Source organism: Larkinella sp. C7 (assembly GCF_006149005.1).
Taxonomy (GTDB): Bacteria; Bacteroidota; Bacteroidia; order Cytophagales; family Spirosomataceae; genus Larkinella.
The window spans coordinates 634,387-676,954 of the sequence record NZ_VBSL01000003.1 but is presented as its reverse complement, the minus strand read 5'-3'; the positions used below and the strand labels follow the sequence as shown (position 1 = coordinate 676,954).

The 42,568-nt window shown below is 52.4% G+C and carries 30 protein-coding genes (1 of these 30 cut by a window edge); 21 read left to right on the top strand and 9 right to left on the bottom strand.

Translation table 11 applies throughout. The features are described from left to right. The first annotated feature begins 639 nt into the window (after positions 1-639). On the top strand, positions 640-1,815 hold the full coding sequence (locus tag FH871_RS10925) for a cytochrome-c peroxidase (protein ID WP_229317193.1): 1,176 nt from the start codon (positions 640-642) through the stop codon (positions 1,813-1,815). 311 nt (positions 1,816-2,126) lie between these two features. On the opposite strand, the gene FH871_RS10920 is transcribed toward FH871_RS10925, so the two are convergent. Then, positions 2,127-3,776 (bottom strand): hypothetical protein, encoded by a 1,650-nt coding sequence (locus FH871_RS10920; RefSeq protein WP_138991483.1) that lies wholly within the window; start codon positions 3,774-3,776, stop codon positions 2,127-2,129. Between the two features lie 87 nt (positions 3,777-3,863). Between FH871_RS10920 and FH871_RS33465 the strand changes: the two genes are divergently transcribed. After that, on the top strand, positions 3,864-4,070 hold the full coding sequence (locus FH871_RS33465; RefSeq protein WP_212768214.1) for a helix-turn-helix domain-containing protein: 207 nt from the start codon (positions 3,864-3,866) through the stop codon (positions 4,068-4,070). Between the two features lie 37 nt (positions 4,071-4,107). Here the strand turns inward: FH871_RS33465 and FH871_RS10910 are convergent, their stop codons facing one another. Next, positions 4,108-4,290 carry a hypothetical protein gene (locus tag FH871_RS10910; RefSeq protein WP_138991454.1) on the bottom strand — a complete coding sequence of 61 codons (183 nt, stop codon included), beginning with the start codon at positions 4,288-4,290 and terminating at the stop codon, positions 4,108-4,110. A 121-nt stretch (positions 4,291-4,411) separates the two neighbouring features. Here FH871_RS10910 and FH871_RS10905 point away from each other — a divergent pair, with 121 nt between their 5' ends. Next, positions 4,412-5,608 carry a hypothetical protein gene (locus FH871_RS10905; RefSeq protein WP_138991453.1) on the top strand — a complete coding sequence of 399 codons (1,197 nt, stop codon included), beginning with the start codon at positions 4,412-4,414 and terminating at the stop codon, positions 5,606-5,608. 94 nt (positions 5,609-5,702) lie between these two features. Here the strand turns inward: FH871_RS10905 and FH871_RS10900 are convergent, their stop codons facing one another. Further along, on the bottom strand, positions 5,703-7,076 hold the full coding sequence (locus FH871_RS10900) for a hypothetical protein (RefSeq protein WP_138991452.1): 1,374 nt from the start codon (positions 7,074-7,076) through the stop codon (positions 5,703-5,705). Between the two features lie 330 nt (positions 7,077-7,406). Further along, positions 7,407-9,623 (bottom strand): PQQ-binding-like beta-propeller repeat protein, encoded by a 2,217-nt coding sequence (locus FH871_RS10895; RefSeq protein WP_229317192.1) that lies wholly within the window; start codon positions 9,621-9,623, stop codon positions 7,407-7,409. A 365-nt stretch (positions 9,624-9,988) separates the two neighbouring features. On the opposite strand from FH871_RS10895, the gene FH871_RS10890 reads away from it, so the two are divergent. Continuing rightward, positions 9,989-10,252 carry a hypothetical protein gene (locus FH871_RS10890; protein ID WP_138991451.1) on the top strand — a complete coding sequence of 88 codons (264 nt, stop codon included), beginning with the start codon at positions 9,989-9,991 and terminating at the stop codon, positions 10,250-10,252. 12 nt (positions 10,253-10,264) lie between these two features. Here FH871_RS10890 and FH871_RS10885 read toward each other — a convergent pair whose 3' ends face one another. Next, complete coding sequence (locus tag FH871_RS10885) at positions 10,265-13,096, bottom strand: hypothetical protein (RefSeq protein ID WP_138991450.1); 2,832 nt, start codon at positions 13,094-13,096, stop codon at positions 10,265-10,267. A 263-nt stretch (positions 13,097-13,359) separates the two neighbouring features. On the opposite strand from FH871_RS10885, the gene wecB reads away from it, so the two are divergent. The 16 genes from wecB (at position 13,360) to FH871_RS10805 (ending at position 34,919) form a co-directional block, all read left to right on the top strand. Beyond that, positions 13,360-14,448, top strand: coding sequence for a non-hydrolyzing UDP-N-acetylglucosamine 2-epimerase (gene wecB, locus FH871_RS10880; RefSeq protein ID WP_138991481.1), 1,089 nt, complete (start codon positions 13,360-13,362; stop codon positions 14,446-14,448). A 336-nt stretch (positions 14,449-14,784) separates the two neighbouring features. After that, positions 14,785-15,483, top strand: a complete 699-nt coding sequence (locus tag FH871_RS10875) for a bifunctional 2-polyprenyl-6-hydroxyphenol methylase/3-demethylubiquinol 3-O-methyltransferase UbiG (protein WP_138991449.1) — start codon at positions 14,785-14,787, stop codon at positions 15,481-15,483. A 225-nt stretch (positions 15,484-15,708) separates the two neighbouring features. Next, positions 15,709-18,054 (top strand): SLBB domain-containing protein, encoded by a 2,346-nt coding sequence (locus FH871_RS10870; protein ID WP_229317191.1) that lies wholly within the window; start codon positions 15,709-15,711, stop codon positions 18,052-18,054. After that, positions 18,054-19,157, top strand: coding sequence for a Wzz/FepE/Etk N-terminal domain-containing protein (locus FH871_RS10865; RefSeq protein ID WP_138991448.1), 1,104 nt, complete (start codon positions 18,054-18,056; stop codon positions 19,155-19,157). Before FH871_RS10870 ends, FH871_RS10865 begins: the two co-directional genes overlap by 1 nt. 47 nt (positions 19,158-19,204) lie before the next feature. After that, positions 19,205-20,566 (top strand): lipopolysaccharide biosynthesis protein, encoded by a 1,362-nt coding sequence (locus tag FH871_RS10860; protein ID WP_138991447.1) that lies wholly within the window; start codon positions 19,205-19,207, stop codon positions 20,564-20,566. 22 nt (positions 20,567-20,588) lie between these two features. Beyond that, positions 20,589-21,911: an oligosaccharide repeat unit polymerase gene (locus FH871_RS10855; protein ID WP_138991446.1), complete on the top strand. Its 1,323-nt coding sequence runs from the start codon at positions 20,589-20,591 to the stop codon at positions 21,909-21,911. A gap of 81 nt (positions 21,912-21,992) precedes the next feature. Continuing rightward, positions 21,993-23,147: a glycosyltransferase gene (locus FH871_RS10850; protein WP_138991445.1), complete on the top strand. Its 1,155-nt coding sequence runs from the start codon at positions 21,993-21,995 to the stop codon at positions 23,145-23,147. Between the two features lie 32 nt (positions 23,148-23,179). Next, positions 23,180-23,914 carry a hypothetical protein gene (locus tag FH871_RS10845; protein ID WP_138991444.1) on the top strand — a complete coding sequence of 245 codons (735 nt, stop codon included), beginning with the start codon at positions 23,180-23,182 and terminating at the stop codon, positions 23,912-23,914. A gap of 112 nt (positions 23,915-24,026) precedes the next feature. Next, entirely contained in the window at positions 24,027-24,833 is an 807-nt protein-coding gene (locus tag FH871_RS10840; RefSeq protein WP_138991443.1) for a class I SAM-dependent methyltransferase, read from the top strand. 123 nt (positions 24,834-24,956) lie between these two features. Further along, on the top strand, positions 24,957-26,861 hold the full coding sequence (asnB, locus tag FH871_RS10835; RefSeq protein WP_138991442.1) for an asparagine synthase (glutamine-hydrolyzing): 1,905 nt from the start codon (positions 24,957-24,959) through the stop codon (positions 26,859-26,861). Continuing rightward, a complete protein-coding gene (locus FH871_RS10830; protein WP_138991441.1) occupies positions 26,858-29,035 on the top strand; it encodes a bi-domain-containing oxidoreductase in 2,178 nt (725 codons plus the stop codon). The genes asnB and FH871_RS10830 overlap by 4 nt, the downstream gene beginning before the upstream one ends. Beyond that, a complete protein-coding gene (locus FH871_RS10825) occupies positions 29,032-30,591 on the top strand; it encodes a heparinase II/III family protein (RefSeq protein WP_138991440.1) in 1,560 nt (519 codons plus the stop codon). The genes FH871_RS10830 and FH871_RS10825 overlap by 4 nt, the downstream gene beginning before the upstream one ends. After that, positions 30,588-31,835: a glycosyltransferase family 4 protein gene (locus tag FH871_RS10820; RefSeq protein WP_138991439.1), complete on the top strand. Its 1,248-nt coding sequence runs from the start codon at positions 30,588-30,590 to the stop codon at positions 31,833-31,835. The genes FH871_RS10825 and FH871_RS10820 overlap by 4 nt, the downstream gene beginning before the upstream one ends. Then, complete coding sequence (locus FH871_RS10815) at positions 31,768-32,763, top strand: NAD(P)-dependent oxidoreductase (protein WP_138991438.1); 996 nt, start codon at positions 31,768-31,770, stop codon at positions 32,761-32,763. The genes FH871_RS10820 and FH871_RS10815 overlap by 68 nt, the downstream gene beginning before the upstream one ends. A 9-nt stretch (positions 32,764-32,772) precedes the next feature. Continuing rightward, positions 32,773-33,909, top strand: a complete 1,137-nt coding sequence (locus tag FH871_RS10810) for a glycosyltransferase (RefSeq protein ID WP_138991437.1) — start codon at positions 32,773-32,775, stop codon at positions 33,907-33,909. Beyond that, positions 33,906-34,919: a UDP-GlcNAc--UDP-phosphate GlcNAc-1-phosphate transferase gene (locus FH871_RS10805; RefSeq protein WP_138991436.1), complete on the top strand. Its 1,014-nt coding sequence runs from the start codon at positions 33,906-33,908 to the stop codon at positions 34,917-34,919. The genes FH871_RS10810 and FH871_RS10805 overlap by 4 nt, the downstream gene beginning before the upstream one ends. Here the strand turns inward: FH871_RS10805 and FH871_RS10800 are convergent. Genes FH871_RS10800 through FH871_RS10790 form a run of 3 tightly spaced genes read right to left on the bottom strand, consistent with a single transcriptional unit; the run spans position 34,877 to position 40,300 of the window. After that, complete coding sequence (locus FH871_RS10800; protein WP_138991435.1) at positions 34,877-36,469, bottom strand: capsule assembly Wzi family protein; 1,593 nt, start codon at positions 36,467-36,469, stop codon at positions 34,877-34,879. The two genes, FH871_RS10805 and FH871_RS10800, sit on opposite strands and share 43 nt — an antisense overlap. Positions 36,470-36,488: 19 nt before the next feature. After that, positions 36,489-39,848 (bottom strand): C25 family cysteine peptidase, encoded by a 3,360-nt coding sequence (locus FH871_RS10795; protein ID WP_138991434.1) that lies wholly within the window; start codon positions 39,846-39,848, stop codon positions 36,489-36,491. A 56-nt stretch (positions 39,849-39,904) separates the two neighbouring features. Beyond that, positions 39,905-40,300 carry an FdtA/QdtA family cupin domain-containing protein gene (locus FH871_RS10790; RefSeq protein ID WP_138991433.1) on the bottom strand — a complete coding sequence of 132 codons (396 nt, stop codon included), beginning with the start codon at positions 40,298-40,300 and terminating at the stop codon, positions 39,905-39,907. A gap of 347 nt (positions 40,301-40,647) precedes the next feature. Here FH871_RS10790 and FH871_RS10785 point away from each other — a divergent pair, with 347 nt between their 5' ends. Beyond that, positions 40,648-41,634, top strand: a complete 987-nt coding sequence (locus FH871_RS10785; protein WP_171062820.1) for a sensor histidine kinase KdpD — start codon at positions 40,648-40,650, stop codon at positions 41,632-41,634. Positions 41,635-41,696: 62 nt separating this feature from the next. Here FH871_RS10785 and FH871_RS10780 read toward each other — a convergent pair whose 3' ends face one another. Then, positions 41,697-42,568, bottom strand: the 3' portion of a protein-coding gene (locus FH871_RS10780) for a gliding motility-associated C-terminal domain-containing protein (RefSeq protein ID WP_171062819.1). Its footprint extends 13 nt past the window's final position; only the last 872 of its 885 coding nucleotides appear in the window; the start codon falls outside the window, past its right edge — the gene reads right to left on this strand; it ends in the stop codon at positions 41,697-41,699.

Sequence of the window (42,568 nt, the reverse complement as noted above, 5' to 3'; positions counted from 1 at the left end):
GGTGGCGCTCATGCCAGTCTACCGTTTACTCCGGTTTGTAAATTGGCCCGGCATCCTTATTTTTAATTGCCCTTAATTCAATTTGAACGAGCCAATAAATCCCGGTCAAACAACTACCGTTTTGCGTACGTAGAATAATTGACCGGGTTAATTGTCCAATAAAGCCGGGGTGAGTACTGACGACTTTTCAGAATCCAAAAACCATGTTTTTTGGGCTCCATTGAACGACAGCCAAAGTCCTGATTTTCAAAAATTATGTGATATTAAATTTGTACGTTTGTCGATGTCCAAGCCGTTGAAAAGAAAATTCGATGGGCGATTGAAAACTACAGCATCTTGCGTCCCCATGGCAATTGTGATTACCTAACCCCAGTGGCAGCCCTGGCCTGAACAGGCCCGCCAGATGCGTGACAAGTTAGTCCGAAGGTGACGACCATCGAAATGCCGGGAAAGTACAAAGTAACGAAGCGGTGTGCGCCAGTCTAATAAAATCCTAACTGTATCAAGTTTTTCAGGAATATCCAGATTTAGAAGAACTTTTATGCATTTTGAATTTGGTGCGACCGCCCGGTCGACCAGGGTGTAAATTAACGATTTGATGAGGAATTAGATGAATCAAAATTTACTCAATTCAGCCTTATGATGCGCAACAATCTATTAGCCCTGCTCACGATAATTATTTTATCCATTATCGTTATCCAAGCCTGTACTAAAGATGATCGCAGTTCGGCCATAGCTCCTCCATTAAGTACCCCCATTCAGCCCGGTACGACCAGCACTCCAGTCAGTAACCCAATTACCAATGATACGGCTGCACTTGGCCAGCTGCTGTTTTGGGACCCCATCCTGTCAGGCGGGAAAGACGTAGCCTGTGCCACCTGCCATCACCCCAATAATGGCTATACCGATGGATTGGACCTGTCACTGGGTCCCAATGCCGTGGGCTATGGGCAAAACCGCCGGTTTCTGCGGCCTAATGATGTGCCGTTAACGAAGCGAAATACGCAAACCCTACTCAATGCGGCCTTTAATGGCATGGATGGTAGCGGAAATTATGAGCCGTTGACTGCACCGATGTTTTGGGATTCGCGTATTCAAAGTCTGGAGAATCAGGTGACCAGCCCGATCTTGGGCTTTGAGGAGATGCGCGGCCATGCCTTTAGTGAAGCCGTTACGTTAGACAGTCTGGTGGCGCGGTTGACAACGATTGCGGAGTATCGACAACGGTTTCAGACTGTCTTTGGTAACAGCAAAGCCATTACTGCGGCAAACATCAGCAAAGCCATTGCGGCTTTCGAACGTACCTTAATTGCAATGAATTCACCCTTCGACCGCTACCAGAAAGGCGATAAAGCGGCCCTTACTGAACAACAAGTTCAGGGGATGCAGCTCTTTAAGGACGAAGGATGTCCCCTTTGCCATTCGGGACCGATGTTTTCCGACTACCAACTGCACGTGATGTCGGTGCCTGATAATACCCAATTGACCAGTTCTGACGCGGGTGCGGGGGGAACCTATGCGTTTCGGACTCCCTCGTTGCGAAACGTAGGACTGACAGCCCCATATATGCATAGCGGGGTTTTTCAGACTCTACAGGAGGTACTTAAGTTTTATGACGATATCGGCGAGCCTATTTCGCAAAATCCGCATGTGCCGGTTCAACAAATGGACGTAAAAATACAGCGAGTTGCCTTGCGCGACTTCGAGCAGGAGCAACTCATTTCGTTCCTAAAAGCCTTAACCGATCCTGGTTTTAATAAGACCATCCCGGTTCGTGTTCCCAGTGGTCTCAATCCGGGTGGGAGCATCCGGTAGTCTGGTTCAAGCACATTATTTTTCTAAGCTCGTTGTATTTCCGAGGTATGGGATGAATATGCTTTTCGGTTCAATTTATGGTGTAAGTCCTTTTACAAAAAGATAGTAACTGATTCACAATTGGAGAAATACAACTTCTTCAGCAATTCATCAATGGATATTTAGTCAAGAAAACCTCCGTTTTACCAACCAATAAATAAACCTCATATTTTCGTCCTTTCCTGCCCCTCCTTCGGCTTTCAATCAACCAAACCGAAGTTTTCATAAACATGCATCCTACCGCTCAGGCGACGTAAGGAATTCACAAAACTTTACCGAACCATGTCCACTTTCACATCGCTGAACATCAATGGGTTATCGCTAATCCTAAGCGCTTTTCCGCTGGTTGTGGTCACGTTCCGGAGAATGACCTCTTTGGTTTTGACGTAGGGGAATTTCTCCCGGTAGGAATGGTCGGTCATTTCCGGATTGAAATTGGCGAAAATGGCGGGGCCCTGGTAATTATCAGGATGCCGGGAGTCCTCTATTCGGAGATTTTCAATCGTAATGCGTTCCGGCATGTAACAGGTGTAGCCAAAATCATGCTGACCGGAGTTGAATCCGTTGATCAGAGCCGCACTGATGGGTTTGCCATCTGCCGGCACGAAAACACAGTTACGAATTACGAGTTCTCCCTGCCAGGTACTGCCGTAGTCGGAGCGCAGATTGACGATGCTTCTGCCACGGATGGTGCAGTTCTCCACCAGTAAGAGGCCACTGCCGATGGCATTGATTCCCATATGCCCCAGGGTCGAGTTGCGGATGGTGGCATTGGCAACCCCCTGGTGGGCATCAAACCGGGAAAGCGTACACTGGTCATACAACAGATTTTTGCAGAAGTTAGAACCCAGAATCCCCCAGTATCGGTTGTCGTTGATGTCATTGGTTTGGCTGCAATTCACAAAAGACACGTTCAGTGCGCGATTGGCCGAAAGGTCGTACGTACCCATCGTGACCGGCTTACCGGCCGCGCCAATGGTGCTGTAGGTCCGGTGTCCGGTCAGGATGGTGTTTTTAATCGTTACATAGGAACAGTCTCCGATGTTGATAAAACCGCCATAGGGCGCGCCGTGGTCTCCTTCGCCCGTCATGCGGTGTTCCAGCCCTTCCACCAGCACGTTGGACCGCCGGATGGCAATGTTTCGGTTGTAATAGGTATACTTCGATTCGGCTTTGTTGGCAATGGTGGTGAATCGTCCACCGGTAATCTTTAGCGGTTTCTCATCGATGGGCAGCGCGGTGATTTCCGTAATCTGGTCGAAATCCCAGATGATCGGAGCGTTCTTATCCACGTTGCCCTGTTTGTCGACCACAAAAATATCGGTCTGCGACGACCCGTTGTTTTGATTGAGCCCAAACCGAATGTATTGTTTTACATTCGAGTTGGTGACCGTAATCAGGCAGGGGCCCGGCAAAGACGCGTCGATTTTTTCCTGATTTCTCTTCAGCGAAGGTATCGTTTCCAGTTTAAACGGTTTAAGGTCTGAGCCAACCGTGAAAACAGACGCATTGCGATTTTCCACTGCCGTATCGTCAATGATAAACGCTGCCGTACCGAAATCAGTGTCCGTTCGGATGACCGCAGTGTGCTCTTTCCCCCCAATATAGTAGGTTGCGCCCTCATCGGCTTTCACCAAAAGACCGTGCAAATTGGCAAAGGCATGGGTGGCAGCGATCGCGTCGGAATCATCGATTTTGCCCTTGCCGCTGGCACCGAAGTTGCTGTAACGCACCAATCCGGCGGCTTTAAACCGGCGGACCTCCTTCGGAGACACATTCACGTGTACGGCTCCGTTTTCCGAATATACCCGGGTTTTCTCCTTTTGAGAGGTAATTACGACACGGTCCAGCGGGTCTTTACTTTGCCCATTTGCCACTAAGGCACTGCTAAAAAACAGGAACACCGGGAGTGCAAACTTCATCATGCGGTTTAGGATCATTGTCATTTATGTCAAAAAAAGTAACTTACAGGCACGCAGGCTGATAAGGCCGGCAAAAATGGACCAGGAATGCTACCGCACGGTGGCGGCCCCGTACCACAAAAGCGGCAACGGCTCATTTCTTACCCAACGTCAAGCAACGATCAGCCGCCGATCCGGTATCTTGAGACCCTCCAACGCGTCCCACAACACCAACTGGCCAGCCACCTCGGCGTAACGCCCGAATCACTCAGCCGCATTCGCAAACGGATCACCAAAGCCGCGAAACCGGTGTAGCCCGCTATTTCAGCAGCGAAATACCCAGGGTGGGTGACTAGTTGACCAGTTTGTGAATACGGACCAGCTCACTATTAAAACGTTGGGCTTCTTCCCAGGCAGGATCGTGACCCGATTTCTCGAAGAGGATGAACGCTTTCCGGGGCGCTTTTAGCCGGTCGTAGTACTGTTTGGCCAGGAGCCAGCCGGAAACCAGCGGAGGATGTGCTGGTGGTGGCAAGATAGAAAATCCGGGGTAAAAAACAGGACGAAGCAATCCAACGGAATGACCCATCCCGGGGTCAACGATAAACCCATGATCCGGTAATGGGTCAAATGGGAAAAAAAATGTAGTTTACGGTATGGTTCGCCTGGTTCTGTTCTTCGGCCTATTCGTACCATTGCTGACGGCGTGCAGCAGTGGCAAAACCGCACTTCATCAGGGCAATTTCGACCTCGCAGTCCAAAAAGCATCTCAGCGACTCAATCAGCCGCGCGGGCTCTTTAAACGGGGCTACGAAACAGCTCCTCAGGTGTTGAAAGAAGCCTTCCGACATGCATACGATCAACATCAAAACGTCATCCGACGGCTCTCTGCGGCCGCACCGACCGACCCCAACCAGCCCGTTTCCTTTCGCTGGGAGACGGTTTTTCAGGAATATACCCACCTGCAAACCCTGACCGACAACGCCCGGCGCGGCTTCGTTCGGCAATGTCCGGCCTGTGCGGAGTGGCTGGCGGCCTATCCCGCTTCGTACGTGGATCGGCAGAATGAAGTACGGGAATTGGCCGCGGCCGACCGGTACCAGGCTGCTGAGCAGGCCTTTACCTTCCGCGAAGAAAACCGTTTAGCGGCAAAAGAAGCTTACCAGCACTACCAGAAAGCGCTGAGCTGGGTACCCAACTACCGACAGGCCCGCGCCCAATCCGAAGCGGTTTTGCCTTTTGCCATCCTCCGCGTCGTTGTCGACCCCCTGCATCCGACCCGAGAAATTAGTACCAAGGAGAATCGAAAACTACAACAGCTTATCTTTCAACGCGTTGAACGCAACCCCAAACCATCCCCTTTTGCACTGCTTTACCTGCCCACTGAACAGGCAGGCGATGGTTTTCCGATTCATCAGGCCGTCCAGATGCAGGTGACCGGTTATTTGCCTTTCGCCGAAAATACATTTTCCTCTTCCACCACCATCTACAGCAATCAGGCGTATAAAGTAGGCGAGAAAAAAATCAACGACTCCACCAAAGTAGACATCATGGAGAAAGTCAGTGGCACGTTGACCACCCACCGGCTGGAAATTAGCGCCGGCCTTGATTTACGAATGTGGGCGTTGGATACGCAAACGGGAAACGTCTTGTGGGAGGAATCCTTTGGGGAAAACCGTCACTGGGTTACGGAATGGGAAACCTTTAGTGGTGACGATCGGGCGCTCAATGGGTCTTTACTTAAACGGGCCGACCCTTTCCCCCCCTCCCGCTGGCAACTCTACGATAGCATGCGCGACGAGCTGGCCGACGATGTCGCCCGGCGACTTCGATCAAAGTACGCAAAGGAGTAGGCATCCGCAGGGAAGCACTTCTCATAAAGTTGTAACGGAGTAGAAAAAATCACACACTCTCCGTTTTACAAACACTAACCAGACGCCATCTGGATTATTTTCGTATGAAATAGGTAACGCCTAACTCAGGGCGAACTGCCGATGCTCTGCTCAGGGGATAGTTCGAGAACTTTTGTGTTTCAGCCATCAGATCAAGCCGAAACTGATCACTTACCCTCGCACTGACGCCTGCACCCAATGAAAGCAAGTCGATTCCCCTTTCGACAGCCGGATAGGGAAAAGGAGTCGTCTGCAAATCAAAATGTACTCTCCCCATTTGATAGGATCCTTCAACGAAAGGAGCTATTCGGGAATTTGTTGCATACAGACGCACCATAGGTCCCAGGAGCCAGGAGCGAATGATGGGAAAAGTGGTAAAGCGATAATCCCGGTTGTACTTCCCTTTTAAGCCCACCGCCACCTGATTGAAGATAAAATAACCGCCATACCCCTGGAAACTTAACTCATACTGACGCGACGAACGTTCAGAAAAATAACCCAGTCGCCCACCGGTCAGCCAGGATTTTCTCCGAAAGGTCCGGGCGCGTTCCGGCTCATACCAGGAGGCTTGAGGCTGTGGCTGATTATAGGCCGTATAGTGTAATATGCCCAGTGACTTTACCTTACCAATCGAATATTTCAATCCGGCACGATAGCCCATAAAACTGCCGCTATGGGTAAAGCGGCTCTCGTAGCGTTCACTGTTGATCTGAATCGGTGACGTTGCCTGGCGGATATAGCCCAGGCCCAGATTATACGTAGCCACTACACCCAGGAATAAGCGTTGAGAAAGCCGAACATCAACCCCGAGTTGAGGGGCAAGGGCTAAGGTGAAAAGCCCAGTGGGTTGTGGTGTAAACCGGTTGGAGATGAATAAACGAAGCGTGTCCGGGCCTCTGATCACACTGGAACTCCCATACCCCCCATAAACAAACGTTGATTTAGCCCGTCGGTTGTAACGTCCTTGCAAATCAAGCCCGGCAGTTACGATAACCGGCCCCCAGGCGCGGGTATTGGCAATGAGCCCAATCGATGCGTATGAAAAGGCATCACCCCCACCTGAGCTTCCACCGCTCATCAGCGTTACCCGACCCGATGCATCTCTTAATGCGACACGATGAGACATTGAATAAGGTAAGCGCATGCGTCCCATGCCTACTTTAAGGCTCAGATGAGAAGTCATATTTCGTTCCAGATTGGCTTGCCACCAGGTGCCCGTGGGCGTCGTGAAGGTAAATTGGTTATCAGGTATGGCAGGCGTAGCGGTAAATTTACTGCGGGTATGGGCCACGCCCAATTGCAAACCAACCCGCCAATGCCCTGGTTGGGCAATGACCACAACGGGAACCACTAGGAACCACCAGCCTAGACAGGCTCCTTTCCAACTAATGTTGCTTATCTGTAGTCCGAAATAAGAAAAGTTTCTCATTTACAGCTTGGTTTACCCGGGAAATTGTCCTTCTTATGTAACCTACCTCTAAAGTTTCATTTCGTTTTACCATACTCTTATTATAGCAAAATATACTAATAAGATCATTGATAATCAATTTTCGATGGGAGGCAAGCGGCATTTCTTCCGCAATTCAGGAAACCCCTTTGCCAGTTCAGTCAGGATCAGGGTCAATTCATTCCGCTTCGTGTTTCATACGTTCTGGGCGTCAGCATCGCCGACTCGTGTAAGGCTTACACGCAAAAGGATCAACGCTTTTCAGACCCGACATCTACATCAGTAGGCTTTAAACAACAGGTTATCAGACCTTTATTTCAGAGCAAAGGCGATGTAATGACCCCCGATTTTCTGGCCTCTGCCCCCGCCAGCGGCAATTACCACGTACTGTTTCCCGTCAATTTCGTAGGTGATGGGTGTGGCAAAACCGCCCGCCGGAAGCTGGTATTCCCAGACCACCTTCCCGGTTTTTTTATCGAACGCCCGGATCTTTTCGTCCCGCGTACCGGCGATAAACACCAGCCCGCCCGCCGTGGAAAGCGGTCCGCCATAGCTGTCGGTTCCGGTGATGGGAATGCCCTTTTTCGTCAGTTCCGGGTATTCGCCCAACGGAACCCGCCAGAGATACTCCCCGGTATTGAGGTCGATGGCATTGAGCGTTCCCCAGGGTGGTTTGATGCCCGGATAGCCGTCCTGATCCGTAAACCGCTGCCAGACTTTACTCACGTAAGCCGGTACGTACGGAAAACCACCCGGGTTGGTGGCCGCCGGAGCCGGGGTACTGGCAACCGTCGCCGGGCCGTTTTCCCGGTTCAGCAAAAAGGCAACGATGGCATCACGGTCTTTTTCGGACAGGTGCTGGAACGAAGGCATCCGGCCGCTGCCGGTTTTCAGCAGGGTTTTGATTTCCTCCGCCGAGCGCTTTTTACCAATATCGACCAGCCCCGGCATTTCCGGCCCGCTACCCCGCCGGTCCTGCCCATGACAGGCCGCACAGTTGGCGGTATACAGGGCATTCCCCGCCGTTACCGGGTTTTTCTGCGCATTCAAGCTGGCCCGTTCCGTCATAACCAGTTCCCAGGGGTCTTCATTGACGTTCTGGTACAGGATTCCCTGCGGATCGATGGCGTTTCCGCCCCATTCGGCACCACCGCTGTAGCCAAACAGCAAGGTGCCGGTGGTGTTGGGGGGCGCAAATTTGTTGTCCGTTTTAATTTTCAAAAACCGCTCTTTCACGTAGGCATGCGCTTCCGGCGACAGATCGGTAAGATCGGCTTCGGTATACACCTGCCGGTTGAGCGGCAGCGGTTTCAGCGGGTATTTTTGCGTTGGATACGGGTGTTCGCCGGGCAAGCCGTTCGTGGGCACCTTGCGTTCTTCCACCGGAAACAGCGAGGTGCCCTTGTCCCGATCCAGCACATATACCAACCCGTCTTTCGTCGCCTGCACCACCGCATCGACGGTTTTTCCGTTGCGTTTCAACGTAATCAGGTTCGGCGGACTCGGGTGGTCGCGGTCCCACAGATCGTGGTGAATCGTCTGGTAATACCACTTCATTCTGCCGGTTTCGGCCTCCAGTGCCAGAATGCAATTGGCAAACAGATTCGCGCCTTTGCGGTCGCCCCCGTAGAAATCCGAAGCAGGAGAGCCGGTGCCGAAATAAACGACGCCCCGTTTCTCATCCAGCGAAAGCCCGCTCCAGTTGTTTGTGGCCCCGATTTTCTTATACGCATCCTTCGGCCAGGTGTCGTAGCCCACCTCACCGGGTTGCGGAATCGTATGAAAAACCCACTTCAATTTTCCGGTCACCACATCAAACGCCCGCACGTGGCCAGGTGCCGCATCGCCGGATTCGGATACGCTTGAACCCATCACGACCGTGTTTCGGTAAATAATTCCGGGCGACGTGGCCGTCACCGACAACTTGCTGACGTCATGATCCAGATTGGTCTGTAGCCCTTCGTGCAGATCCACCCGCCCATCGGTTCCGAAACTGGACACGATTTGCCCGCTTTCGGCATTGACGGCGTATAAACTCGACCCTACGGTGTACAAAATGCGTTTTTCGTTCCCGTTTTCCCAGTACATCACACCCCGGTTGGAGTTCAGCCGATCGTTTTTCGAGGGTTCAAATTTCCAGAGTTGTTCGCCCGTTCCGGCTTTCAGGGCAAACAGTTTCAGTTCGGGCGTGGTGCCATACAGAATGCCGTTGACGACAATCGGCTGGCATTGAATGGCGCGGCCCCGCTTCCGGGCGGGGTCATTCGGGTCCGGCTTTTCGGAGGCATCATACTGCCAGGCCACTTGCAAATTCCGGACGTTTTCGGTGTTGATCCGGGAGAGTGGCGAGTGCCGGTTGCCAGCTTTGTTCCCCCCGTAGGCAGGCCAGTCTTTACCGGTATCCGGGGCCGCCTTCCGTAGTTCCATACCCGATAGCAGGCAACTTCCCAGCAGCAAACCGGCCGTCACCACGTTGTGCATCCGAGTGTTGAATCCTTTCTTGAAAAGATTCATTTTTCTAATTTTCATTGATTTCGGTTTAGGAGCGTATTTGAACATCAGGGTCTCTCAGAGCGCCCATACCATCAAATTCTGTCCACGGGATTCTCTAATTTGGCCCCAATCATCTACAAATAATGCAAGAAAATAATACTATTTGTAAAAAAATCCATTTACTAAAAAAAGGGTCAAATTTTTAGCAAAGAGCAGAACAATGGGAGCGGCTTGTCGTTACTAAATAATAATTGGCAAAAATCGATTATTGCAAAACATACCACTTCATCCACGGTTTTTAGCGGCTTAAACCGTCATTTTAACCGCTGACACAAAATTATTTAGCAAGTTATTTATCGGAACTTTACCTTCGGCTTATTAACACATACCACAACCACATCATGAGTGTCGTCATTAAACCAACCGTTAGCAACATCATCAATCTCTGGTTCGGCGCAGATACGCCCATCCGTCAGTACAAGATCAAACTCAATCCCGATCTGTGGGGCGCTTGCCAGCAAACCAATCAGAACTTTACACTGACCCGCAATCAGCCCATCGAGCAATACCGGAAGTCCGACAAAGTTGCTTTTGCCAAAGCCGTTTTGATGGAATTAGAGCGGAATAAGCAGACACTGGCCACCAATCCCCGCTGTCTGAACTGACCGTGTCAGGGCTTATTGAAATACGTACCAGGTTTGACTTTTTGCAGGAATAGTAACCCGAAGCGTCAGTTTGCTTCCGTCCAGCGCCCGACTCGCAAACGCGCCGTCCTGCTGGCTGATGGAAACCCGGTTTTTCAAACCCGTGTAGTATAGATCGACCGTCAACGTTCTCGTAATCGGCTCATCCAGTGGATTGTATACCATCAGCAGGCCTTTTTCCTTACCGGCAGCATCGACGTGCAGAATGGCGTCGTAATCCCGCCCGTCGGGTCGGCGGAGGTGGATGAGGTCAGCGTCCAGAATGGGGCGGTGTTTCTTGTAAAAACCCACCCATTTTTTCACCACGGCTTTGGTTTCCGGCGCGTCGTACAACTGCGGTCCACGGTAACACGCCTGCACACCCGCCCCGAACAGATTGGCCATCCGCTGCTCATAATGCGGTAAATGGTCTTTCAGCGGTTCGATGGTAGCCGCCGGACCACCGCCGTGGTATTCGACCAGCGGCACGAACATCCAGCCCATCGACGGCGTTTTTTCCCAGGTACCGTCGTAGATGTTCTGCCGTTCGATAATCTCCTGGTATTCACGGGGCAGCGACCAGTTCGTTTCGCGATAGCCCATCGCAATCTTGTTGCTCCCCGCCAGAAAATACCAGTCGGGCACGTTCAGGTAAATGCCTTTCCCGCGACACCACTGGTAAAAATCGCGGATGCGGGCAAATTGTTTCCACTGCGAATCTTCCAGACCCACGTGGCCGGGGTGACTCGTGGAAGCGCAAATATCGCCCGGGTAAGAACCGTCGTGCTCCAGGATATCCATGCCGGTTTCTTTGTAAAAACGGTATAAATTTTCGAAATACCGCTGCCCCCAGGCACTTTCCAGACAGGGCGAATGACCGAAGGTGGGACTCATACCGGGCTTCGGCATCACCACGTCATTTTCTTGATCGATCGACCGGCTCGCCAGCAGGGAATACCCGCCAAGGGCAATTCCTTTCAAAGCGGCATAGTCCTTCAACGCCTTCATGCGCTGCCGGTTTTGCCGGGTCGAATCTTCGATGTTAAAACCGCTGCCGAACGTCAGAATGGCCATTTCGAAACCGGCTTCCGCGCACTGATCAACGGCTTTTTTCACGTCGGCATCGGCCGAACTGCGGATGTGCATCAGGATCGGATTTTCGGTCACCCAGGGCGCGATCGTGCGGTACATTTTCCGCTGCGCCAGCCCCCGGCGTTCCCGGTCTCCTGAGTCGTAGAGCAATTCCCAAAGCCGCATGCTTTCAAACGGCTGCCCGCGAGCGATCTTCTGCCCAACGCCCTGCCGGGGTTGGCAAACCAGCACCGACGGCGTTTTGAGGTTATAATTCACCTGCGTACGGTAGGTCGCGTCTTCCTGCCACTCGACACAGGCATTTTCGGACGCGTTGGGCGCCATCGACTGGAACGCAAAATCACTCTGGGCAAATATTGGGGGCAATTCCCAGCGCCGTTTGGCTTCCACGGAGCTTTCGGCTTCGGTTACGGCCAGGTGTTCGGTTCGGAGGTTGTTCAGTACAAAGCCTTCCTCGGATGCGGTTTCGACCGTCACCCACTTACTGAGCAGCGGCAAACCGTCGTACAGTTCGTAATGCACTTTCACGACCAGCCCCTTCAGAAAATCCAGGTCAGCCCCCGGATTCTGCGGGCCGCCGAGCAAGGTCAACTGTTCCATCCGGCAGCGGCCCGTCGATTGGGAAGCAGGCTGCTCCGAGGTATTGCCTTTCTGATCGGTTTTCCCGATCCGGATGCCTTTCGGAACAGAAGCCAGATCAAGCGTGCGAAGCGTTTTGTAACCAATACCGTCTTCCGATACCGACAAAAGCACTTTACCCAACGCCAGTTCGATGCGCAGATACCAGGATTTGGCCGGATCGAAGCCTTCGAAAAACTCTCCGTTATCGCCATTTTGTAAACCAAACTGCTGGTTGCCGGGCGAGAGATAGAATTTCAACGGCGGCCGATCCGCGAACGTGAGCGCCACACCCGGCCCGTAGTACACACTTTGATCCGTCCCCGAATTGAGTTTACAAATCACCACAGCGGTTTTTTCGGGTAGCGGTCGTTCCGCAAACAGCGTGCTGCTGGCCGGAATCTGAATTTCACCCGCTTTGCCTTCATTCGTAAACGACGCGGACTGATTGCCCGGCGACGCCACGATTTTCCAGTCGGGCGACAGACTCCGAAAATCGTCGTCCAGCAGTTTGGTGCGCCGGTCATCGGACGTCAGGCGGTTTTGGTTATTGCGAATGATGTCGTCCGTCGTTCCGTACGTAAACGTAACTTCCAGTCCCTTGGGGGGCCAGTCGGCTTTCTGCGTCGACCAGGCCGTCCGGCGGTTCCACTCCATCCGTTTTTTAATCGGAGACACCTCATACGTCAGCATTTTCAGGCTATACGGATCGGCTTTCATGGTTTTGAGCCAGCCCGTCAGCAGGTAATTCTGAATGGGCTGGCCGGTCAGCCCGCCCACTTTGATTTCGTGGCCGTTGATCCAGAGAATGGCTTCGGGCGACACCGACCGCAGCAGCGATTCCCCCGTCGTCAGGTTATCCAGACCGACCGAAGCGCCGTTGGGTTCGTGGGAAAAGGTTCGGGTAATGAGACCGTTGCTCAGGGCCAGAAAGCCGTCTTTGGTTTGATAAACCGCCGATTTTTGGGCTGGCGCAGCCAAAAGCCAGTCGGTTTTGCTCCGCAGTTCTTCGCTGGAATACACCGGCAAACGGGCAATGGATTGGGCGTGAAGCGCAGAAACAACACCCCACAGAAACACGATGGACAGGATGGGTCGGATAAAGGAATGGGTCATGGAACGCGATGCGAAACAGTCGGTAATGGGTACGTCTTTTCGGAAAATAAGCGAATTCCGACCGGTTTCCCGATCCCACCCGGGCTTTTTTTTATTCCCGGACGGGCAGACGCTACAGATTGGCAAAATTACTACGAATGCTTTCTTTCCGCGCGCTGTACTTTGTCTAAACCGAATCGCGGGCGGTTTTGGTCGGTTCGCTTCGTACCGCAGCCCAACCCGTCGGCAGACCTGTTTTCTTCGTCTTTGCCATGTCTAAACCAATCAAGATTCTGAACATCGTCGGTGCCCGGCCTAACTTCATGAAAGTGGCACCCCTCCACCGGGCCTTTCAACACTATCCGCAGGTTCGGTCGATCATCGTTCACACCGGACAGCATTATGACGCCAAAATGAGCGATGTCTTCTTCAGCCAGTTGGAACTTCCGAAACCCGATTATTTTCTGGGCGTTGGCGGAGGGTCGCACGCGCAGCAAACCGCCCGGATCATGCTGGAATTTGAAACCGTGATGGAAACGGAGCAGCCGGACCTGGTGCTGGTGGTGGGCGATGTCACCTCCACGATTGCCTGCGCGCTGGTGGCCGTCAAGATGCACGTTCCGGTGGTTCACGTAGAAGCGGGGTTGCGGAGCCGGGACCGGCGCATGCCCGAGGAAGTCAACCGCATCCTGACCGACAGCATTTCCGACCAATTGTTCATCACCGAGCAGGCCGGTCTGGACAATTTAAAACACGAAGGGGTCTGTGACGAGAAAGTGCATTTTGTGGGCAATGTCATGATCGACTCCCTGATGCATTACCGCCAGAAAGCCGCCGAAACCCAAACCGTTGAGAAGCTCGGTTTAAAACCGCAGGAGTACGTTCTGATGACGATGCACCGGCCCGCCAATGTCGACACGGAAGCCGGTTTACGGAGCATCCTGCAAATCATCGAAGATACCGCTCCCTACCGAAAAGTCCTGTTTCCCATCCACCCGCGGACGCTCCACAACCTGGAAAAATTCGGCCTGTCCTCCCGGCTTTCCGCCATTGCCAACCTGATGCTGATGGAACCGCAGGGGTATCTGGAATTTCTGAACCTGATGGAACACGCGGCCCTGATCGTGACGGATTCGGGCGGTATTCAGGAAGAAACGACCTACCTTCAGGTTCCCTGCCTGACCTTCCGCGACAGTACCGAACGACCCGTGACCGTCGAACTGGGAACCAATCAGTTGCTGGCGGATCTGAACCCGGAAACCGTTCACGGCAAAGTGCTGGAAATTCTGGAAGGCCATTCCAAGAAAGGGACGATTCCTCCGCTCTGGGATGGAAAGGCCGCCCACCGAATCGCCGAGATTCTGTTTGCCTGAAAAAAAACAGACCCGGCCCAAACAGGCCGGGTTGTTCCACTTTTCAAAGAGTTACCCTACCTCCATAGGATAACGCTGCAAGCTAGCCGGTTTCATCCGCGTGGACTATAGTAAATTTTCTATTTTACAGACAAATCAACATTCGTTCGCGCTGCCGAATTAATCTCTCTCCGCCCGACATTTGGCTTGTTTTCTACATAGCGCATTTTTAAAACCATTTTACTTACCGCGTAAAGTAGATGAACGAAATAGACCTCTACAGTTACAAGGTATTTAAAGCAATTTATTTACCACGTTAGCACTAGTAAAAGACAAAAACGAATAGCCCGCAAAAACATGATTGAGGCAATCTATACAGAAGAAAATGGGGAGTATTTACAAAATAATCCTACCTGGCACGTTGAAGATTCACCCTGGAAAGCAAAACAGATACTCAAAATAATAAACGCAAATCACATCTCCCCAAAATCCATTGCCGAAGTGGGTTGTGGAGCCGGCGAAATAGTAAATCAGTTGTATTTATCAATGCCCGGCGATATTCATTTTACCGGGTATGATATTTCAAGTGATGCCATCAATCTTGCTAAAAACCGGGAAAAAGACCGATTGATCTTTAAGCATGAAAACTTTCTGGAAACGACTACCCAGTATGATCTATTAATTATGATGGATGTTTTTGAGCATGTCAATGATTATTTAGGCTTTTTAAAACTGTGTAAAAATCGGGCAAAACATACCATTTTTCACATTCCGCTGGACCTTTCAGTTAGTGCCATTTTGAGAAATAAATTAATAGATGGGCGAAAGTCGGTCGGTCATTTGCATTATTTTATGAAAGAAACCGCTCTTGCCACCCTAGTTGATTCGGGATATGACGTTATTGATTTCTTTTATACCACCGGCTCCTTGGATTTACCCCTGAAGAACTTCCGCTCAAAGCTTGCGGTCCTTCCCCGTAAAATACTGTATGCCATCAATAAAGATATGGCCGCAAAATTAGTAGGCGGTTTTTCCTTATTAGTGCTGACCAAATAAAACCGGTGGTGCCCGTATCCGTCGGTCTTTCGTGCGGTATAGCGAAGACAGTTGCCAGACATTCCGGTGCTACGGTCGAATGGACATTGGGCTAGTTTTCTACACCGCCACCCTCTCCTGCTCACCTATATTTACAATACAGAGTCGGGGGTAGGTCTCCCAATCGGCTCCATCTATTTAGCTCACTACGCCGTGATTTTTTGGGGATTAACAGGTCGAATAACGTTGAATTGGCTACTTTGCCTGGCTGTCATTGTGGGTCTGGGAATACTGTCACCATCGGTCGCGCAGAAAGTGTCCGAATTGACAGACGAACAAATTCAGCAATTTATTCAGCAGGCCAAATCAAGCGGTCTTTCCGAATCCCAGATTGAACAGCTTGCCTTGTCGAGAGGATTTACCCAGGCCGATATTACGGCAGTACGCCAGCGAATCAGCAATGCGGCACCCAAAAAACCGACGGAACCGGTACGGGACCCGGACGCTCCCGGTCGCATCCAATCGCCCGAATCGCCCATTCCGCTGCCGACAGACAAACCGACACCACCCGCTCAATCCACTGCGAAGTCTCCCGATGCACCGGACACCCCGCCGGTTTTTGGCGCTTCTTTATTCAGCAACACGAACCTGACCTTCGAGCCGAATCTCCGAATTCCTACGCCCAAAAATTATCAGCTTGGCCCGGACGACGAACTGATCGTGGATATTTATGGGAACGCCCAGCAAACCTACCGGGCCAAAATCAACCCGGAGGGCACCATCCGGCTGGAAAATCTGAGCCCCATTTACGTTAGTGGCTTAACCGTTGAGCAGGCTGAACAACGGATTGTGGGGCGATTGCGCCAATTATACATGGGCTTGAATACGGCCGGGAGCGGAACACAAGCGCAGGTTTCGCTGGGGAACATCAGGAGCATCAAAATAACGCTGATCGGTCAGGTCGTAAAACCGGGAACCTATACGCTATCATCTCTGGGTACGGTTTTTAATGCCCTGTATGCGGCCGGGGGACCCGATCCTGATCGGGGTTCCTTCCGCGACATCCGCGTGTATCGGGCCAACCGCCAGATTCGGACCCTGGATGTGTACGATTTCCTCCTCGGGGCCGACCAAAAAGACAACATCCGTTTGCAGGATCAGGACATCGTTTATGTCAACCACTACGACACCCGGGTCCAACTGAATGGCGAAGTGAAACAGCCTGGTATTTATGAAGTTAAAAAGGGTGAAGTATTAAAAACCGTGCTGGCCTTTGCCGGCGGTTTCACCGATCGGGCGTACACGGCATCGCTGACGCTGCGCCGAAATACGGATAAAGAACTGGAGGTTGGGACCATCCCCGCCCTTAAAATCGATGCCTTCGTGCCCCAGCGCGGGGACCACTACGTAGTAGGCAGCATTACCGAACGTTACAGCAACCGGGTGACCATCCAGGGTGCCGTGTTTCGCCCCGGCACTTATGCCCTGCAAAACAACCCTACGCTTAAAAAGCTCATTGCCGCTGCCGAAGGGTTGCGGGAAGACGCTTTTCTGAATCGCGTTACCCTTCGCCGGCTGCGGAACAATCTCGATCCGGAATTGATTTCGGTTGACCTGGGCAAAGTGATGCGGGACGAAATAACCGACTTCCCCTTGCAGCGTGAAGATGAAATTACGGTTCTGGCCTACGGTGATCTGCGCGAAAAACGAACCGTTACCCTTCAGGGTGCCGTCAACAAACCCGGTTTATTCGATTACGCTGACAGCATGAGCGTTGCCAGCCTGGTGGTGCTGGCGGGCGGTTTTTCGGAAGGAGCGACGGCGTCGCGGATCGAAATAGCCCGGCGTCTGCGGAACGACACCACAGGTTTACCAAACAATCAGAATATCCGGATTTTTCAATTTAATCTGGATGAAAACCTTCGGCTCACCGATGCAGACGCCCGTTTTAGCCTCCATCCCTTCGATCAGGTCTTTGTCCGTACCTCTCCACGCTACGAGACGCAGAAAATGGTCACCATTACGGGCGAAGTTCGCTATCCCGGCCGGTATGCCATCCGGGACAAATCGGAACGGATTTCGGATTTGATTACCCGGGCAGGCGGGTTGCAACCGGAAGCCTTTTTAAAAGCGGCCCGATTTGTCCGGCAAGGCGAAATCATATCCATCAATATCCGCGAAATTCTGCAAAAACCAACCAAAAGCGGCAACCTGCTCCTGTTAACCGGAGATTCCATCACCATTCCCCGAAAGGTCGAGTTAGTTCGGATCCGGGGCGAGGTGCTGAATCAATCGACCGTCGATTATAATGCCACGAAATCATTTCGATCCTATATCGATGAATCCGGTGGTTTTACCTCAAAAGCGCAACGGAGAAAAGCCTATGTTGTGTATGCCAACGGGCAAATTCAGCGCACCAAGCGGTTTCTACTCTTCCGATCCTACCCGACTCCGGAACCGGGTATGGAATTGGTGGTACCCGCCAAACCCAAACGGGAAGACAGTAAATTATCGGCCCCGGAACGGGTTGCGGTGATGACCGGCGTAACTTCGTTAGCGGCTGTAGTTCTGACGATTATCCGACTATTCTGATGAAAGGCGAAGCCATCATAACCACCGCCAATCATGTTACGGCGCAGCCCGTTCGGGAAAACTACTGGTTGGGTTTATCGCCGGGGCGACTGGTTAAGCTGCTTTGGAAAAGACGCATTCGGCTCCTGCTGATCACGGCTTTTTTTGCCTTAACCGGCATTATCGTGTCTCTCCTGAAACGACCGGAATACATCTCCGAAGCCCGAATCATGCCGGAAATCAGCCAGGGTTCCGGCGACCTGATTAAAAGACTGGCAACCGTGGCCGGTTTTGCCGGACTGGAACTGGGCGAAACCGGGAGCGTCGATGCGGTCAGGCCCGACCTCTATCCCAAGGTTTTACAGAGTACGCCTTTCGTGCTGGCCTTGATGAACAAACGGGTGCCAACACAAGACGGGGGACAAACGAGTGTGGCCGCGATGCTGTCTGAAACCGATTCCTGGTTCGAAAAAAAATGGTTTTCATTCGATAAAAAAGCCGACAGCGTCCGGGCAAACGTAAGCCCCCAAACGATTCGGCTTACCCAGGATCAACAGGATTTGCTCGAGGATATTCAACAGCGGGTTTCGGCCCAAATGGATACCCGTTCCGGGGTCATTACGGTTTCGGCCCAAATGCCGGATCCCGTCGCGGTAGCCGCTGTTACGCAGATAACCCTGGATTATTTAACCCGTTATGTAAGCAATTACCGAACAGAAAAAGTCCGGCGTGACCTGGAATTTTACACCAATCGGGTGAAAGAAGCCAAACGACGATTCGAACGTGCCCAGTACAGTATGTTTCACTACAACGACCAGCACAAATACATGGTGGTTCAGACGGCGACCATGGAAAAGCAACGAATCGAAGCGGAATTGACCATTGCACAAGCGGTTTATACCGAACTGGCCAAGCAGTTCGAGCAGGCCAAAATCAAAGTACAGGAACAAACACCGGTTTTTAAAGTACTCGAACCGGCCACCATTCCTTTGAAGCGATCATCACCCCGGCGCACGAGCCTGGTACTCCTCTTTACCTTGACAGGCCTGGTTTTGGGTGGCCTGTACTGTACGGCGGTTGACCTCAATGCGTGGGGACACCTGCGCCGGAGTCTGAGCGATTGAACGCGCCATCCGGACCTAAAAAAGTAAAATTTGTAGACCGAACTGCGATGTTGCACCGTGTTTTACAGTCGTTGAGGGCGAGCGCATTCAGTCAGGCCAGTCAAATCCTGATTCAGTTCGTCAGTGTACCCATCCTGATTCACGCCTGGGGATTGGTTTACTACGGCGAGTGGCTCTTGTTGTTCACGATTCCGTCGTATCTGGGGCTGAGTGACGCCGGGCTGACGTCGGCGATTTCCAATGAATTACTCATTCAGGTAAGCAAAAAAGAGTACCCGAAAGCCGCGAGGCTCCTCGGCAATGGCATGACGTCGATCATCGGTTTTGGCGTCCTCGCTTCGGCTTTTCTGGCGGCCGCTCTTGAACTTTCCAATTTTACCATCTGGCTGAAAATCAACCAAATTCAGGCATCGGAAGCCCGTTTTATCCTCCTCATTCTGATGATCTACGTGATGCTCATTCTCCAGCAGGAATTGATGAGCACGGTTCCCCGGGCGGAAGGCGACAATGCGACGGGGCGCATCTGGACGACCATCACCCGCTTGCTGGAATTCGCGCTGGTGGTCATTCTCGTCACCGTAGGCTACCAGGCCCTGGCGGTCGCGCTGGGGTATCTGGTCGTTCGCGGACTGAGTTGGGGAGCCATGTTTTTCTATTACCGACACCGGTATCCGTGGGTGAGCCAGGTGAAGGTCGGTTTGTTTCCGCTGGCCGAAATCCGGCACCTGCTCAGTCCGTCACTGGCTTTTTTGGGATTTGCGCTGGCGAATTCCATGATCTTGCAGGGCAGCACCCTGCTGATCGGTTTTTTCATGACCCCGGTCCACGTTGTGATTTATACGGCCCTCCGCACGCTGAGCAATTTTATCAGACAGATCATGAACCTGCTCACCTCAGCCATCTGGCCGGAACTGACGCGGGCGTTGATTGCGAACGATTTTCCCAGAGCGATTATACTCCACCGCCGGGTTTGCCAGATCGCTTTCTGGACTTCGCTGGTGTTGCTGTTCATCCTGGAAACAACCGGCGGACCCATTCTATCGGTCTGGACCAAAGGTGCCGTTCAGCCCGTCCAACCGGTGTTCACCCTCCTTTTGCTGGCGACGCTGCCCTATAGTTTGTGGCTGACGAGTGCCACCATTGCGATTTCCGTCAACCGTCACCAAACCATTGCCCTGAATTTTGTATTGAGCAGTTTATGCACGCTGGTGGCGGCAACCTGGCTAATTCCCCGCTACGGATTATCGGGGATGGCCATTGGCTTATTGATTGGCGATTGCTTCATGCTTTTCCCGGTTTTTCGGAATAGTCTTCAGATTCTTCTGGAGGAGCGTATCGGGAAGTTAGTCCCGGCCATTGTGACCGATTTCGGGTGGATAAACAAACTTCAAAAACAACCAGGACGATGATTTTTAAAGATACAAAAACGATATGATTTGGGTTTATGCACTGACCAGTCTGGCCGTTTTGGTCGTGGGCTTTATCAATGCCCGGCATCTGGGGTCCAGTCAGATGATTCCGTTCAGAATAAGCGTGGCACTTCTCATCATTTATTGCGTACTAACGCCGGCTTACTTTTACGCAACAGGCCGGAAAACGATTGTTGGCGATCAGGGTTTATTTATGTTTACCGGAAAAGACATTACCGGTTATTATGAGAAAGGAATGCTGTTTCACCTCATTGCCAATGTCTTTTTCGTGTTTGGCTTTGCCTGGAAACGGTATTCGAATCCCATTGAAAAATTTGAAATAGAACCCCGGAACTATGCGGTTCTGCGTAGGAAAGTAATCTGGTTATACAGTTTTTTCTTTTCTATTGTTCTGATGGATCTTGTTTTCAGCGGGATCAATCCACTCGCTCTGTTAACCGGCGTTTCTGATGAGGAAATATTTGGCAATGAAAACTCGACCCGCTCATTCTACTTTCGGAATTGCGCCGACTGCGTGGTATCAACCCTCATCATTTATGCTTTTCTACAGGGGAAAGCGTGGAAATTAGCCCTTTTAATCATTCCAGCCTTCGTCTTGTTTGCAATAATGGGCTTTCGGTATCGAATGATCATTACCATATTGGGCATAATCATTGTTTCGATCGCGAATTCATCGTCCACTTTTAACATCCGAAAATGGCTTTTTATTGGTACCAGCGTAATGTATTTTATCTTTTTCATCACGTATAACCGCTGGAATTTTATTGCAGGTCAATTCAGTGAATTAACGTATGACCCATCGGAATTTAACTACGAACTATTTTTTGACCAAACGCATCAATCGTTGAATGATTACAATCTGATTCGGTATTATGAAGAAAACCGGGAACTGAAGCATGATTACGGCCTAACGATGTTTGGCTATATTTTCATTAAAGCAATACCAAAATTCTTTTTCAAAAATGGGGAAAAACCTTACCCTCCACCAGCATTGGCCATTGTAAACGACTCACTTGAATTCCCACCTTCATGGCCAAAAACGGGCGAAACCACCATGCATTATGGTGGATTTTATGGAGCATTTGGGTGGTTTGGCGCCATGATCATGCCTTTTTTATTAGGGTTTGCTATCCATTATTTTTCCAGTAAAAACCCATCCATTAATCCTGTAGGTTTTTTAAATCAAATCGTTATTTCGCTGGCCTTATTTATGTTTATCAGTCGAGGTTATCTTCCTCAGTTTTTAGATAATTTCGTTTACCTTTCGTTACCGGTTTGGTTACTAAGCAAGTCAATAAAAAAAGCTTCTCATGCAATTTACTAACGATGGTGTACACTAAACGGTACATGCTTAGCACACGAACCGATCAGATTAATGGAAACATCCCTGTAGTTCTGATTTATCATGAATCTGCTTATCAACGCTTTTAATCTCGCTTCGGCTGGTGGGCTCACGGTAGCACTGAACTTTCTAAAGAATATTCAGAAGCTGAAACGCGAAACCGACTCCATTCATGTAGTCGTTCCACAGGACTGTGGCTACGAAGCGCTGAAATCGGGTGGTTTACACATTCATTTTTTGCCTAAATCGTTGAATAGTTGGCTTACCCGTCCCTACATGGATGCCATCTGGTATCCGGACTTGGTAAAGCAGGTCAATCCGGATGTGATCTTCACGATGGGCAACTTCCCCTCGCCCGTACAGTGTAAACAAGTGGTGCTGCTGCATTTGTCACATCTCGCCTACCCGAATGACAAGGTCCTTTGGGAAAAATTAGGCCTTCAAATCCTCCTGAAAATCAAATTGCGTACCTGGGTTTTCAAACGACGACTTCGTTTTGTCGATGTTCTGCTCGTGCAGACGCAAACCATGAAAACCCGGATGAACCAACTTTATGCCCATTTGCCGCCGACCCGGCTTTTTCCGAATGCGTATACCTTGCTGAACAGCCGGACCCCCTACGAACTACCGACCAAAAGACAGCCCGGCCTGACGTATCTCCTGTGTCTGTCCCGGTATTATTTACACAAAAATCTCGAGATTCTCGTCGAGGTTGGCAGGTTGATCAAAGCAAAGCGCTTGCCTTACCGGATTTTTCTCACCATCGAAGCCCGGCAACATCCGAAAGCGGAACGGCTTTTGCAAGAGATTTTCAGCGAATCGCTGGAAGACATCCTTGTGCCAATTGGCAATGTACCCACCGATTGCATCGCGTCGGTTTATCAACAGGTTGACGGCTTACTGATGCCAACCTTGCTGGAATCTTTTTCGGCCACTTACGTCGATGCCATGCACTTTGGCGTTTCTATTTTCACCTCTCAACGTGATTTTGCCGAAGAAGTCTGTGGTGAAAGTGCCTATTATTTCGATCCGCTTTCGGCCCAAAGCATTGTCGACACAGTTCACGCCGGGTATTCGAACGAAACCCTGCGGCAACGCAAAATTACCGAGGGACGTCGACGCTCAACGACTTTACCCGACTGGCCGGAGGTCAGCCGAACGTGTTGGGAATTACTGGTATCTCTGGCCGAAAACGAGCAAATAAACGTAAAACAATGAACTGAATCCAAACTGTCCTCCGCTTGAAAACCATGATGCTGATCAAAACCCTCCGGCACTTTCGTCCGCTCGTTCTGCCCCTTATCGGAATAACCGCCTTTCTTTTTCTGGATGCCTGCCAGCCGTCCACCACCGAACCCATCGCATCCGGTTACGACTACCAACCCCTGGAAAAAGGCAATTACTGGATTTATGAAGTGACAGAACAGCAATTTGCCCTCAATGGCAGTTCAACGACCCAAACGTATCAGTTGCGGGAAACCATCACGCATTCGTACGCTGATGCAGCCAACGCCGACCCGACCGGCAGCGCCACCTTTCGCGTGGAACGCCACCGCCGATTGAACGACAGCCAGGCCTGGCAACCCGACTCCGTCAGCAGTATTCGGATTACTGACAGTCAGTTGATTAAAACCGAAAACAACCGTTCCTATGTCAAGCTGGTGTTTCCGCTCATCGACCTGTTTCAGTGGAATGGCAATGCCTTCAACACGGACGGAGAAGACCTCTACCAACTCAAAAATACCGCCAAACCGTTCAGCGTTCTGAGCAAACCGTTCCCTGAAACCGCCACCATCGTCCAGCAAAACGACTCGACGCTGGTGTCACAGGACAAGCGACTGGAAATCTACGCGCGCGGGGTTGGCTTGATCTATAAAGAAAAAGTACAATTGCAATTCTGCTCTTCAACGCCTTCGTGTGTTGGAAAAGCCCAGATTGATTACGGAATCCGGCAGTATTTTCGCCTGCGCGCCTACGGAAAATGAAACCGTGGTGTGCAGGTTTCGTTTCTCGCCCATAGAATGGATGTTTTTCTACAGGAACGCCCCTCTGCTTCTGACGATATTTGGTTTAGGTACCGGATCAAGAACCGTCAAGATGAATGCGAAACAACAAGTTCACGATTTCTGGAATGAGGCCTCCTGCGGTGAAGACTTATACCTGAAGGGGGAAACGCTTCGTCAGAAATACCATCAGCAGGCCAAAGAACGATACGCACTGGAACCGTATATTGCCGATTTCGCTGATTTTCAATCCTTTGCCAATCAACAGGTTCTGGAAATCGGGGTGGGTCTGGGGGCGGATCACCAGCAATTTGCAGAAGCCCACGCCAACCTGCACGGCTGCGACCTGACCGAACGGGCCATTGCGCACACCCGCGAACGATTGGCCTTGTTCAGTTTGCGCTCGGAACTGCGGGTCGCTGATGCCGAAAACCTTCCGTATGCTTCCAATACGTTTGATCTGGTGTATTCGTGGGGTGTTATCCACCACAGCCCGGATACCCAGCGGGTTGCGGATGAAATATTCCGGGTTTTGAAACCCGGAGGGCTGGCGAAAGTCATGATCTACCACAAACACAGTTGGGTGGGCTACCTGCTCTGGCTGCGGTATGCACTCGCCCGGGGGAAGCCCACAACCGATCTCGCAGCCATCTATGCCAATCACCTGGAAAGCCCCGGAACCAAAGCCTACAGCAAGGCCGAAGCACAGCAGTTATTCGCCCAGTTTCGGCAGGTTTCCATCAAAACCGTCTTGACCCACGCCGACTTGCTGAATTCGCAAGCCGGTCAGCGGCACCGGAGCGGGCTGCTCACCATCAGCCGCTGGCTGTATCCCCGCTGGCTGATCAGAACGTTTTTTCCGGGACATGGGCTGTATATGATGATTTCCGCCCTTAAATAAGCACTCAGATAAAGTCCGTTGATTGTTCAGGTTTATAGTTACCATTTAAATCATTGAATGCCAATACCGTATCTAGCTGATTACCACTATAAACCATGAACTTTAAACCGGTCTACTCCTAGTATGTGTGGCATTGCGGGCATCGTCAGTACTTCCATTCCGCCGTCCGTCGACCTCCAATCGACCATCCGCCACCGCGGGCCGGACGGGGAAGGTATTTTCAATGCACCGGGAATCCAACTGGCCCATACCCGTCTGGCCATCCTGGACCTGTCGCTCAATGGCAGGCAACCGATGCAAACCGCCGATGGTCGCTACGTCATTGTTTTTAACGGCGAAATCTACAATCACCTCACCCTTCGGGCGTCTCTGTCCGACCGCTATATCTTCCGGTCGTCGTCGGACACCGAAACGCTACTGTACGGTTTTGCAGCTTACGGAACGGCGGTTTTCAGAAAACTGAACGGAATTTTTGCCTGCGCCATTTTCGATACCGTCACGCGACAACTGGTGCTGGCCCGGGATCAGTTTGGCGTAAAACCGCTGTATTATTACCACAAAAACGGGTTGTTCCTCTTCAGTTCGGAACTAAAAACCATTGCGGCCTATCCCGGTATTGATAAAAGCATCGACTATCCGGCGCTCGTCAACTACCTGCATTTTCTGTACTCGCCCGGTATGCAGACGCCTTTCCAGCACGTCAGCAAGCTGTTACCGGGTCATTTGATTCAGTTGTCGATCGACGAACCCGCTTCGATCTGCCTCAAACGATATTACGACCTGCCTTTCCGGGGCACCTATTCCGAACAATCCGAATCCCAGTTGCTGGAAGAACTTGACGAGCGGCTTTTCTGTGCCGTAAAACGCCAGTTGCAATCCGATGTCCCCCTGGCTTTTTTTCTGTCCGGTGGCCTGGACTCCAGCCTGGTCATGGCGATGGCCAAACGGGCACATCCCAACGAGCGGCTGACCGGTTACACCATTCGCACGGCGTTCCGGAACGGGAAATTCGAGGGCTTTGAAAACGATTTGCCGTATGCCCGGCAGATGGCCGCCCACTTAAACGTCGATCTGGTGGAAGTGGATGCCAATGTAGACATCGTCCGCGATTTCGACCAGATGATTTACCACCTCGACGAGCCGCAGGCCGACACCGCCCCTTTTAACGTCCTGAATATCTGCCGGGAAGCCCGCAAAAACGGGCATACGGTTTTGCTGGGCGGAACAGCCGGAGACGATGTTTTTTCGGGTTACCGGCGTCATCAGGCCCTCAGTATGGAGCCGTTTCTGAACCGGATTCCGCTCGCCGTGGGCCGGTTGCTGAACCGCACCATCAGCCTCGGCACCAACGATGCGCCCCTGCTTCGTCGGCTTCGGAAATTAACGGCTGGTATGGGCCAGCCCCAACACGAACGAATGGCCGATTATTTTGCCCGCCTGCCCCTTGCCACCAACCATAACTTATTCGAAAGCACCATCGGAAAAACGCTGCACGGGCACCAGCCCAGCCATCAGTTACTGGCGGCTCTTGAGCGGATTCCTGACGAAAAAAACCTGCTCAACCAATTACTATTCTGGGAGTTATCGTATTTTCTGCCGGATCATAACCTGAACTACACCGACAAAATGAGCATGGCGGTCGGGGTCGAAACCCGCGTGCCATTTCTCGACACCGAGCTGGTGGAGTTCAGTACCAAGCTGCCGCCCTCGCTGAAAATGCACGGGCGAACCACCAAATACCTGCTTCGAAAAGTAGCCGAGCGGTATTTACCGCAATCCGTCATCTACCGCCCCAAAACCGGCTTCGGAACACCCCTGCGCGATTGGCTCCGCACCGGCCAGTTGAACGAAATGCTTCAGCGGTATCTCTCCGAAGAAAGTCTGCGGAAACGGGGTATTTTCGATCCGGTAGCCGTACACCAGCTAATTCGGGATAATCAAAATGGAAAGCTCGATGCGTCCTATTCCATCTGGGGATTGATGGCCATAGAGTCCTGGTTCCGCCAATTTGTAGACCTCAACGAATGAAACAACTTATTCTTCACCTGAAAACGGGGAACACCCTACTGGAAGACGTACCCGCCCCACAAATTCGACGCGGGCAGGTGCTCATTCAAACGCGCCGGACGCTGGTTTCGCTCGGCACCGAACGCATGTTGGTGGAATTTAGCCGGGGCAGCCTGATTTCGAAAGCCCGCCAGCAACCCGACCGGGTGAAGCAGGTGCTGGAGAAAATCCGTACCGACGGCCTGATTCCAACCCTGGAAACGGTTTTTAATAAACTGGATCAACCGCTGCCGCTGGGCTACTGCAACGTTGGCGAGGTGGTGGCGGTTGGGGAAGGCGTCACCGATTTAGCCATTGGCGACCGCGTTGCCTCCAATGGCCACCATGCCGAAGTGGTTTGCGTTCCGCGGAATCTGGTGGCGCGCGTGCCCGACCGTGTCAGCGACGACGAAGCGGTTTTTACCGTCATTGGTTCCATCGGTTTGCAGGGCGTCCGGCTGTTGAATCCAACGCTGGGCGAAACCGTGGTGGTCGTTGGCCTGGGGCTGATCGGGTTGCTCACGGCCGAACTGCTCCGGCTGAACGGATGCCGGGTGATCGGACTGGATGTAGACGAAAAAAAGCTGGAACTGGCCCGCAGCCGGGGGGTAATTGCCCTGAATCCGGCGGGTGGTACCGATGCCGTGAAAGCCGTTCTGGCGCTCACCCAGGGCGTTGGCGCGGATGGCGTCGCGATCACAGCTTCGGCCAAAAGTGACGAACTGATTTCGCAGGCCGCCCGCATGAGCCGCAAACGCGGACGCATTGTGCTCGTGGGTGTCATCGGCCTCAACCTGAGTCGCGCGGAGTTTTACGAGAAAGAATTGACGTTTCAGGTTTCCTGCTCCTATGGCCCCGGCCGGTACGACGACCTATACGAACAACAGGGTGCCGACTATCCCCTTCCGTTTGTCCGCTGGACGCAAAACCGCAACTTTCAAACCATTCTGCAACTGCTGGAAACGGGTCAACTGGACGTCAAACCGTTGATTACGGAGGTGGTTCCGTTCGGGAATTTTGACCGGATTTACCGCGAAATTTCCCACTCAGCATCCATTGCGTCGCTGCTGAGTTACCCGGAAAAACGGGATCTGAAACCGGTAATTCGATTGCGGGAAAGTCGGTACGAAGGCGCTGGAACGACGGTCGCGGGCCTGATTGGTGCCGGTAATTTCACGAGTGCCGTCCTGTTGCCCGCCCTGAAAGAAACCGGTGTCCCGCTAAAAACCATTGCCAGCGCCAACGGACTGAATGGGACGTTACTGGCCAAAAAATACGGTATTGCGCTCAGTACCACCGACTACCGGGAAGTGCTGGACGATCCGGAAATCAATCTGGTGGTCATCACCACCCGCCACCAGCAGCACGCCCGGATGACCCGCGAGGCTCTGCTGGCGGGCAAACACGTTTTTGTCGAGAAACCGCTCGCCATCTACGAAGACGAACTGGAGCAACTGGTGGAGGTGCATCAGCAAACCGACAAAACGGTTCTGGTGGGTTTCAACCGCCGGTTTTCGCCCCACGTGCAGAAAATGAAAACACTCCTGGGCGGTTTGGCATCCGGCGATGTTCCGATGAACGTCATCGCCACGATGAACGCGGGTTTTATTCCGGCCAGTTCCTGGGTGCATGATCGGGTCGTGGGCGGAGGACGAATCCCGGGCGAAGCCTGCCATTATGTCGATCTGATCACGTTTCTGACCGGCAGCCGGGTGGTGGCGGTTTGCATGAATGCGATGGGACGGCAAACCTCCGAAACGAGCGATTCGGCCTCCCTCCTGCTGCGGTACGAAAATGGCTCGACGGGCGTTATCAATTACTTCGCCAATGGCAGCAAAGCCTACGCCAAAGAACGGTTCGAGGTGTATTCGCAGGAACGGACGCTGGTTCTGGATAATTTCCGGACACTAAAAGGCTACGGTTTCAAAGGCTTTTCCGACTTGTCGACCCAACAGGATAAAGGCCACAAAGCGCAGTTTCAGCGACTGGTAGAGCAGGTGCGCACCGGCGGAGAACCGCTGATTCCCTTCAACGAACTGGTCAATACCACCCGCACGATGCTGGCCGCCCTCCAAAGTTTAAAAACCAGACAGTGGGTGGAAGTCGCCACCGGCGTTAGCGTGACTCAACCGACAGAACCGTCTCCTATTCTATGAAAAACTGGCGGCTTTATTGGAACACCATCCGGTATTTGCGGACGCGGCAACTGCTTTATCAGTTGGTAAACCGCTTGCGTTCAAAACCGTCACTGACCTTAAAAACCGTTCCGCCCGTTACTCATTTTCTGGCATTTACAGCCCCTGATAAACCGCAGCGTCTGACTGGACAAACGTTCACATTTCTGAATCAGTCCGTTTCGTTTCCAACGGAGGTCGACTGGAATTATACAAAAAACGGAAAGCTCTGGCTGTATAACCTCAATTACTTTGATTTTCTGAATCAACCCGGTCTGGACGTTGAGCAGGGTCTCCGTTTGATCCGGCAGTTTATGCGCCAGTCGACGGAGTTGAACGGCGGTCTGGACCCCTACCCGGTTTCGTTGCGCATCATCAACTGGATACGTTTCCTGTCGCATCACCAACTCCGGTTATCCGACATCGACATTCATCTCCAGGCGCAGGTTCGGCTGCTGCAAGGCCGGCTGGAATACCATCTTTCGGGAAATCATTTGCTGGAAAACGGGTTCGCTTTGCTGCTGGGGTCGTTGTATTTTCAGGATCGGCGCTTGTACACAAAAGCCATTCACCTCGTCCAATCAGAATTAACGAAACAACTTCTGCAAGATGGCGCGCATTACGAACGCAGCCCGATGTACCACCAGATTATCCTGGACCGGTTGCTCGACACTTGCCAGGCCCTGCAAAAAGACGACTGGCATGCCGATCGCGATGCCGACGGTTTTCTGCTGGAACGGGCCCGGCGGATGCTGGACTGGCTGGTGACGATCACCTTTTCAAACGGAGCAATCCCGCTGATGAACGATGCCGCCGACGAAATGGCACCCACCACCGCCCAGCTTCGCGCCAAAGCCGAACAAATCGGGATCAAACCGCAACGCACTGGTTTATCAGACAGCGGTTTTCGCCATTTCCTGACGCCGAAGTACGAAATCGTAGCCAACGTAGGCACCATCGGGCCGGCTCATCAGCCGGGTCACGCACACGCCGATGCCTTTCATTTTGAGCTTCAGGTCCACGGTCAGCCGGTTCTGGTGGATAGCGGCACGTCCACCTACGAAATCAATGCCCGGCGGCAATGGGAACGCAGCACGGCGGCCCACAATACCGTGCAGGTTTTCGATGCCGATTCGTCGGAAGTCTGGGGCGGTTTTCGCGTGGGACAGCGGGCAACGGTCACGGTCCTGGAAGAAACGCCCACCCTCATCCGGGCGCAACACGATGGGTTTCAGCACCTCGGCCTCCGTCACGAACGTCAGTGGGTCGTGGCTCCTGATCGATTGACGATCATGGACCGGATCGACGACGGGCCAACCGCCGTGGCCCGCTTTTATTTGGCACCGGGAGTTCGGCCGCTGGTGGTGAATCCGAATCGCCTGCGCTTCTCCTGGGGCAACATGGAGTGGCAAAATGCGCTCGAAGTTAGCCAGAAAGCCGTTCAGGTTACCCGGCAGTTCAACCAGCTAACGCCGACGCTGGTGATCGAGGTTCAGTTCAAAAAAACAGTACGGACGATAATTACCTGTGTGGAATGAAAATTGTCTATTTTTATCAGTACTTCTCAACGCCAAAGGGTTCCTGGGGAACCCGCGTGTACGATTTTGCCAAACAATGGACGGAAAAAGGCCATTCGGTCACCGTTGTCACCAGCATTTACGCGAAGTCGGATTTGAAGACCAGCCGCTGGACCGAGGAACAAATCATTGACGGCATCCGGGTGAAAATCCTGAACCTCCGCATCGATAACAAACAGTCTCCGCTTCGGCGCATCTGGACCTTCCTCGCCTTTTCAATCTGGTCGAGCTGGTATGCCCTGACGTTGCCCGCCGATGTCGTTGTGGCTTCTTCCGGTCCCATTACCGTGGGCATTCCCGGTTTGGTCGCCCGGTATTTGCGGGGGCGGAAGCTGGTTTTCGAAGCCCGGGATCTGTGGCCCGACACGGCCATTCTGATGGGCGCGTTGTCCAATCCGGTTCTCCAGAAACTGGCATACCGGTTTGAGCGGCTCTGCTACCGGGCCGCGCACCTGATCGTTGCCCTGTCGCCCGGTATTCAGCAGAACATTGCCCGGCGCTACGGTTTCAACCACAGCATTTCCATCCCCAACGCGACCAACCTGGATCTTTTCGGCACACCCATCGCCGACGTTCCGTTACCCGCGTCGTTGTCTGGTAAAAAAGTCGTCATTTACACGGGAAACATCGGCGCCGTCAATAATTCCACCCTGCTGTTCGAAACCGCCAAAGCCTTGCGTCAGCGAGCCGACATCGTGATGCTGCTCATTGGTGACGGACAACTGAAGCAGGAACTTCTGGCAAAACAGCAACAGGAGGCCTTACCCAATTTCTTTATTTATGATTTAATGCCTAAAAATGAATTGGTTGCCTACGTCCAGCAAGCCTGGTTAGCCATTGTTCCCCTCAAACGTGCGCCCCTGCTCGACACCTCTTCGCCAAACAAACTGATGGAAGCCCTGGCCGCCGGAACACCGGTCCTTCAGACCACCGATGGCTGGATAAAAACCTTTCTGGAAGAACACCAGTGCGGTTTCACGTTCAGTTCGGATGATCCGGCAGCCCTCGCGGCATTACTCATTTCATTGGCCGACGACCCCACCTGGCGTCCGGCCATGAGCCTGCGGGCATCGGCCGTCGCCCGGCGTCTGTTCGACAAGAACCAGTTAGCGACCGACTATTTAACCACTTTAACCAATGTCTGCCAATCCAAGCCCCACGCCACCGACCGCCTTACTGACCGGACACAATGGATTTCTGGGTAAATACCTGGCCCGAAGTTTGACAGAAACCGGATACCGGGTTTTAACGTTGGGACGAACCGAAGGCGCAATTCGCACCGATCTGGCAACCCAACAACCGGACCTGTCTGGAAATGCCATCAACCTGGTGGTTCACGCGGCCGGGAAAGCCCACAGCCTACCACGCAGTACGGAAGAATCCCAGGCTTTTTTCCAGGTGAACCGGGATGGCACCCGTCGGTTGCTGCAAGCGCTTGAACTGTTGAAAAACCGGCCCGACGCCTTCGTTCTCATCAGTACCGTGGCGGTCTATGGGTGCGAGACGGGGGAAAAGATAAGCGAAGAAGTAGCTTTGAGCGGGAAAACACCGTATGCCGAAAGCAAAATACAGGCCGAGGAAGTGGTGCAAACCTGGTGCGCGCAGCAGGGCGTCCGGTGCTGCATTCTGCGATTGCCCTTGGTTGTCGGTGCCGAAGCGCCCGGTAATTTAGGAAAAATGGAGCAGGCCATTCGGCGTGGGCGCTATGCCCACATCGGTGCCGGTTCGGCCCGACGAAGTATGGTGCGCGCCGACGATGTGGCCCGAATAATTCCGAAAGCCGCCCAGACCGGCGGAATCTACAACCTGACGGACGGTATTCATCCGTCCGTCAGGGAATTGGGGGACGCCCTGGCCCGGCAGATCGGCCCACGAAGGATTCCGACGGTTCCAATCGGTTTTGCCCGGATTTTGGCCCGACTGGGCGATGGCATCAACGGGATGATCGGGCGGAAGTTTCCCTTCGACTCAATTGCCTTAGAGAAAATGACGGGCTCCCTCACTTTTTCGGATCAGTTGGCCCGGGAAAAACTAGGCTGGCAACCGCGTTCGGTCCTCTCTTTTTTCGCTCCGGATTCGGACATTGACCGTAACTTTGTCCAACCCGCTGATAAACGGGAACAGACCTATTAACCATTTGGTATGAATCAAAAGCGACCACGGGTTTTACACATCAGCACGGCTCATCCTCCATACGATCCGCGCATCATGTATAAATATTTGCCCGTTTTAGCCGACCATTACGATGTTTTTTGCGCCATTCCCAATCCCGATCCGGCCGTTGCCCCGGCGGTACATTTTATCAGGTTGCCTTATTTCAAACGCGTCATCGTGCGGTTTTTGGTTACCTGTCCACTAATCTTCTGGAAAACAATTTGGCTTCGTCCGGCCCTGATTCACGTCTATTCGCCTGAATTTCTGCCTTTTGCCTACCTATACCGCGTCCTGGGCACCCGCGTCATTTACGAGGTTCAGGAGAATTTGCACAAAAAAATCCATTTGAAACGCCACAACCGGGGCTGGTTTCTGAAAGGAGGTTTTGCGTTTTTTGACCAGATGGCGTGTCGGCATTTTTCCCTGATTTTTACGGAGCATGGCTACCTGTCGACCTACACCAACCTCTCGAAACCGCACGCCGTGATCTACAATTATCCGCTGTTGTCTTTCCTCGATACCTACCGACGGCCGTATCGACGGCCATCCGATCCGGTCGAGTTTTTTTACATCGGCTGGCTGAGTTTTGAACGGTCGATTGTTACCCTGCTGGACGGTTTGGCCCTGGTTAAAACCACGCATCCTCATTTTAGAGTACACTTGTTTGGACATCGTTCTTTCACTGATCAGGACCTGGAAGCCCTTCCGGCTTATTCCATTGTGAAAGACAACCTGATTTTTTACGGCTACACCGATCAGGCCAAAGCGTTTGCCCAGGTTTCCAGGGCGGTGGCCGGACTGGCGCTGTTGAAGCCGATCGGAGATTATACGGAATCGTATACCACCAAAATGTTTGAATACATGGCCCTTGGCCTACCGGTTATTACCGCCAATTTTCCGTTGTATCGCCCCGTCGTCGAAGGCAATCAGTGCGGTTTTTGCATGAACCCAGCCGATCCGGAGGCCTTGGCCCTGCACCTGCGGTATCTGATCGATCATCCGCAGGAAGCGGAAGAAATGGGAAAGCGCGGACGGCAAGCTGCGGAGAAATTCTACAATTGGGCCAGTGAACAACCTAAACTACTGAATCTGTACCAGTTAGTCCTTTCACCCTCTGCATCATGAATGGAATTGTTTACGCTGGCGTAGCCCTCTTATTGTTTGGAGCCGAAGTGCTGTACCTTCGTCTGGCCACCCATTACCACATTGTCGATACGCCTAATCACCGCAGTTCGCACACCCAACTGACGGTGCGGGGTGGCGGCATCATTTTCTGGCTAGCGGCTTTTCTGGCTTTTGTGGTCACGGATTTCGCATCGCCGGTCTTTTTTGTGGGCCTGACTCTGGTGGCGCTGGTCAGTTTTCTGGACGACATCTCTTCCATTTCAACCCGCATCCGGTTTCTGATTCAACTGATCAGCCTGGGGCTGTTGCTGGAACAAACCGGCCTCTGGTCCGGACTAAGCTGGTGGATGGTGCCCGGACTCATCCTGGCCTGTGGCGTGTTGAATGCCTACAATTTTATGGATGGCATCAACGGCATAACGGTTTTTTATAGTGCCATCACCATAGCGACTCTGCTGGTTATCAATCAGTTTTACATACCTTTCACCGGGTCGGTGCTGCTTGTATTTTCACTCATCGGGCTCGTCATTTTTGCTTTTTTCAACGCCCGCCGACAGGCTCTGTGTTTTGCAGGAGATGTTGGCAGCGTGTCGATGGCATTCATCGTGATTTTTTTGCTCGTCAGTTTAATGCGCGAAAGCGGGCAGTTAACCTACGCATTGCTGCTGACGGTCTACGGCATCGACAGCGTCATGACCATTTTGTACCGTTTATGGCAGGGTGAAAACATTTTTCAGCCCCACAAACGGCATCTTTTTCAGTTACTGGTGCATCAGCTCCAGTGGCCGCACCTACGGGTTGCGGGTCTGTATGCTCTGACGCAGGCATTCATCAATGGATATGTGATCTGGCTCACCCGCCGGGATGCTCAAATGCAGTTTTGGGGCGGTTTTTTCCTGCTGATGGCGTTGACGCTGGCTTACATTGTCGTCAAAAACCGGTTGGTAGCGACGCGACATAAACCCGGTCAGGGCCGGGAAAAGTCCCAGGTTTTTCGGAGACTAAACTGAAAACCGGTGCTGTTGGGATACAATGCCCCGTGGTCGAGGGCAACCGACATCCTGGCTTGCATCCCATGCGCGAAAGCTGGGAAACCCAGCAGCAGCAGGGACGAAAACTGCCCGATGGTGGCAGGAAACGGATGCCCGTAGGTACCCAGATTCTGACTCACCGAGCATTTCAACTGAAATAGATACCGCTGCGACCAGTTACCAGACACGCCCAAGTGAAAAACTTTCACCCGGTTGTTGTTGCTAAAAAAGTAGTTTTCAACTCTTTGCGGGCGCGGCAAACCGGAGCGGGTACGGTCGGTAGGCGGAATGAACGGCGTGCCGATGGTATGCCCCCAATACGACCAGCCATCGATGTATTGTGAATGGTTGAAGTAATTGTCCGCACCGCGTTCCTTATCAAGATCCCCGAATTTGGCGCCCCCCTGGCTTTGGGTGTGGAGCAACTCCACCAGAACGGTCTGAATCTGAAACCGGTAGCTCGCCGGGCGGTTATTTTTGAACCGGATGCCGTGCAAACCGTCCGTAACATTGGTCAGGTAAAACAACGAGCCGTCGTCGTAAATACTCTGGCGATACAATAGCAGGGAAAACCGTTTGGCGTTGATTTCAACCCCGATGTCGAGCGTCCCGAGGTGATTGCCCAGGCGGTTTCCGCGGTCGGCTTTGCTGAAGAGCGTGGTATCGATGTTGTCGCCCCGCGCAGCCAGCGAGGTACCCGTTATGGCATTGAGGTAATTCCTGAAACCCGTCGGAAACCGCCCGTTTTTGATCTGGTTTTCATTGGTAATTACCTCGCTCCTGCCTGCCCACTGCACCTGATGGTTGAAACCAGCGTAGAACCGAACCGGCCAGCCCGGTTTTCCCAGCCGACCATACAAGGCTTTCTGGTGTAAATAGGAATGCGTGACAGTTCCCTGGTTGCCAAACCAGCCGTGCGCATACAGACCGCGAAAGGCAACCACTCCTCTGGTAAAACCAATCGGCGTATAGTCCGCCAGGGAAAGCTGAATTTTAGGGATCGGCATCGCATTGCCGGACCAGATGTAAGGCCCCGTTCCCAGCGTTGAATCGGCCAGCCCAACGACTTCTTTCCGGCGCCCCACCAGTAATTCCAACCCCCAGAGCCGCCCTTTCACATAGGCTTCCGGTATCAGAACAGCCGACTTCCGGCTTGCATTCCCCACCACTTCCAGCCCGTAGCCCCAGCCAATCAACTTTCGTTTATTGTTGATTAAGTCAACCGGTTTGGTAATGTCGCGCAGATAGTTGGCCGAAATTCCAGCCCGGAGAGTTCCGAATGGCGAAGTCGTTGGCACGGTTCCATACTGGTTGGTACGCAGCCAGAACGGTGTTTGCTGCGCGGTGCTGGCCGAAAAAGCGGTTTCGGCAAACAAGCGAAGCTCTTTCTTTTCCAAATCCTGACGAAAAATCTCGGCAGTAGCTCCGCGCGCCGTTGAGTCTACCGTTTGCGCCCGCGCATCGAACGGGACCAGACCGGGCAGCATCAGCAGGAAAGGGATTCGGCAGGCTCTGATGAAGTCGATCATGGGTTGTTGAGGTTAAGCATTACCGGTTGATCATCACCCGCCCGGTCAGGTGCCGCCCATCGTCCCGAATAAACCGGAAAACATACAAACCATTGGGCAAAGCCACACCACCCTGATCCGTGCCATCCCAGTAAAATCCATTTTCGCCGATGCGAAGCGGTTGCCGGAGCGTTCGAACCACTTGCCCGTTCAGGTTCCGAATGACCAACTGCCCGTTGCCCGGCAGTTCCTTCCCGGTAAGCGTAAACTGAAACCGGGTATGCGCCCAAAACGGATTGGGTACGGGCCGGATCACCGACAGACCCTCCTCCAGTTTTACCCGAAAATTGATTTCATACGGACTCAACCCGGCTTTGTTGCCGCTGACATCGGTGGCCTGAACACGCAACGTGTAGACGCCTTCGGTCAGGTTCTGCGGGCGGTAGTGGAGTAAAAACCGGTTATTAGCGCTGGCAGGGGTCCAATTCACGTCGGAATTGCCAAGAACCACCCGTTCAAAACTGCATGTTTCGCAGGGTTTACGCAGCAGCAAATCGATGCCGAGCGTATCCCGGCGAATGCGGTACGGATCTTCATCCTGCACCATAACCTGAATAACCGGATTGGGCGAAACCAGCGCACCATCGGCAATCCGGGCTCCGTCGATGGTTACATCCAGCAACGGATTGAAGCGATCGGGCGGAAAACGCTGGCTCGAATCGGGCAAAACGACCGCGTACGAATCACCGGATTTTGAAACCGTAAACACCAGCACATTATTGGTTTCGTCTAACTCCTCCACCCGGTTTCCAGCATCCAGTGCCAGTTCGTGCTGCGTTGGGCCATCGGCATCCAGGTCGGGCCGAAAACTGTAATAAACCGTATCCCGAAAAGCTACTGCGGCTCTCGAAACGGTTTTATACGACCGAACCGAACCGTCGGACAGTCGCTTCTGAACCGTCAGGCTCAGGCGTTCCTGGGGGTGATAGCGTCCGGCATTGACCACAACCACCCGCAAACGGACGGAATCCGCGGCATTGTCGGTCCGGGAAACCCCCGAAGACTGCACCTGAAAATCGGCTTTGGGCAACGGAAACAGCCGGAGAGCCGGGTCACCCTGCAACACCATCTGGTTGGCATTGCCAATTTGCAGCGCATCTTTGGTCGTGGCCAACACCCGCCGGGTGGTTTCCTGGTGAATAACGCCAATCGGTTTTGAGAAGTAGGTGCTGTCCGTAAACAGCGTCTTGTAAAATTGCAGCGTGAACGTGTTGAGGGGCGTGGTAAATCCTTCGAAACAGTGCGCCAGAATGGCAATGGCTCCTTTGTCCGGCGTCAGCAGCCAATTGGTACTGAGCACATTACCCCCATAAAAAATATTCCCAAGTCCGCATCCATTGAAAAACATGAGTGGATACCGGCCCTTGTTGTTGTAGCCATACACCGGATCGGAAGCATACCCGATGTCGAGGTCGGCGACGGTGGGCGATGAATGGCCAAAAAAAGTGATCATCGCAACCCCTTTGTTGACCTTGTCGCTGATGTCGATGCGCTCGACGGGGGCATCGGTTGTTTTGGAGCGCGTGGTGACTTCCGAGCCTAAATACGGTTGCTGCACGAGGGCCTTCGCATCGTTCAGAATAGCCTTGAAACCAGCCAGTTCCGACTGCGAACGGCCTCCACTCAGGTGCAGAACTTCCTTGCGCCACGGCACGTTGGCCGCATTGCTTTCAAACTCTTTCACCTTGTTTCCGTAGTTCAGCACCTCCTGCGCCGAAAGTGTATTGAGCCGTCCCGTGGCCATAGCAGGCACGTTTTCCGGAAAACCGGCCAAACCGGCGGTCAACAGCACATCCGAACCGGGAACATTGCCGATGGTCGGAACCAGATCCAGGTAATACTGATTGGCATTCTTGCGGAACGGAAAATAGACCGACGAGCGACCTATCAAAAACAGGAACTTGCCGGGGCCGCCCGTCAGCATATAATCGGCAAACCGCCGAATGGCCAGCGGAGTGCGTTCGCCAAAGCTGAACTGGTTGAACAACTCCTTCATGGTCACCACGAGCGTATCGTACTGCCCGCCTTTCACCGTCGCCCGGTACGCTGCGTAGGCCCGTACCGGGTCCGTCACCTGGCCCACCGGTTTCATCAGAAGTTCGTGTGAAACAATCAGGAAATTCGGTTTAACCGGATCAAATTTGCGAAAAACCACCCGTTCCAACCGAACGGGCGTTACCACCCGGGTTGTCACCAGAAGTTGACGCGGAGACGTCGTGTTGGGAACGACTACCTGCCGGGTCGAACCTTCCTGCGGGCCGGTGAGGAGTCGGGCCGCGCCCGGGTCGGTGATGTCATAGATGACGGTACTGGCTGGGGCATCCGGCAGTTCGAGGTAAGAACGTCCGCCCGCTTTCGGTAGTAGCCGCAGCACTTGCTGCGGTCCATTTTTCAGGCTGATCATTTGCGGATACCGAATCCGCACGGTACTCACGGAATAGCGATCAAATTCGGCCGAACCGCGCGACACGGTGGTCAGCGTCAGGTCCGCCGAAGCATCACTTTTTACAGTAAAATCCGTGGATTGAAGCAGTGTTGAAAACCGGCTCGGCTGAAACCCACTGAATTTCAGGCTCCCCAACGCCCGGCCTGACGCACCGGCCGAGAAATCGACCAGATGTTGATAAGAGTCCCGGCCGTTCAGCAGCACTTCCAGCTCCGGTTTTTCGGCGGCCGAACTGACCCAGCCGGGGAGGTTGAAAAGCTGCGTATGCGGTTTGTTTTTCTGTTGCATCGGCCCCGTCCAGCCCTCCCCTGCTTCAAAATACACCTCATACTGGGTAATCAAGGGCACCGGACCCGTACTGGGATTGGTAGACATTTCATCTTTCAGCACCAGCAGTTGCTCAGCGAGGTGATACGATTCCGGCAGCAAACCGGCGGGTCGGGATTCCTGCGTGGTGACAACCCGTTTGCCCGGTTTTCCGTCGGAGCGCCAGGTCAAAAAATAAGCCGCCGTGTCGGAATACATGCTGTAGTACGGATGCGGCTGGGCGCTCATCGGTCGGTACAGCAAAGTATCCTGCAAACCGTCATTGCCTTCGCCTACAAATTCGAGGTAATCCGCCGTGTCGAGTTTCTGATCTGACTCGCCGGAAACCAGGATCGCCTGCTCGATTCCGCGCCGGAACAGTTGCAGGGTAGTGGGGTTAACGGACGCAACCGGGATGCCGGCCTTTGCCAGATCGGAGGTTGTCAGTCGGTAAACAGCCCTTTCCGTAACCGGGATTCGGAAATAAGACTGGCTGTGATTAATCCATTCGTTTCCGAAGCGGCCCGTTTGGGCATTCACCCCACCACAACAAACCCATACGAGCAAACCAACGATCAGTTTTCGCATAACATTGTCTGAAAATAAAGCATTGATTTCGCAGCATCGGCGGATGCAGGACGGGCTTACGGCAACACCTGTTCTTTGTGTGGCAGCAAAACCGGCCGATAAGGTTCCGGAATATAATCCCGCTCGGAAAACAGATCGCTCGCTAATGCCAGCACCGTGCAATCCGGCGAAAAATCGTACAATATCCGCCAGTCGGAAGGGAGTAGATGCAGGGCCTGATTCGGGCTATTCAATTGATAAACTGCATCCTGCCCTTCAGATTGAATAAATACGGATACCGATCCCGTCAGGCAGAACAAAATGCTGTGATTCTGCTGGTGGCGGTGTTGCCCCCGGCACTGGCCCACTGGCACCTTATAAATGAGGTAAGACCGCAGAAAGGATAATCCGGTCAACTCTTCCAGTTCAGCGATCTGGCTCCTAGACGTTTTTAAGGTGTATAACAGGGCCATGACAACGGATTTTTATGTCGGATAACCCACCCGGTTTCAAACCCTGAAAGGTTACGAAAACCGGAATGACCATTCCATGCGGAACAGATACAAATCAATCGAAGGAAACCGTCTTATTCTGTAGAAAATCATCCATTTCAAAAAGCCGGCGAAACCGCCTTTTGGGGAAAAGGCAGCAGGGTGACGAAAATCAGGAGAAAGGCGTCGTTCAAAATACGTTTTTTTCTACAAAATCCGACCCACAACCTGCTTATGTTTGGGAGGATTATCCCGGCTTTGCGCAATCTATGTTTACCCCCAAATGGAGCGAAACGGTCTGTAAACAGATTACTCCACGATCCGGTACGATGACGTTGATACCGCTTTTCCTGTGGACCGGTAGCACGTCGGCGTCCGCTGAACTGTCTATTGGCCAACCGGTTTTGCGACTCATCGGGCTTTTTTTCAGTTGGAATAATCTAATTTTTCCACCCGTTCTGGCGAGCCTGCTTGTGGCCGTTCTGGTGTGGTTTTTCCTGCGAATGCGCTACCGAAACCAGCATCAGCAACACCTGAGACTGGATCATGAAACCCAGGATCGCATCTTGCAGCAACAGAAATTAATCTCGGAGTTGCAGCAACACAATGACCAGTTAAAAATTTCCAAGGAGAATCTGCACCTGTCTATCTCCGAAAAAGACCGCTTTATTTCGATTTTGATCCACGATCTGCGGTCGCCTTTGCGGTATTTATACAAGAACACCGCATACTTATTCCGAAACTGGAAGCGGGATTCTCACGCTGAACTGGACGATCTGATCACAGAAATCAACAATTCGACCAAGCAGATTCATTTTCTGACGGAAGAAATGATGCAATGGATTTCGACCCAGGATCATGCCTATGGTGTCCAGATCAAGGAGTATTTATTGCCAGAACTCATCCGTGAACTGGAAGCGTTGTACAAGGAAAATATTCTACACCACGGCAATACGCTTCAACTCGACATCCCGCCCCGAATGAAGGTGAATACGGACAAATTGCTCCTGAAAACCATCCTGCGCAATCTGATCGACAATGCGAACAAAAACACGGACGACGGCACCATCCGGATTGAAGCCCGGCAGGCTTATCAAAAAGTGGTCATTACGGTATCGGACAGTGGCGTTGGCGTTTCGCCTTCACTCCTGCGAGACATTAACCGCTATTTTAGTACATCAGAACCCATGCCGGGTTTAAATACGCAGTTTGGCCACGAAATCATCCGGGATTTTGCCCGCTTACTCAAGGCGACCGTTTTTTACGAAACCCCCGAAAGTGGCGGCTTACGGGTTTCCTTAACGCTTTCCTGTTGAAAAAAAGCCTACGAAGAATCTTCATAGGCTTTCGAACTATTGCGAGATGTAAAGGTTGAATGTTAGCGTGATAAGGTCAGGGAGCGGGTGAATTTCCGCCCGTCGCTAAGCCGAATACTGTAGAAATACGTTCCGGTGGGCAGGTCTTTGTTGCGATCCCGCCCATCCCAGTCGTTTTGGTAGTCTTTCGATTCGTAAATAACGGTTCCGTTGCGATCAAAAATCGTTACCTCCGCAGCTAGTTTTCCGAGGTTGACAATCACGAATTTATCATTCGTACCATCCCCATTGGGCGAGAACCCTTCCGGAATCCGTAACTCGCCTTCCGCATCCGGGTTTGAACCGGAACACAAACTGGAAAGCGATTTGATGGTCAGATTTTCAAAGACCCCGCTGGCTTTGGCAACGTAGGTGTCGTAGTCAAACTCAGGTGTGTTTTTTTTGAGCACGACTTCACTTATGCCGGTGACCGGAAAGACTTTATCATCATTCCAAACCAGCGTTGTTCCGGCTTTTTCATCCGGATTGACGAGATCGAATTGCAGCGTCGCAATGGGAAGCCAACTCGTGGAAACGGGCGTCGCGTTCTGTTCCGAACCGCTGTAAATGATGTTCAATGAAACGATGCCGCTGGCATTCCGTTCGGCCGAACCATTCAGCGACAGAGGATTGTAGTTCAGGCTGGCATTTTCGCCCTGGCTGGTAAAATTCTGCTGATCGGCAATAACCGGTGTTTTGATCAGGTGAGCATCGTACAAAAAACGAAAGTTTGCATTGCCCATCAAAAAGGTGCTGCCTTCATCATGGGCCTTCACTTCCACCGCCACCAGCAACTTCTTTTGAGCGCAGTCCGCTTTTTTTAGTTGTAAACGCACATCAAATTTACCGTTTTGGGCCTCAGCCAGAAGCGAAGAGCAGAGCGCGAAAAGAAAGA

Excerpts from the sequence above, each read along its gene's own strand:
- FH871_RS10925 (WP_229317193.1), top strand. The coding sequence starts at position 640 with ATGATGCGCAACAATCTATTAGCCCTGCTCACGATAATTATTTTATCC.
- FH871_RS10920 (WP_138991483.1), bottom strand. The coding sequence starts at position 3,776 with ATGAAGTTTGCACTCCCGGTGTTCCTGTTTTTTAGCAGTGCCTTAGTG.
- FH871_RS33465 (WP_212768214.1), top strand. The coding sequence starts at position 3,864 with ATGCTACCGCACGGTGGCGGCCCCGTACCACAAAAGCGGCAACGGCTC.
- FH871_RS10905 (WP_138991453.1), top strand. The coding sequence starts at position 4,412 with ATGGTTCGCCTGGTTCTGTTCTTCGGCCTATTCGTACCATTGCTGACG.
- FH871_RS10900 (WP_138991452.1), bottom strand. The coding sequence starts at position 7,076 with ATGAGAAACTTTTCTTATTTCGGACTACAGATAAGCAACATTAGTTGG.
- FH871_RS10895 (WP_229317192.1), bottom strand. The coding sequence starts at position 9,623 with ATGAAAATTAGAAAAATGAATCTTTTCAAGAAAGGATTCAACACTCGG.
- FH871_RS10890 (WP_138991451.1), top strand. The coding sequence starts at position 9,989 with ATGAGTGTCGTCATTAAACCAACCGTTAGCAACATCATCAATCTCTGG.
- FH871_RS10885 (WP_138991450.1), bottom strand. The coding sequence starts at position 13,096 with ATGACCCATTCCTTTATCCGACCCATCCTGTCCATCGTGTTTCTGTGG.
- FH871_RS10875 (WP_138991449.1), top strand. The coding sequence starts at position 14,785 with ATGATTGAGGCAATCTATACAGAAGAAAATGGGGAGTATTTACAAAAT.
- FH871_RS10865 (WP_138991448.1), top strand. The coding sequence starts at position 18,054 with ATGAAAGGCGAAGCCATCATAACCACCGCCAATCATGTTACGGCGCAG.
- FH871_RS10860 (WP_138991447.1), top strand. The coding sequence starts at position 19,205 with ATGTTGCACCGTGTTTTACAGTCGTTGAGGGCGAGCGCATTCAGTCAG.
- FH871_RS10855 (WP_138991446.1), top strand. The coding sequence starts at position 20,589 with ATGATTTGGGTTTATGCACTGACCAGTCTGGCCGTTTTGGTCGTGGGC.
- FH871_RS10850 (WP_138991445.1), top strand. The coding sequence starts at position 21,993 with ATGAATCTGCTTATCAACGCTTTTAATCTCGCTTCGGCTGGTGGGCTC.
- FH871_RS10845 (WP_138991444.1), top strand. The coding sequence starts at position 23,180 with ATGATGCTGATCAAAACCCTCCGGCACTTTCGTCCGCTCGTTCTGCCC.
- FH871_RS10840 (WP_138991443.1), top strand. The coding sequence starts at position 24,027 with ATGAATGCGAAACAACAAGTTCACGATTTCTGGAATGAGGCCTCCTGC.
- asnB (WP_138991442.1), top strand. The coding sequence starts at position 24,957 with ATGTGTGGCATTGCGGGCATCGTCAGTACTTCCATTCCGCCGTCCGTC.
- FH871_RS10830 (WP_138991441.1), top strand. The coding sequence starts at position 26,858 with ATGAAACAACTTATTCTTCACCTGAAAACGGGGAACACCCTACTGGAA.
- FH871_RS10825 (WP_138991440.1), top strand. The coding sequence starts at position 29,032 with ATGAAAAACTGGCGGCTTTATTGGAACACCATCCGGTATTTGCGGACG.
- FH871_RS10820 (WP_138991439.1), top strand. The coding sequence starts at position 30,588 with ATGAAAATTGTCTATTTTTATCAGTACTTCTCAACGCCAAAGGGTTCC.
- FH871_RS10815 (WP_138991438.1), top strand. The coding sequence starts at position 31,768 with ATGTCTGCCAATCCAAGCCCCACGCCACCGACCGCCTTACTGACCGGA.
- FH871_RS10810 (WP_138991437.1), top strand. The coding sequence starts at position 32,773 with ATGAATCAAAAGCGACCACGGGTTTTACACATCAGCACGGCTCATCCT.
- FH871_RS10805 (WP_138991436.1), top strand. The coding sequence starts at position 33,906 with ATGAATGGAATTGTTTACGCTGGCGTAGCCCTCTTATTGTTTGGAGCC.
- FH871_RS10800 (WP_138991435.1), bottom strand. The coding sequence starts at position 36,469 with ATGATCGACTTCATCAGAGCCTGCCGAATCCCTTTCCTGCTGATGCTG.
- FH871_RS10795 (WP_138991434.1), bottom strand. The coding sequence starts at position 39,848 with ATGCGAAAACTGATCGTTGGTTTGCTCGTATGGGTTTGTTGTGGTGGG.
- FH871_RS10790 (WP_138991433.1), bottom strand. The coding sequence starts at position 40,300 with ATGGCCCTGTTATACACCTTAAAAACGTCTAGGAGCCAGATCGCTGAA.
- FH871_RS10785 (WP_171062820.1), top strand. The coding sequence starts at position 40,648 with ATGACGTTGATACCGCTTTTCCTGTGGACCGGTAGCACGTCGGCGTCC.